54 protein-coding genes (2 of these 54 cut by a window edge) are annotated in these 56,309 nt (G+C 61.0%); 16 read left to right on the plus strand and 38 right to left on the minus strand.

Going from position 1 to position 56,309, the window contains the following annotated elements:
- Both QQJ98_RS04125 and QQJ98_RS04130 read right to left on the minus strand, forming a co-directional pair.
- A protein-coding gene (locus QQJ98_RS04125; RefSeq protein WP_284324062.1) for an oxidoreductase crosses the window boundary here: on the minus strand, positions 1-894 show its beginning. 1,083 nt of this gene lie to the left of the window's left edge; the window shows 894 of its 1,977 coding nt (coding positions 1-894); it begins with the start codon at positions 892-894; the stop codon falls past the left edge of the window.
- Positions 895-1,016: 122 nt separating this feature from the next.
- Positions 1,017-2,462 (minus strand): aldehyde dehydrogenase family protein, encoded by a 1,446-nt coding sequence (locus QQJ98_RS04130; protein ID WP_284324063.1) that lies wholly within the window; start codon positions 2,460-2,462, stop codon positions 1,017-1,019.
- 226 nt (positions 2,463-2,688) lie between these two features.
- Between QQJ98_RS04130 and QQJ98_RS04135 the strand changes: the two genes are divergently transcribed.
- Positions 2,689-3,345 (plus strand): peroxiredoxin, encoded by a 657-nt coding sequence (locus QQJ98_RS04135; RefSeq protein ID WP_284324064.1) that lies wholly within the window; start codon positions 2,689-2,691, stop codon positions 3,343-3,345.
- 9 nt (positions 3,346-3,354) lie between these two features.
- Here the strand turns inward: QQJ98_RS04135 and QQJ98_RS04140 are convergent, their stop codons facing one another.
- From QQJ98_RS04140 to rpsO, 5 genes are all read right to left on the minus strand, one after another.
- Positions 3,355-4,419: a rhamnan synthesis F family protein gene (locus QQJ98_RS04140; RefSeq protein ID WP_284324065.1), complete on the minus strand. Its 1,065-nt coding sequence runs from the start codon at positions 4,417-4,419 to the stop codon at positions 3,355-3,357.
- A gap of 63 nt (positions 4,420-4,482) precedes the next feature.
- Positions 4,483-5,247 carry a glycosyltransferase family 2 protein gene (locus tag QQJ98_RS04145; RefSeq protein ID WP_284324066.1) on the minus strand — a complete coding sequence of 255 codons (765 nt, stop codon included), beginning with the start codon at positions 5,245-5,247 and terminating at the stop codon, positions 4,483-4,485.
- Positions 5,248-5,502: 255 nt separating this feature from the next.
- Positions 5,503-7,641, minus strand: coding sequence for a polyribonucleotide nucleotidyltransferase (gene pnp / locus QQJ98_RS04150; protein WP_284324067.1), 2,139 nt, complete (start codon positions 7,639-7,641; stop codon positions 5,503-5,505).
- Positions 7,642-7,875: 234 nt separating this feature from the next.
- Complete coding sequence (locus tag QQJ98_RS04155; RefSeq protein ID WP_284324068.1) at positions 7,876-8,355, minus strand: pyridoxamine 5'-phosphate oxidase family protein; 480 nt, start codon at positions 8,353-8,355, stop codon at positions 7,876-7,878.
- A gap of 139 nt (positions 8,356-8,494) precedes the next feature.
- Positions 8,495-8,764, minus strand: coding sequence for a 30S ribosomal protein S15 (gene rpsO / locus QQJ98_RS04160; RefSeq protein ID WP_284324069.1), 270 nt, complete (start codon positions 8,762-8,764; stop codon positions 8,495-8,497).
- Between the two features lie 410 nt (positions 8,765-9,174).
- On the opposite strand from rpsO, the gene QQJ98_RS04165 reads away from it, so the two are divergent.
- Positions 9,175-10,203: a calcium-binding protein gene (locus tag QQJ98_RS04165; RefSeq protein ID WP_284324070.1), complete on the plus strand. Its 1,029-nt coding sequence runs from the start codon at positions 9,175-9,177 to the stop codon at positions 10,201-10,203.
- Between the two features lie 7 nt (positions 10,204-10,210).
- Here the strand turns inward: QQJ98_RS04165 and QQJ98_RS04170 are convergent, their stop codons facing one another.
- The 4 genes from QQJ98_RS04170 to rbfA form a co-directional block, all read right to left on the minus strand.
- Positions 10,211-10,717 (minus strand): DUF1643 domain-containing protein, encoded by a 507-nt coding sequence (locus QQJ98_RS04170; RefSeq protein ID WP_284324071.1) that lies wholly within the window; start codon positions 10,715-10,717, stop codon positions 10,211-10,213.
- A gap of 212 nt (positions 10,718-10,929) precedes the next feature.
- Entirely contained in the window at positions 10,930-11,832 is a 903-nt protein-coding gene (gene truB, locus QQJ98_RS04175; protein ID WP_284324072.1) for a tRNA pseudouridine(55) synthase TruB, read from the minus strand.
- Between the two features lie 48 nt (positions 11,833-11,880).
- Entirely contained in the window at positions 11,881-12,579 is a 699-nt protein-coding gene (locus QQJ98_RS04180; protein ID WP_284324591.1) for a phosphodiester glycosidase family protein, read from the minus strand.
- A 20-nt stretch (positions 12,580-12,599) separates the two neighbouring features.
- The gene (rbfA, locus tag QQJ98_RS04185) at positions 12,600-13,025 is read right to left on the minus strand and encodes a 30S ribosome-binding factor RbfA (RefSeq protein WP_284324073.1); all 426 of its coding nucleotides are present in this window, start codon (positions 13,023-13,025) and stop codon (positions 12,600-12,602) included.
- Positions 13,026-13,118: 93 nt separating this feature from the next.
- Here rbfA and dapB point away from each other — a divergent pair, with 93 nt between their 5' ends.
- Complete coding sequence (gene dapB, locus QQJ98_RS04190; protein ID WP_284324074.1) at positions 13,119-13,928, plus strand: 4-hydroxy-tetrahydrodipicolinate reductase; 810 nt, start codon at positions 13,119-13,121, stop codon at positions 13,926-13,928.
- Positions 13,929-14,081: 153 nt separating this feature from the next.
- On the plus strand, positions 14,082-14,435 hold the full coding sequence (locus tag QQJ98_RS04195) for a dihydrodipicolinate reductase (RefSeq protein ID WP_284324075.1): 354 nt from the start codon (positions 14,082-14,084) through the stop codon (positions 14,433-14,435).
- 105 nt (positions 14,436-14,540) lie between these two features.
- Here QQJ98_RS04195 and QQJ98_RS04200 read toward each other — a convergent pair whose 3' ends face one another.
- Positions 14,541-14,714, minus strand: a complete 174-nt coding sequence (locus QQJ98_RS04200; protein ID WP_284324076.1) for a DUF1674 domain-containing protein — start codon at positions 14,712-14,714, stop codon at positions 14,541-14,543.
- Between the two features lie 67 nt (positions 14,715-14,781).
- Here QQJ98_RS04200 and QQJ98_RS04205 point away from each other — a divergent pair, with 67 nt between their 5' ends.
- On the plus strand, positions 14,782-16,038 hold the full coding sequence (locus QQJ98_RS04205; protein ID WP_284324077.1) for an RsmB/NOP family class I SAM-dependent RNA methyltransferase: 1,257 nt from the start codon (positions 14,782-14,784) through the stop codon (positions 16,036-16,038).
- On the opposite strand, the gene QQJ98_RS04210 is transcribed toward QQJ98_RS04205, so the two are convergent.
- From QQJ98_RS04210 to QQJ98_RS04220, 3 genes are read right to left on the minus strand one after another with little or no spacing between them, the layout of a single operon-like run.
- Complete coding sequence (locus QQJ98_RS04210) at positions 16,035-16,772, minus strand: SDR family NAD(P)-dependent oxidoreductase (protein WP_284324078.1); 738 nt, start codon at positions 16,770-16,772, stop codon at positions 16,035-16,037. The two genes, QQJ98_RS04205 and QQJ98_RS04210, sit on opposite strands and share 4 nt — an antisense overlap.
- Positions 16,773-16,781: 9 nt before the next feature.
- The gene (locus QQJ98_RS04215; protein WP_284324079.1) at positions 16,782-17,531 is read right to left on the minus strand and encodes a DUF1365 domain-containing protein; all 750 of its coding nucleotides are present in this window, start codon (positions 17,529-17,531) and stop codon (positions 16,782-16,784) included.
- Positions 17,528-18,823 carry an NAD(P)/FAD-dependent oxidoreductase gene (locus QQJ98_RS04220; RefSeq protein ID WP_284324080.1) on the minus strand — a complete coding sequence of 432 codons (1,296 nt, stop codon included), beginning with the start codon at positions 18,821-18,823 and terminating at the stop codon, positions 17,528-17,530. The genes QQJ98_RS04215 and QQJ98_RS04220 overlap by 4 nt, the downstream gene beginning before the upstream one ends.
- A 225-nt stretch (positions 18,824-19,048) precedes the next feature.
- Between QQJ98_RS04220 and QQJ98_RS04225 the strand changes: the two genes are divergently transcribed.
- A complete protein-coding gene (locus QQJ98_RS04225; protein WP_284324592.1) occupies positions 19,049-19,555 on the plus strand; it encodes a sigma-70 family RNA polymerase sigma factor in 507 nt (168 codons plus the stop codon).
- Between the two features lie 9 nt (positions 19,556-19,564).
- Positions 19,565-20,353: a ChrR family anti-sigma-E factor gene (locus tag QQJ98_RS04230; protein ID WP_284324081.1), complete on the plus strand. Its 789-nt coding sequence runs from the start codon at positions 19,565-19,567 to the stop codon at positions 20,351-20,353.
- 37 nt (positions 20,354-20,390) lie between these two features.
- Here QQJ98_RS04230 and QQJ98_RS04235 read toward each other — a convergent pair whose 3' ends face one another.
- From QQJ98_RS04235 to QQJ98_RS04285, 11 genes are all read right to left on the minus strand, one after another.
- Positions 20,391-20,909 carry a HutD/Ves family protein gene (locus QQJ98_RS04235; protein ID WP_284324082.1) on the minus strand — a complete coding sequence of 173 codons (519 nt, stop codon included), beginning with the start codon at positions 20,907-20,909 and terminating at the stop codon, positions 20,391-20,393.
- Complete coding sequence (locus tag QQJ98_RS04240) at positions 20,906-22,081, minus strand: DNA recombination protein RmuC (protein ID WP_284324083.1); 1,176 nt, start codon at positions 22,079-22,081, stop codon at positions 20,906-20,908. Before QQJ98_RS04240 ends, QQJ98_RS04235 begins: the two co-directional genes overlap by 4 nt.
- Entirely contained in the window at positions 22,078-23,925 is a 1,848-nt protein-coding gene (mutL, locus tag QQJ98_RS04245; protein ID WP_284324084.1) for a DNA mismatch repair endonuclease MutL, read from the minus strand. The genes QQJ98_RS04240 and mutL overlap by 4 nt, the downstream gene beginning before the upstream one ends.
- A gap of 44 nt (positions 23,926-23,969) precedes the next feature.
- A complete protein-coding gene (locus QQJ98_RS04250; RefSeq protein WP_284324593.1) occupies positions 23,970-25,274 on the minus strand; it encodes a M16 family metallopeptidase in 1,305 nt (434 codons plus the stop codon).
- Between the two features lie 8 nt (positions 25,275-25,282).
- Positions 25,283-26,632, minus strand: a complete 1,350-nt coding sequence (locus QQJ98_RS04255; protein WP_431307791.1) for a M16 family metallopeptidase — start codon at positions 26,630-26,632, stop codon at positions 25,283-25,285.
- A gap of 94 nt (positions 26,633-26,726) precedes the next feature.
- Positions 26,727-27,248 carry a DUF3035 domain-containing protein gene (locus QQJ98_RS04260; protein WP_284324085.1) on the minus strand — a complete coding sequence of 174 codons (522 nt, stop codon included), beginning with the start codon at positions 27,246-27,248 and terminating at the stop codon, positions 26,727-26,729.
- A gap of 56 nt (positions 27,249-27,304) precedes the next feature.
- On the minus strand, positions 27,305-27,811 hold the full coding sequence (gene lspA / locus QQJ98_RS04265) for a signal peptidase II (RefSeq protein WP_284324086.1): 507 nt from the start codon (positions 27,809-27,811) through the stop codon (positions 27,305-27,307).
- A gap of 1 nt (position 27,812) precedes the next feature.
- Entirely contained in the window at positions 27,813-29,399 is a 1,587-nt protein-coding gene (gene purH, locus QQJ98_RS04270; RefSeq protein ID WP_284324087.1) for a bifunctional phosphoribosylaminoimidazolecarboxamide formyltransferase/IMP cyclohydrolase, read from the minus strand.
- Positions 29,400-29,415: 16 nt separating this feature from the next.
- Entirely contained in the window at positions 29,416-31,155 is a 1,740-nt protein-coding gene (locus QQJ98_RS04275; RefSeq protein ID WP_284324088.1) for a heparinase II/III family protein, read from the minus strand.
- 230 nt (positions 31,156-31,385) lie between these two features.
- A complete protein-coding gene (locus QQJ98_RS04280) occupies positions 31,386-32,522 on the minus strand; it encodes a saccharopine dehydrogenase family protein (protein ID WP_284324089.1) in 1,137 nt (378 codons plus the stop codon).
- Between the two features lie 13 nt (positions 32,523-32,535).
- Positions 32,536-33,588 carry a saccharopine dehydrogenase gene (locus tag QQJ98_RS04285; RefSeq protein WP_284324090.1) on the minus strand — a complete coding sequence of 351 codons (1,053 nt, stop codon included), beginning with the start codon at positions 33,586-33,588 and terminating at the stop codon, positions 32,536-32,538.
- Between the two features lie 172 nt (positions 33,589-33,760).
- On the opposite strand from QQJ98_RS04285, the gene QQJ98_RS04290 reads away from it, so the two are divergent.
- Positions 33,761-36,292 carry a hypothetical protein gene (locus QQJ98_RS04290; RefSeq protein WP_284324091.1) on the plus strand — a complete coding sequence of 844 codons (2,532 nt, stop codon included), beginning with the start codon at positions 33,761-33,763 and terminating at the stop codon, positions 36,290-36,292.
- Entirely contained in the window at positions 36,289-37,110 is an 822-nt protein-coding gene (locus QQJ98_RS04295) for a glycosyltransferase family 2 protein (RefSeq protein ID WP_284324595.1), read from the plus strand. The genes QQJ98_RS04290 and QQJ98_RS04295 overlap by 4 nt, the downstream gene beginning before the upstream one ends.
- Positions 37,111-37,280: 170 nt before the next feature.
- Here the strand turns inward: QQJ98_RS04295 and QQJ98_RS04300 are convergent, their stop codons facing one another.
- The 6 genes from QQJ98_RS04300 to QQJ98_RS04325 all read right to left on the minus strand — a co-directional run bounded on the left by QQJ98_RS04300 (position 37,281) and on the right by QQJ98_RS04325 (position 42,502).
- A complete protein-coding gene (locus QQJ98_RS04300) occupies positions 37,281-38,069 on the minus strand; it encodes an exodeoxyribonuclease III (protein ID WP_284324092.1) in 789 nt (262 codons plus the stop codon).
- A gap of 282 nt (positions 38,070-38,351) precedes the next feature.
- A complete protein-coding gene (gene hemP / locus QQJ98_RS04305; RefSeq protein ID WP_284324596.1) occupies positions 38,352-38,507 on the minus strand; it encodes a hemin uptake protein HemP in 156 nt (51 codons plus the stop codon).
- Positions 38,508-38,726: 219 nt separating this feature from the next.
- Positions 38,727-39,503, minus strand: a complete 777-nt coding sequence (locus tag QQJ98_RS04310) for a heme ABC transporter ATP-binding protein (protein ID WP_284324093.1) — start codon at positions 39,501-39,503, stop codon at positions 38,727-38,729.
- 3 nt (positions 39,504-39,506) lie between these two features.
- Positions 39,507-40,574, minus strand: a complete 1,068-nt coding sequence (locus QQJ98_RS04315; protein WP_284324094.1) for a FecCD family ABC transporter permease — start codon at positions 40,572-40,574, stop codon at positions 39,507-39,509.
- Between the two features lie 12 nt (positions 40,575-40,586).
- A complete protein-coding gene (locus QQJ98_RS04320) occupies positions 40,587-41,450 on the minus strand; it encodes a heme/hemin ABC transporter substrate-binding protein (RefSeq protein WP_348523125.1) in 864 nt (287 codons plus the stop codon).
- Positions 41,447-42,502 carry a hemin-degrading factor gene (locus QQJ98_RS04325; protein ID WP_284324095.1) on the minus strand — a complete coding sequence of 352 codons (1,056 nt, stop codon included), beginning with the start codon at positions 42,500-42,502 and terminating at the stop codon, positions 41,447-41,449. The genes QQJ98_RS04320 and QQJ98_RS04325 overlap by 4 nt, the downstream gene beginning before the upstream one ends.
- A 217-nt stretch (positions 42,503-42,719) precedes the next feature.
- Here QQJ98_RS04325 and QQJ98_RS04330 point away from each other — a divergent pair, with 217 nt between their 5' ends.
- The 4 genes from QQJ98_RS04330 to QQJ98_RS04345 are packed head-to-tail and all read left to right on the plus strand — an operon-like array spanning position 42,720 to position 47,028.
- Positions 42,720-44,834 (plus strand): TonB-dependent receptor domain-containing protein, encoded by a 2,115-nt coding sequence (locus QQJ98_RS04330; protein WP_284324096.1) that lies wholly within the window; start codon positions 42,720-42,722, stop codon positions 44,832-44,834.
- Positions 44,834-45,628 (plus strand): tonB-system energizer ExbB, encoded by a 795-nt coding sequence (exbB, locus tag QQJ98_RS04335; RefSeq protein ID WP_284324097.1) that lies wholly within the window; start codon positions 44,834-44,836, stop codon positions 45,626-45,628. The genes QQJ98_RS04330 and exbB overlap by 1 nt, the downstream gene beginning before the upstream one ends.
- Before the next feature lie 3 nt (positions 45,629-45,631).
- Positions 45,632-46,078: a TonB system transport protein ExbD gene (gene exbD / locus QQJ98_RS04340; protein ID WP_284324098.1), complete on the plus strand. Its 447-nt coding sequence runs from the start codon at positions 45,632-45,634 to the stop codon at positions 46,076-46,078.
- Positions 46,075-47,028 (plus strand): TonB family protein, encoded by a 954-nt coding sequence (locus QQJ98_RS04345; RefSeq protein ID WP_284324099.1) that lies wholly within the window; start codon positions 46,075-46,077, stop codon positions 47,026-47,028. Before exbD ends, QQJ98_RS04345 begins: the two co-directional genes overlap by 4 nt.
- 2 nt (positions 47,029-47,030) lie before the next feature.
- On the opposite strand, the gene QQJ98_RS04350 is transcribed toward QQJ98_RS04345, so the two are convergent.
- From QQJ98_RS04350 to QQJ98_RS04370, 5 genes are all read right to left on the minus strand, one after another.
- Positions 47,031-48,101 carry a DUF1513 domain-containing protein gene (locus tag QQJ98_RS04350; RefSeq protein ID WP_284324100.1) on the minus strand — a complete coding sequence of 357 codons (1,071 nt, stop codon included), beginning with the start codon at positions 48,099-48,101 and terminating at the stop codon, positions 47,031-47,033.
- A 1-nt stretch (position 48,102) separates the two neighbouring features.
- A complete protein-coding gene (locus QQJ98_RS04355) occupies positions 48,103-49,089 on the minus strand; it encodes an imelysin family protein (RefSeq protein WP_284324101.1) in 987 nt (328 codons plus the stop codon).
- A 2-nt stretch (positions 49,090-49,091) separates the two neighbouring features.
- Positions 49,092-50,531, minus strand: a complete 1,440-nt coding sequence (locus tag QQJ98_RS04360; RefSeq protein WP_431307797.1) for a di-heme oxidoreductase family protein — start codon at positions 50,529-50,531, stop codon at positions 49,092-49,094.
- A 201-nt stretch (positions 50,532-50,732) separates the two neighbouring features.
- Entirely contained in the window at positions 50,733-51,998 is a 1,266-nt protein-coding gene (locus tag QQJ98_RS04365; protein ID WP_284324103.1) for an imelysin family protein, read from the minus strand.
- A 12-nt stretch (positions 51,999-52,010) separates the two neighbouring features.
- Positions 52,011-52,538 carry a hypothetical protein gene (locus QQJ98_RS04370; RefSeq protein ID WP_284324104.1) on the minus strand — a complete coding sequence of 176 codons (528 nt, stop codon included), beginning with the start codon at positions 52,536-52,538 and terminating at the stop codon, positions 52,011-52,013.
- A 187-nt stretch (positions 52,539-52,725) separates the two neighbouring features.
- On the opposite strand from QQJ98_RS04370, the gene QQJ98_RS04375 reads away from it, so the two are divergent.
- Positions 52,726-53,949 carry an MFS transporter gene (locus QQJ98_RS04375; RefSeq protein WP_284324105.1) on the plus strand — a complete coding sequence of 408 codons (1,224 nt, stop codon included), beginning with the start codon at positions 52,726-52,728 and terminating at the stop codon, positions 53,947-53,949.
- A gap of 226 nt (positions 53,950-54,175) precedes the next feature.
- Here the strand turns inward: QQJ98_RS04375 and QQJ98_RS04380 are convergent, their stop codons facing one another.
- A complete protein-coding gene (locus QQJ98_RS04380) occupies positions 54,176-54,862 on the minus strand; it encodes a response regulator transcription factor (RefSeq protein ID WP_284324106.1) in 687 nt (228 codons plus the stop codon).
- Positions 54,863-55,013: 151 nt separating this feature from the next.
- Between QQJ98_RS04380 and ribA the strand changes: the two genes are divergently transcribed.
- Both ribA and QQJ98_RS04390 read left to right on the plus strand, forming a co-directional pair.
- Positions 55,014-56,099, plus strand: a complete 1,086-nt coding sequence (gene ribA / locus QQJ98_RS04385; RefSeq protein WP_284324107.1) for a GTP cyclohydrolase II — start codon at positions 55,014-55,016, stop codon at positions 56,097-56,099.
- On the plus strand, positions 56,096-56,309 hold the 5' portion of the coding sequence (locus QQJ98_RS04390) for a L,D-transpeptidase family protein (protein WP_284324108.1). It continues 287 nt past the right edge of the window; only the first 214 of its 501 coding nucleotides appear in the window; it begins with the start codon at positions 56,096-56,098; its stop codon lies off the right edge, out of view. The genes ribA and QQJ98_RS04390 overlap by 4 nt, the downstream gene beginning before the upstream one ends.

The following is a 56,309-nucleotide window of genomic DNA, read 5'->3' on the forward strand; positions in this document are numbered from 1 at the left end:
CACCCCGGCCTCAGAGGTGATTTTGATGGTCTTCGCCAATGCCTTAAGCTGCGCTGTAAGCGGCGTCGTCAGCTTTTCGCCATGGGTGAACGGCGGGATGATCGCGTCAAACTCCAGATAGCTGCCCGCCCCCACCGTCACATAATCCAGATGCCCGGTGTCATCATGCAAGCTGATGATCTCACACAGATTTTCTGCCGAAAGCGTGGCAGAATAGGCGGTTGAATAGCTGACCGCCATGCCAATGATAAAATCCTCACCACAAGCGCGGCGGATATTTTCCACCAGAACCCGCGAGAACCGGGTGCGATTCTCCAAGCTGCCGCCCCATTTATCATCGCGCTGGTTCGACCACGGGGTCCAGAATTGATCGAGCAGGGAATGATAGGCCGCCCAAACCTCGACCCCCTGAAACCCCGATTTCTTCGCCCGGATCGCCGCATCCAGATGCGCCGCCAGCAATTCCTCAATCTCGGCTTCCGTCATTTTATGCGAGCCATCGCTGTCGTGATACGACGGCCCACCCGAGGGCGACCAGTGTGGCGCGAAGCTCAAGTCTGAATCGCCATGCGCGCCAACATGGTAAAGCTGCTGGCAGATCACCGCCCCCGCCTCGTTCACCTTTTGGGTAATACGCTGAAAGTGCGGTATAATCTCATCCGACCCATACAGCATATTGCCCCGCGTCAGCACACCCGTGCTATGCACCGGCACAGGTTCGGTCACGATCATCGCAGCGCCGCCCAAGGCACGTTCGACAAAATAGCCCGCCATCCGTGGACCCGGAATCCCCTGATCCGACATATTGTTGGTATGTGCGCCGAACACGATGCGGTTGCGCAGGGTCTGGCCTCGCATCTGCAATGGTGAAAGCAAACGGGGATGCGCGGTCATGGCGTGGCTCCTGCTGTGGCTAAGCCCAGCAAAACCTAACTTGACATATGTGTCAAGTTTCCACTTCACGTCCAAATGCAAAACGCCGCCCGGTCAGGGGCGGCGTCTATCTTTCATGTGGCTTAGGCCAGTTCAGAATCCCAGCCCGAGATCGCCTTGGCCTCAAGGAACTCTTCCAGCCCCCAATGCCCACCTTCGCGCGCCCGACCCGAGGCTTTCACCCCACCAAACGGCGAGCCCGCGCCGCGCGATTGGCCGTTCATCTCAACCATGCCAGCCCGCAATTGCCGCGACAGCCGATTGCGCCGCGCACCATCGCTGGATTGCACATAATTGGTCAAACCATAGGGCGTGTCATTGGCGATACGCACGGCCTCTTCTTCGGTGTCAAACGGGATGATCGACAGCACCGGGCCGAAGATTTCTTCCTTTTCAATCGTCATCCCAGGCACCACATCGGCGAACACCGTCGGCTTGACATAAAAGCCGCGGTTGAACTCTTCCGGCAGCCCCGGACCGCCTGCCACCAGCCGCGCACCCTCGTCGATGCCCTTCTGGATATAGCCCTGAATCTGTTCCCATTGCCGTTTGTTGACCACCGGGCCGATGTGCTTGCCAGGCTCATGTGCCGAGCCAACCTTAATGGAATCAGCCACTTGCGCCGCGATCGCCACCGCTCGATCATAGATCGGGCGTTCGACCAGCATCCGGCTTGGCGCGTTGCAGCTTTGACCCGAGTTGTTCATCATATGCCGCACACCGCGTTCCACCGCTTTGTCATCAGCATCGGCGAACACCAGATTGGCACCCTTGCCGCCCAGCTCCAACGTCACGCGCTTCAGCGTTTGCGCCGCTGCAGCCGAGATCGCGCGGCCAGCGCGGGTCGATCCGGTGAACGAGATCATCTCAACATCCGGGTGCGACGACAGCACCGCGCCAACGCCCGGCCCATCGCCATTGACAAGGTTGAACACCCCCGGCGGCACGCCTGCGTCATGGCAGAATTCCGCGAACAACAGCGCGTTCAGCGGGCTTTCCTCGGATGGTTTCAGCACGCAGGTGCAGCCCGCCAAAATCGCCGGGATCACCTTCAAGGCAATCTGGTTCATCGGCCAGTTCCACGGTGTGATAAGCCCCACCACACCAATCGGCTCCAGCGCGATACGGTCATTCGGCGCATGCGGCCCCAGCGGGCGCACCCATTCCAGCGCATCAAACGCGGTCAGGAAGTTGGTCGCGTGCCACGGCAGGCAAGGCGCTTGGCTGGACCGCGCCATATCAATCGGCGCGCCCATTTCAATCGCGATTGCATGGGCCAGCTCTTCCAACCGCAGCTCGTATTGCTGCAAAATCTTCACCACCACTTCGCGCCGCACCGCAGGCTCTGTCGCAGCCCAAGCTGGAAACGCCGCCTTGGCTGCAGCCACAGCCGCATCGGTATCGGCCGCCGACCCCAGCGAGATGACCGCGCAGGGTTCTTCCGTTGACGGGTCAATCACCTCGCAATCGCGCGGCACAACCGGGGCCACCCATTTACCGTTGATATAGAAATCACGTTTGATGATCATGCCAGACTCCTGAATTTGATCATAATATGGCAGCGCCAAGCCGACCGCACAAGCCTTGGGCCGACAAGAAATGTCGCGCAGCGCACAGCCGAAACGCAGCAGAGTTTCCACCCTAACCGCCTTTGCGCAGAATTTCTTTCCCTTCTGACGGCAGCTCGACGCGGGATAGTGAAATTCCGTTCCAAATCGCTTACATAAACCGCATCAGACAGCCCCAGGAGAACACATGTCTATCCGCATCAACGACGTAGCCCCGGATTTCACCGCCGAATCCACCGCGGGCACCATCCATTTCCATGATTGGCTCGCGGGCGGTTATGCGATCATTTTCAGCCATCCGCGCGATTTCACCCCGGTCTGCACCACCGAATTTGGCGCGGTCGCCCAGCTTGCGCCGGAATGGGCCAAGCGCAACACCAAAGTCATCGGCGTTTCGGTCGATTCGGTCGCCGACCACGGCAAATGGAAGCGCGACATTGAAGCCTTCGGCGGTGCGCCCGCTGATTTCCCGATCATCGACGACACCAGCCTGACCGTTGCCAAGGCTTTCGACATGCTGCCCGCCGATTACTACCTGCCAACCGAAGGCCGCACCCCCGCCAACACCGCGACGGTGCGCACCGTTTACATCATCGGGCCGGATAAAAAAGTCCGCCTGTCGATGACTTACCCGATGTCAGTGGGCCGCAACTTCGCCGAGATCCTGCGGGCTTTGGATGCCGTGCAGGCCACCGACGGCGTGCCAATCGCCACCCCCGCCAACTGGCAACCGGGGCAGGACGTGATCGTCGCGCTTAGCCTGAACAACGACCAAGCCACCGAGAAATTCGGCGCGCTGGATATCAAACTGCCGTATCTGCGGTTTGCCAAGCAACCGAAGTAACGGTCGGCCTCAGCGATCCCATTGGGCAACCTCTGCCAGCACAATGGGATCGCAACGCCCCTCCAACACTTGCGCATAGATCGGACGAAACTTTGTGTAGTTCGCCTCGAACGACTTTTTCAGGAAGGGAAAGCCCATCTCGGCCAGCAGCGCTGGGTGGAGAAGCAAGATAAATTTCCCGGCGCAGGGCAAATGTATATAGTCTTCGGCTTGCTTACGCCACTCCGGCTGCCCACGAAGCGCAAGCAGCGGCGTGACAACCAATGCGCGATTTTTTCGCCGCCTTGCATCCCACTGCAGCAAAGCGACCAAGTCGTCATCACTCAATCGGCCAATCGCCGCGACAACCTCCGCAAAATCCCAGCGTGCGCCGACGCTAAAGCCGCGCTGACGAAAATGCTCGGTCATCTTGCATTCGCATTGGCGGATCGTCCATCTGCGATTGTTGCAGACCGGAAGGTTGCGCCAATAATCAGCGAATTCAGGGCTTTCAACCAGAGACTGCCCGAAGGCAAAGGCGTAGGATTGCAGATGGTTCGGCGCGCTCCGCCGTTTGGGCCGCGCCATCACCGCGCCGTAAATATCCGCTTTCTGCGCCATAACATGATCCAGAAAATCTTCCCCTGACAGGGTCGGAAACCAGATGGAATCATTCAGCACCAACAAACCCTTCATCGGTACTTCACTGTTCAACAGATGCAGAATCCCGTCACGATAGCCGCCGAAATCATAGCCAAAGTTCGGCCGCTCCAGCATCTCAAAACAATAGGGAGACAGCGTTGCCCGATCACCCTCTGACAGCACGGCGTTTGACACAATCAGGCAGCTATATCCCTTCGCCGAAAGATAACGACACGTTTCAAAGGTCGAGGCCAGTACGCCCTTGGGCTGATAAAGCAAAACCAACGCTACGTTTGGCCCGCGCGTCCGAGAGCCCATCGTGAGGCGACTTGTGCGCGATTTGCGGCGATCATGCAGCTTGCGAAAGATCGGCGCGCTGGCAATCAGAAAGGGAAACTTGGCTTGATCCAGTGTGCGGCGCACTTCACGCTTAACGATCCACAGAGGTGGCATGTTGAAACTCTTAACCTATTGGGAAAACCAGCAGCTTAGATCCAGGAACGACTTGTGACGGTGTCAGGGCAAGCCGAAATGCTCCGTCATCGCAGCAATTGCGATATCATTTCCGCTCATGCCAGCTTTCCCCCGATTGCGCGCCCGCAGGCTTTGGCTTTGCGATCCCGGCCATTCCAGCACGCGAAAACGCGGCCCAAGGTGACGCACAATCGTGCCTTGCCTGCGTGCCATCCAATACAGCCAGACGTCGTCAGAATAGGGCGCGAGTCGCGTGAACAGATCAGCCCGCACCGCATCAGGATGAAGGCTGTGCGGCGGATAAAGCACCCCGCCCGCCCCTGTTGCAAAGATATTGCCGCCAGCGCTGGTCTGACCAAAGACATTTCCACTTGCGATGGCGCGTCCAATGTCCAGATCCCAGTCCTCATACGACTTCATCTGGCCGTCGGGCTTGTAAGTGATGCGATGCGCCCGATGTGTCAGCACTTGCCCCGCATACAGCTTTGCCGCACGAACCAGATCTTCCAGCCAGTTTGCCCGATAGTACACGTCGTCGTCCGCCGTCACGATATAGGCGTCGGGCTGCTCGGCCAGCAACGGAACTATCTTTTTGTAGGATCGCGTATCCGAAGTAGCCCGGATCTGAAAACGGTCTGACTGCATGGCCAAAACCCGAGGCGGAAGCGAGCCGAAATCCGCCTCAGCCACCCACAGCAGCACCATATCTGGTTGAACCGTTTGCGTCAAAAGCCCGCCCAGCGTCAGATGCAGCACATCAAACCGGGCAGCATAGCTTGTGAGTGATACAAAAAGCAGATTTGGCAACCCGTGCGGCCGTGCGACTATGCTGCGCGCTTCAATCTCTCGGATCGCACGATTGACCCGAAAATGGTTCTTTGCGTTACGAAACCAACCCATGACTGCCATTCAAAAATTTCGAGTTAAGCCTAGCGGCTTTGTCGTCACAAAAACACACAAAACTTGACACGACGACACCTCAGCACAAACGCCAAGGCACTCTGACAAAAAAATATGACGGGCACGGCGTATGCCATGCCCGTCACAATCCGCTGTAAAAGCTTACGCGTCGGCTTCTTCTTTGCTTTCGGTGATCTCAAGACCAGTTTCCTGATCGACCATCTTCATGCCCAGACGCACCTTGCCGCGATCGTCAAAGCCCAACAGCTTGACCTTCACTTCTTGACCCTCTTTCAGGATCTCGTTCGGGTGGTTCAGGCGCTTGTTGGCAATCTGGCTGACATGCACCAGACCATCGCGCTTGCCGAAGAAGTTCACGAATGCCCCGAAATCAACCAGCTTCACCACTTTACCGGTGTAGATATGGCCTTCTTCCGGCTCTGCCACGATCGACCAGATCATGTCATAGGCCTTCTTGATGTTCTCAGCCGACGACGACGCGATCTTGATGATGCCTTCGTCGTTGATGTCAACTTTCGCGCCCGACAGCTCAACGATCTCACGGATCACTTTGCCGCCCGAGCCGATCACTTCGCGGATTTTGTCGGTCGGGATCTGCAAGGTTTCGATTTTCGGAGCATATTCCGAGAACCCTTGCGGCGCAGACAGTGCCTTGTTCATCTCACCCAAGATGTGCAAACGGCCATCCTTGGCTTGCGACAGGGCCTGCGCCATGATTTCCGGGGTGATGCCAGCCACCTTGATATCCATCTGCATCGTGGTGATGCCGTTGGCGGTGCCTGCAACCTTGAAATCCATGTCGCCAAGGTGATCTTCGTCGCCCAAAATGTCGGTCAGCACAGCAAAGCGACCGTCATCTTCCAGAATCAGACCCATAGCCACGCCAGCCACTGGCGATTTCAGCGGAACGCCCGCATCCATCATCGACAAAGAGCCACCGCAGACCGAAGCCATCGAGGACGAGCCGTTCGATTCCGTGATCTCCGACACCAAACGAATGGTATACGGGAAATCGGTTGCCGCAGGCAAAACGGCCTGCAAAGCGCGCCATGCCAGTTTGCCATGACCAATCTCACGACGACCCGGCGAGCCGACACGACCCACCTCGCCCACCGAATAGGGAGGGAAGTTGTAGTGCAGCAGGAAGTTGGAACGCGAGTTGCCGTGCAAAGCGTCGATGATCTGCTCATCTTCGCCCGTGCCCAAAGTGGTCACAACCAGACCTTGGGTTTCGCCACGGGTGAACAAAGCCGAACCATGGGTACGCGGCAGGATACCGGTTTCCGACACGATCGGACGCACGGTCGCATTGTCACGCCCGTCAATCCGCGCGCCACCGTTGATGATGTCGCCACGCAGGATCGAAGCTTCCAGCTTTTTGATCGCCGAACCAAGGTTCAGATCGGCCTTGTCTTCGTCCGACAAAGCACCCTTGATCGCCGAAACAGCCGCCGAAATCGCCGAAGTCCGCTCTTGCTTGTCACGAATAGCGAAAGCCGCGCGCATCTGCACTTCGCCAGCCGCTTTCACACGACCATAAAGGTCCGCATAATCAGGGGCCTGGAAGTCGAAAGGTTCTTTGGCACATTCTTCTGCAAATTCGCAGATCATGTCGATCACCGGCTGCATCGCCGCATGACCGAACTTCACAGCGCCCAGCATTTCTTCTTCGGTCAGCTCGTAGGCTTCCGATTCCACCATCATCACGGCGTCTTTGGTGCCCGCAATAACCAGATCCAAACGCTGATCCGGGTTGTTGCGCAGCTGATGCATGTCATCAACAGACGGGTTCAACGTGTAGTTACCACCGGTGAAACCAACGCGCGCCGCGCCAATCGGCCCCATGAACGGCACGCCAGAAATCGTCAGCGCCGCCGAAACGGCGATCATGGCGACGATATCCGGGTCATTCTCAAGGTCATGGCTCAGCACGGTCGCCATCACCAGCACTTCGTTCTTGAAGCCTTCAACAAACAGCGGGCGGCAAGGACGGTCGATCAGACGCGAGGTCAGCGTCTCTTTTTCAGACGGACGCGCTTCGCGTTTGAAAAAGCCGCCCGGAATTTTCCCAGCGGCGTAGTATTTCTCTTGATAATGCACGGTCAGCGGAAAGAAATCCTGCCCCGGTTTCGGCGCGCGCGCATAAGTCACGTTGGCCATAACGCTGGTTTCGCCCAAAGTGGCAATAACCGAGCCATCAGCCTGACGGGCAACCTTGCCCGATTCCAGCGTCAGCGTTTCTTCGCCCCACTGGATGGATTTTTTAGTCACGTTGAACATCTATCGTTCCCTATATGGAAGCACCCACAGGCCCCTTGCCCGTGACTCCCGTTAAATCGCGGCCCCATTGCCGCCGCCCCCTATCCTGATGCATGCGGCCGGGGGCAGGCCTCATATCGCAGATTGCGCGCGTTTACAGGAAAATGGTGCGTTTGGGAAGCAGGGTCTTTGGGCCCCTGCAAAGCCAAAGCGCGCGCCTTTGCAGACGCGCGCCAATATGGCCAACTCCGCCGCTTAGAACGCGACGACGCCCTGCTCACCCGCATCAGGCTTCTCGCCGGTGAACTTGGCTTTGGCGATCTCATACAGAAACTTCACACCACTGGTCGGCGTCACCGAAATCTCGCCGCTTTTCGGCGTGAATCGCAGCAAGCACACGTCAGGATCGTTCTTGCCGCCTTCAAACCAGGCATCAGCCGCAAAGCTCCAGACTTCATCCAGCACTTGTTGGTCGGTCGAATGCGCCAACGTGCCGTCAATATCGCCGTAAAGACCTGCGCCACCGTCCGCAATCACCAGCTGCGCATCGCGCACGCCCGCCTGCACACCTTTGGCCAGATCAGTGCCCTTAGCCGTGATAAACCAGACAACGCCGGGATATTTGTCATCCAGCTGCGGCGACATCGCAACCAGCTTGCCCTCGCCCTTGATGCCCAGCATCGCCGCTCTGACATCTGCCATGCGAGCCCAGAATTCTTGCTTCAGTTCGCTCATAACAATCGCCCTTCATCTGTTGCGCTTCTGCCAAGACAACCCGGTCGCGGCCAATACGTTCCAAACGAAAGCAAATTCCCCCAAACGCAAAACGCCCGCGGCTTGCACCACGGGCGTTCCGAAACCTATGCCGTAAAGCTTAGCGACGCAGGCCGAGGCGCGCGATCAGCGAAGCGTAACGGGCTTCATCTTTCGACTTCAGATAGTCCAACAGCTTACGACGCTGAGCAACCTGCATCAGCAGACCGCGGCGCGAGTGGTTGTCTTTCTTGTGCGATTTGAAATGCTCGGTCAGGGTCGCGATGCGCGACGACAGGATCGCAACCTGAACTTCCGGAGAGCCGGTGTCGTTCTCTTTGGTCGCGTATTCTTTGATCAAGCGGGCTTTTTCTTCAACGGTAATCGACATCGTAATCTCCTGTTAAGAGGGTTGCGGCACAGGCCGGGATGTCGTCCAGCAAGGCCAATGACACCGCCTTCACAGACGGATGCGCGCGTATAGGTGGATTTCGGCGCAAAGGAAAGCCGATTCGCGGCAGGCACCGGACCGCACCGGCCATGGCCCCCCTCGTTTACCAAGCCACAGGTTTTTCGCCAATCTGCGCAAACAATTTTTGAAATCGGAGCGACTCCGTGATAGGCTGAACAGGTTATTATCTTTTCAGGCCAATAGGTTAACGAAGATAATGGTTAACAAAAGGTTAACGCACCGCCTAAGTCCCTTGTTTTCAGTCACTTCTGTTTTCAGTCGTTTCGTCGTCGGAGGTTGTCATCATGTTCGGTTTGCTGGGTTTGCTAGGCGCTGCTTTCGCAGGTGTCATGATGGATTCAATGGCACGCCTTGGCGACGGACCGGATGCCGAAGATCAAGACGATGACGACAGCGTGCATGAAGATGACAGCGCAGATACCAACATTTTTCACATGCTGTCGTCACGCGATGGCACCAGCGGCGGTGCCAGCCCCAACGCAGACGCCTCTAACGATCCTCTGGGCGGCACAGAAGATGATGGCGTGATCGCTTCAAACGACGACACCCCAGCCCCCGCCGAAGACCTTTGGCTCAGCGGCGATGATCTGACCAATATGCTGGGCGGTGGCGCCGGACAGGATAGCCTTAACGGCCATGGCGGCGATGATGCGCTGGCCGGATATGACGGCGACGACAGCCTTGATGGCGGCGACGGCGATGATGCGCTGAATGGCGGCGCGGGCGATGATACGCTGCTTGGCGGTCTCGGCGCAGATCTTCTGCACGCCGGGGCCGACGATGACCACCTTGATGGCGGCGACGCGGCCGATACGTTGCAAGGCTGCGAAGGCGACGACAGCCTGATTGGCGGCGCGGGCAACGATAGCCTGATCGGCGGCGAGGGCAGCGATCAACTTGCAGGTGGCACGGGCGATGACGCGCTTGATGGCGGCATGGGCGATGATCTGTTGGCCGGTGGTGCGGGCAGCGATACGCTCGATGGCGGCGACGGCAATGATACGATCTGGGGCCAATCCGAAGCCGAACATGACGATAGCGCCGATTTCCTGAACGGCGGCGCGGGCGATGACAGCCTGATGCTGGGCGCAGGCGATTACGGTAACGGCGGCGACGGCGCCGACAGCTTCCACCTGCTCGACATTCACCCCGATGATCCGCCGATGCAGATCACCGACTTCAACCCGCAAGAAGATGCGCTGGTGGTGATGTATGATGCCGCCACCCATCCCGATCCGCAATTGACCATGGAAACCACAGCGGCGGGCACCACTCTGCTGCTGGACGGCGTGCCGCTTGCCAGCTTGCAGGCCATCGCCAACCTTGATCTCAGCAGCATCACGCTGCAAGCCGCCTAAGACCAACCTAAAGCCAAAGCGTCGGCTGCACCTGATAGCCAATATACAGCGGATGCTTGGGCGCGCCCGCCAGCGTCAGCCCCAGATGATACAGGGGCAACCCCGTGGCCCGCAGCAACGCTGCCACCGCCAACCCGCGTCCCAAATGCGCGCCATGGCTGCCCCACCCGCAAATAACCTGATCCGCCCAGTCCGCCCCTTCGGCAATCGCCGCATCGTTGCCCGGCCCCACCGGATCAAACTGCGCCCGCATCACTTTCGGATCGGTGGCACGATAGGCAAAGATATTCGCGACCCGAAACGCACCAAACCCCAAAGCCCGCGCGCGCCGCTCACAGCGCTCGACCGTCGGATCATTCTGCACCTCGGTCGCGGTGGACGGATTAAGCATCACAAACAGCGCCTTACGCCCACCCGGAACCCATTCCCGCGTCAGAGTATAGCGGTAAGCCTCGCAAGGCGAATACACCGCCACACTTTCCGCATCGCCCTTCAAATGCCGCCGCGTGATCATAAACGACACTCCCACTTTAAGCCTGCCCACTCCCCAACCGTCAGAAGACTCCGGCGGGAGTATTTCAAAAAGAGCAAATCCTTAAGCAATTGCTCTTTTTGAAATACTCCCCGCGGAGCGTACAACCCAGCCACCCCGCGCAGCGCTACAAACCAAAAACCCGGCAGCGCCGCCTCGGGTGGCTCGATGCCACCCGAGGCGGCACCCGGCTTTCAGTTAAAAACCCGGCTCGGATGCAATTCGCCCGATTTGTAGATCCCCACCGCCACGGCGCGGCCCTGATAGCTGGCCCAAGCCTCATCGCCGTAGCCGACCGAAGATGCCAAAACCATGCCCGGATTGCCGTTCTTCAACCGCGCCGCCCCCTCAGGCGTGCAGGGCAATTCCGGCAAATCCGCCAGCCCCAATTCCAGCGGCTTCAAGAACGCATCCAACTCCGCCGTCTTCGCCAGCGCATCAATCTGCGCGACCGAAATCCCCTCGGCTGCCGTAAACGGCCCCGACCATTCCCGCCGCAACCACGCCACATGCCCCAGACAGCCCAAAGCCGCGCCCAGATCGCGGGCGATCGCGCGGACATAGCCGCCCTTGCCGCAGACCATCTCCAGTTCCACCTGATCCGCCGAGGGCCGCGAGATCAAAACCAACTGCTCTACCCACAAGGGCCGCGCCGCCAGATCCATCGCCTCGCCTTCCCGCGCCAGATCATACGCCCGCTCGCCGTCCACCTTTACCGCCGAAAACTGCGGCGGAACCTGCTGAATATCGCCGCGAAACGCCGCCAGCGCCGCCTCAATCTCCGCATCCAAGGGCCGCAGCGCCGACTCTGCAATCACCGAACCCTCGGCATCATCCGTCGTCGTCGCAGCCCCCAGATTGACCATGAAGCGGTAACATTTCAGCGCATCCGTGACATAAGGCACCGTCTTGGTCGCCTCACCCAAAGCAATCGCCAACACCCCCGTCGCCGCAGGGTCCAGCGTGCCCGCATGGCCCGCCTTCTGCGCGTCCATCGCCCATTTCACCTTGTTGACCACGGCGGTCGAGGTGATCCCGGCAGGCTTGTCCACCACCAGCCAGCCCGAAACCGCCCTACCTTTTTTGCCGCGCGCCATCGTGATCTCCTGTCAAAGCCCGCCCGATAGCCCCCGGCCAGCGCTAGGTCAACGCGGAACCACCACACCCAGCATCGGCCCCATCGGAAACCCGGCATCATGCCGCCCCGAATCGTGATCATAGAGCCGCGAGATCGAGCCGTCGAAATACAACGCCTGTGGCAGCCCCAGCCCATCGCGGAACAGCCGCGCGAAGGCGTAGAAATTCACCGCCTGATTGGAAATCGCAAACACCGCCCGGCTGCCATCCTCGGATGTCCCCACGCCATTGCGGATATTCACCGACTCCGAATCGGCCAGAAATTTCGGATGCAGCGCGCCATCAATCACCAACATCGGCCCCGATTGCGTCGCATAGCGGCAGTCGGGCTTCTCGGCTTCAAAGGCCAAAGTCTCGATCACCCGCAAGCGATCCCCGACACAAAAAACGCCATTCGGCACCAGCCCGAAATTCCCCGGTCCCGCCCGGGTGACCAGCGGTGTCGCCTGTATCCCATTCTCGACATACAGCCCGACCGGCGCCAGATCGTGATGATACATCCCGCCATTCATGGCGAAATCCAAGCGCTGACCCTGCTGCGCCAGCACCTTGTCAACTGCCGCAAAGCTGCCCAAAGCCCCATCGGCCCCGCTGTGAAACAGCCGCACATCCGCCGCCGAACTCACTTCGCAAATGGTGTAGGATGTGCCCTCAAACGCCATGTCCCGGCAGCCTGCGAAAGCTGCCCCGCCCCAAACCGCCAGCATAAATGCCAGCCGCCACACGATTATTCCAAAGCCTCGGGGGCCTCATCCGGCTTGGCAATATCCGCCTGCACCTTGGGGTCGGCAAACAACCGTCGCGCGTCCTCCAGCCGATCAAACGTATCATCGGGCCGGAACCGCAGCTCGGGCGAATGGCGCAACGTCATCTCGGCTGACACCCGCTTGCGCAACTCCCATGCGTTTTTCGCCAGCGCCGCAATCGCCTGCTCTACCGTGGCCCCGCCCATCAGCGGCATCACATAAACCGTTGCCACCTTCAGATCGACCGAGACGGACACTTCCCCCACCGTGATCGACATGTCGTTCAGCACCTGATCATGCACCTCGCCGCGTGCCAAAATCTCCGACAACGTGCGCCGGATCAATTCGCCAACCCGAAGTTGACGCTGCGAAGGCCCTTTGGCCGAATAAGAACGTGTGTTTGCCATGCCGCCGTTTACGCCAATCCGCGGCCGCCCGCAACGCCGGGCTTTCACCCCCCCGTCGAAACCGCTAAACCCGGCCAAAATGCGAGGCACACCATGACCCAACTTCCCGGCATCACTGTCACAGGCGCCTCTGGCCGTATGGGTCAAATGCTGATCAAAGGCATCACTGCACACCCGGCAGCCCGCCTTGTCGGCTGTATTGAACGTCCGGGCCATGCTTGGATCGGCCAAGACATCGGCCTTTGCATGGGCGGCGCGGCGATCGGAGTCACTGTCACCAATGACCCGCTCGAGGCCTTCGCCGTCTCGCAGGCTGTGATCGACTTCACCGCCCCCAGTGCCACCGTTGAATTTGCCGCCCTCGCCGCCCAAGCCCGTGCCGTGCATGTCGTGGGCACCACCGGGCTGGAGCCCGCGCATCACGCCAAACTTGATCTTGCTTCCCATCACGCCGTGATCATCCAAGCCGGCAATATGAGCCTCGGCGTCAACCTGCTGACCCGCCTGACGCAGAAAGTCGCTGCCGCCCTTGATGCCGACTGGGATATCGAGATCATCGAGGCCCATCACCGCAACAAGGTGGATGCCCCCTCGGGCACCGCCCTCATGCTTGGCCAAGCTGCCGCCGATGGTCGCAACATCGACCTTGCCACCGCCAAACAATCCGGCCGCGACGGCATCACTGGCGCGCGCAAACGGGGCGACATCGGCTTTTCGGCGATCCGCGGCGGCGATATCGTCGGTGAACACGATGTGCTGTTCGCCGCTGATGGCGAACGCATCATCCTGCGCCACCTTGCCACCGATCGGACAATTTTCGTGCGCGGCGCCCTGAAAGCCGCCCTCTGGGGCCAAACCCAAAAACCCGGTCGCTACGACATGATGGACGTGCTGGGCATCTAGCCGTCAAAATTTGCTTTAGATTGTCACCCTCTTTGCCCGAATATCCGGAAGGATTCGGATTTAGCCTCAATCCTTCCATCAAAACCCGCCCAACCGCCTGATCCAATCCAGCTACCGCTACGTAAACCGAAGGTACCCAATCAAGGTGTCCTCATGCGCAGCATCTTCGCTTTCCTGCTTCTCAGCGTTCCGGCCTTGGCCGAAACCTATCAGCCGATCACCGAACGCAGCGCGTTTGTAGAGATCATTGCCAAGCATGAACTGCGCATCGGGCTTTACAATCTCAACCTGACCATCACACCAAAAGGTCAGATCACCGGCAGCGCTTTGGGCTGGCAGATCACCGGCGATTGGACATGGAAAGACGGCTATTTCTGCCGCAAGCTGGATTGGAGCGGCACCCCAATCCCGTATAACTGCCAATTGGTCGAAGCCAAAGGCAGCGAAAAGCTGCGCTTTACCACCGACAAAGGCGCAGGCGAATCCGCTGCTTTTGAACTCAGATAGAAAGCAATTTCTATCCCTTGTGGGTTAAAACTCAAAAACCCCAACCTACAGAGATTTGTCCCAGCTGGGACAAAATCAGCCCGTGCAAAATCAGCCTGCGCAAAATCAGAAATCGACCGCCAAGCCCTTCTTCTCCCAGTCGCCATAGCGCACCGGTTCCGGCCCCTTGCGCCCGCCCAATTCGACCGGGCGTTCAACCAGATCAGCAAGACGCCGACGCTCTTCGGCCTCAGCCAAGGCGCGCAGGGCAGCGGGGGGCAGATCAGAGGCATCCATCATCGCGGTTTCCTTGCGGCTTATGCGCTCTTGATATACGGCCAAGCCAGACATTCTCAAGGGGCAGCAGATGGCAGAGGCAAACGCAGGCTTGGGCGCACGGGCCGCAACCTTGGCTATTCTTGCGGCGATCATGGAAGAAGGCCAGACCATGGCCACCGTGCTTGCCAACAAGAACGGCGCGCTGAAAGGCGTGGGCCCGCAAGACCGCGCCCGCGCCCAGCGTCTTGCCCTGCAAGTGATCCGCCTGCTGGAGCCGGTTGACCGCCTGCTGGAACCGCATCTGCGCAAAGCCCCACCCTTGGCCGTGATGAACATTCTGCGGCTTGCGGTCACCGAATTGCACGACGGCTCTGCCGCGCATGGTGTGGTCAATGCGGCAGTAGAGCTCGCACGCAAGGGTCAGAAAACCACCCATATGGCCGGCCTGATCAACGCAGTCTTGCGTAAAATCCCCGCAGGCGCGCCGCTGCCAGGCCCCGCGCAAATGATGCCGCGCTGGCTGCGCCAACCGCTTGTCCACGCCTATGGCCGCGACGTGGTCAGCGCGATTGAAACCCTGCAAGCCAAGGCCCCGCCGCTCGACATCACGCCGCGCGGCGACACGCTGCCCGAAGGCACTGCCCTGCCGACCGGATCAATCCGCCTGTCAGAACCCGGCCAAGTCTCTGCCCTGCCCGGCTTCGCCACCGGTGATTGGTGGGTGCAAGACGCCGCCGCCGCCCTTGCCGCCCCCCTGCTGGCCGCAAAAGCTGGCGAGAAAATCCTCGACCTCTGCGCCGCCCCCGGTGGCAAAACCCTGCAACTCGCCGCCGCTGGCGCGCATGTCACCGCGCTGGACATCTCTGCCCCAAGGATGGAGAAACTGCGCGATAACCTCACCCGCACCCGTCTGCAGGCAAAACTGGTTGTCGCCGATGCCCTGCATTGGCAGCCCGAAACGCTGTTCGATGCTGTGCTGCTGGACGCCCCTTGTTCCGCTACAGGCACAATCCGCCGCCATCCAGAACTGCCGTTCCTGAAAGACGGCTCTGAACTGGCCGAGCTGACGGCCCTGCAATCGCAATTGATCGACCGTGCGTTGATGTTCCTGAAACCCGGTGGCCGCTTGGTGTTCTGCACCTGCTCTCTGCTGCCAGAGGAAGGCGAAGCGCAACTCAGCGCCGCGCTCGCCCGCCATCCCGGTCTGACAGTGCAGCGCCCCGACCTGCCCGGCATTGATCCGGCTTGGATCACCCCTGAAGGTGGTTTGCGCCTGCGCCCCGATTACTGGGCCGACATCGGCGGCATGGATGGCTTCTTCATGGCCAGCCTGATCCGCGCTTAGGCCTTTTTCCCCGCGAACAGCCGATAATACAGCCAATCCGGCAGAAACTGACTGCCCCGGAACAGCCACGAAAACACCATCGGAAAACTGCGCTTGAAGCGCGTGGTTTTCATCAGCGCCAGCATCTCGGCCGCCGCCTGTTCCGGCTCCATCAGAAACGGCATGTTGAAATCATTCTTCGCGGTCAGTCTTGTGCGAATAAACCCCGGATTGCCCAGCTGCACCCGCACGCCAGTCCCGCGCAGGTCGGCATAAAGACTTTCCGCCAAGGTCATCACCCCGGCCTTGCTGGCGGCATAGCCCAAAGCCCCCGGCAGACCCCGAAACCCCGACAGTGATCCTGTGATCACCAGATGCCCCGCCCCGCGCGCCACCATCGCGGGCAGCACGGCCGCCACAACCCGCGCACAGCCGGTGAAATTCACATCGCACATCGCCTCTAGCTGGGCCGCATCCACCGCTTGCGCTGTCATCGGCCAATAGACGCCTGCCAGAAACACCACACCGTCCAACGGACCGATCTCAGCCACAGCCTTCGCAACCGAAGCCGCCTTTGCCACATCCACCACCACCGCCGTCGCACCCGGCACGCGGCCGCAAGCCTCGGCCAAGCGCCCCGGATCGCGCGCCGACAAGATCACCTTCGCGCCCTCTGCTGCCAGGGCCTGCGCCAGCGCCAAGCCCAGCCCATCGCTTGCCCCAACCAACCAATAGCGTTTGCCTGCAAACTGCATAACAGCCCCCTAGCGTGAGATTTCTTCGCCCGGAGGCTTTGGCGGATTGCGGAACTTTGCCCCCTTCCACCACAGTTTAAGCGCCTGCCAATGGATCAGCGCTTGCACCCTCCGCGAGCCAAACGGGCGACGCAGGCAGGCGCGCAAGATCGCGCGATTGGTCAAACCCAGCCGTGCGCCGGTCAGCGTGGCGATCAACCCTTCGTCGCCCGCGCTGTAATCAATCCATATCCCGATCTTCTCAGCGCAAATATCAAAGCGAAAGCGATAGCTGCCCGCAACGGGTTGAAACGGCGAGACATGGAAGATTTTCTGCGCCTCTACGGTATCATCGCGCGTCAGCGGCGCCAGATCATCGCGGTGGCACAGATAGCTGTGACGGCTGCCATAGGTGTTTGACACTTCGGCAATCACCACCCGCAGGCCGCTGGCGTCAAAGCACAGCCAGAATGACACCGGGTTGAAGACATGGCCCAGCACGCGCGGCTGCGCCAACAACAAAATCTCAGAGGCCGCTGGCAATCCCTGCTCTGCCAGCACCTGCCGCACCCATGCCACCCCACGCCCAGCCCGCGGCGGCCCGCCATGATCCACGTCATGAAGCGCCAGCAGATTGCGACGGTTGCGCGAAAACAGCCAAGGCCCGCGCGCGGTGTCGGGGTCCAGCAGCACATAATCCACCCGATAGCTGAACCGATTGGCCACAGCCCCGCGCCGCCCGTGAAAGGTCGTGCCTGCGATGTAGTCAACGCTGCTCATCCAGCGGGAACCCGCTGGCGCATGGCATCGACCACATCCACAGCACTGGCAAAGCCATCCTCATGAAAGCCGTTGCGCATCCACGCGCCGCAGAACCATGTGTTGCGCTGACCGTTCATCGCCTTGATCACCTTTTGCGCCCGCAACGCCGCGCCATCATAGACCGGATGGCGGAACGTCACCTGATCATAGATCAGCTCTTGCCGGATCGGTTGATTGGCGTTCAGCGTCACGAACAACGGGTCATCCTGTGGGATCGGCTGCAAAGAGTTCATCCAATAGGTCAAATCAATCTTGTCAGGCCGCGCGCCCTGCGGCTCGGTATAGACCCAACTTGACCAGCATTTGCGCAAGGCCGGCATCACGCTGGCATCGGCATGCAGAATGGCATCATTCGGCTGATAGCGCACGGCGGACAGCGCGGCGGTTTCGGCCTCAGAGGCGTCTGAAAGCAGCCGCAAGGAATCGTCAGAGTGTGTGGCAAGGATCAGATCGTCAAACAACTCCCACTCACCGCCCTCGGCCCTGACCATAACGCCATCAGCGACGCGCTGAATACCGGCGATTGCGCTGCCCAACCGGATCTCAACGCCGTGACGCAGCAGATCGGCCTGCAAGCGGCTGACATAGGCGGTCGAGCCGCCCTTCACGGTGAACCATTGGTGTTGGTTGGAAATCTGCATCAAGGCGTGGTTTTGAAAGAACCGGATCAACGCCTGCGCTGGAAAGGCCATTATGTCTTGCGGCGGCGTCGACCAGATCGCGCCCGACAGCGGCAGGATATAGTAATCGCGGAAATACGGCCCCGTGCGCAACATGGCCAGCAGATCGCCAATGGTCAGATCCGGGTGGTCAGGGCTATCGGCCAAGGCGGCGGCATGTTTGTTGAAATGGGTAATATCGCGGCACATCCGCAAAAAGCTGGGGTTCAGCAGATTGCGGCGCTGCGCAAACAGCCCATCCAGATCGCGCAAAGCATATTGCAGCCGCCCGCCTCCGATGCTTGCGCCAAAGCTCATATTGCTGGGCGCGATGGGCACGTCCAACGCCTCAAACATCTTCAGCAGATGTGGGTAGTTCACCTTGTTGAACACGATAAAGCCGGTGTCCACAGGCTGATCGCCACGCTTACCAGCGATGACGGTGCGGGCATGACCGCCCAAACGGGTCTCTGCCTCAAACAACACCACCCCGTTGTCTGGGGCCAACTGATGCGCCGCTGCCATCCCCGCAATGCCACCGCCAACAATGGCAATCCGGCGTGGTGCTTGAGCGAAAGTCTCGAACGGCATCGGCTGTCCCTTATTGGTATTTGCTATAATACGCGCCGAAACCCGCGTCGGATCATCTTTTCCAGTGATCCAGATACGTCGCGCCCGCGTAAAAGTTTCATGTTGCTTGACCTTACCCTGCACCAGCCCATCTATGGGCCAAAGCCCGCAAATCGGCGGATGTCTTGGCGTGGAGTGGCCAATAGCGTGACCGGACGTATCGAGCAGACCGATTTTACTGCGCTGATGCTGGCGGTCAGGGATCAACAGGATCGCGCGGCTTTTGCGGCGTTGTTTCAGCATTTTGCGCCGCGCGTGAAAGGGTTTTTGATGAAATCCGGCACCGAAGCCGCCTTGGCCGAAGATTGCGCGCAGGATGTCATGGCGGTGTTGTGGAACAAGGCCGCACAATTCGACCCGGCGCGGGCAAGCGTGGCGACATGGGTGTTCACCATCGCCCGCAACCGCCGCATCGACATCGCCCGCCGTGCCCGCCGCCCGGAACCCGAGGTTTTGGATTGGGGCCCCGACACCGAACCTGATCAGGCCGAGATTTACGAGGCCGGGCAGGAAACCGCGCGCTTGGTGGCGGCCCTGTCAGACCTGCCCGAAAAGCAGCGCGCTTTGATTCAGCGGGCGTTTTACGGCGAATTGTCACATTCCGAAATCGCGGCTGAAACCGGTCTGCCACTTGGCACGATCAAATCCCGCATCCGACTGGCGCTTGAGCGTCTGCGGCAGAATTTAAGCTGAGGCTATGGCATGAGCATCCGTCACCACCTGTCTGACCCCTTGTTGATCGCCTATGCGGCAGGCACCCTGCCCGAGGCGTTCAGCCTGCTGGTCGCCACCCATGTCTCGATGTGCGACACCTGCCGCGCCGCTTTGGCGGCGTTCGAGACCGTCGGTGGCGCCGTGCTGCAGGACTCTGCGGTGCCGCTGGCAGAAGACGCGCTTGCAGCGGCGATGGCGCGGTTGGGTGCGCCCGAAAAGCGCGAGGCCATTGCGAAAAGCGATGCCGGGGCGAAAAGCGATGCCGGGGCGAAAAGCGATGCCGGGGCGAAAAGCGATGCCGGGGCGAAAAGCGATGCCGGGGCGAAAAGCGATGCCGGGGCGAAAAGCGATGCCGGGGCGAAAAGCGATGCCGGGGCGAAAAGACTGCCGAAACCCGGCGATCTTCCGGCACCCTTGCTGGATTACATCGGCGGCGATCTGACGGCGGTAAAGTGGCGCAGCTTGGGGATGGGCGTGCGGCAGGCGATTTTACCGACCTCAAAAGGTGCATCAGCGCGGCTTTTGTATATCCCCGCAGGCCAAGCCGTCCCCGATCATGGCCATCGCGGCACCGAGCTGACGCTTGTGCTGCAAGGTGCTTTCCGCGATGCGACCGATCGCTTTGGCCCCGGCGATGTCGAGATCGCGGACGAAGATTTGCAACATATCCCCGTCGCCGACGCGGGCGAGCCCTGCATCTGCCTTGCTGCAACCGACGCGCCGTTGCGCTTCAGCGCGCTGATCCCAAGGCTGTTGCAGCCGTTGTTTCGGATTTAGCCCGCCGCCCTGCCCCCTTCGCGCAGCCCAACTGCCTCTAGCGATGCAGCCTGACCACAATGACCTGACCGCTCATGGTCAGGTCTTCGTCAGACAGGATCAGATCATAGACGGCTAGCGCGCGGCCATTGACGCGGGCCGGCTGCAGGGCAAAAACCGCCAACATATCGCCGCCACGCAGTTCCACGGCACCTGTGATCACTGCCACCTCGGGCTTTGGCAGATGCCGCGCTGTCATCACGTTGAAATCGTCCGACGCCAAGGTGACCGCCTCGGCCCGGATCGGCGAATCGCCTGCAAAGCTCACCGGGATCAGCGGCTTGGCCAGTAAATGCAGCCCTTCCCCCACCAGATCAAAGCCGGGGCCGGTGATCACGGTAAGATTGCGCTCTACACCTGAAAAGATCGAAAACTCACCGTTTTCCACCACCGACGCGCGCGACAGCCGCCACAGCATCTCGCCGTTTTCCTCGACCTTCAGCATCTCAACCGTCACGCCTTTGCCATTGGCCCAAGGCATGGTTTTGTAATCGGCGGGTGTCAGATGCTGGATCATTCAGCGGCTCTGGTTGGGGTGGGTCCAGCGGCAAGGATTGGGGTCGGCTCGTTGCGCTCCAATTCCTCAAAATCAAAGTTATCAAGCCGCGCCGCGCGTTTGCCAGCCCGTTCGGCGGCGGTGGTGATGCCATCCAGATCAGCGCGCGCCTGATTGAAATGGGTCGAGAGTTTATCCACCCGCTCGACCACAATTTCGACATCGCGGTGCAATTGGCGCAACGTGGTGCGGATCGCGCCCGCCTGTTCCCGCATCCGCGCGTCTTTCAGCACAGCCCGCATGGTGTTCAGCGTCGCCATGCAGGTGGTGGGCGATACGATCCAGACGCGGGCGGTGAAGCCATCGCGCACCACTTCGGGGAAGTTTGCATGCAACTCGGCATAGACCGCTTCCGAGGGCAGGAACATCAGCGCGCCATCGGCGGTTTCACCGTCGAGGATGTATTTCTCAGAGATTGCCTTGATATGGGTGCGCACGGCGACGCGCAGTTGCGCCTGCGCCTCGGTCGCCTCGCGCGGGGTTTGCGCACGGCGCAGCGCCTCGTAGGCTTCCAGCGGAAATTTTGCGTCGATCACGATGGGGCCCGGCGGATTGGGCAGGTGGATCAGGCAATCGGCCCGCTTGCCGTTGGAAAGGGTGGCTTGCATCGTATAGGCGTCAGACGGCAGCGCCTTTTGCACGATGTCATTCAGCTGAATTTCCCCAAAGGCCCCACGCGCCTGTTTGTTGGCAAGGATGTCTTGCAGGTTCAGCACATTGCCCGACAGCTTTTCGATATTGGCCTGCGCTTTGTCGATGGTCAGCAAGCGTTGCTGCAACTCGCCCAGACTATGCGCGGTGCGGGTGGCGGTGCCGTGCAGACTTTCGCCCATGGCGCGCTGCACTTCGGCCAGCCGCTTTTCCATCAGCTGCAACATGGCGGTTTGGCTGTTGGTTTGCGCTTCCGAGACATGATGCAACCCACCCGCCAGCCGTTCCTGCCCCTCACCCAAGGCCTGCACCCTTTGGCCCAGCCAACCCATTTCACGCATCAAGGGCGCGGCCATCGTCGCCGAGCGACCAGCGGCGCGCAGAATCAGGATCAGCAGCAGGGCCAGCACCAAAATTGCACCGCCGATCAGCAGCACCTCGGGGGCGTTCCACGCGTAGGTTTGGCCGAACAAGGTAATCATCTGCGCCCGAAAAGCCTTTCGATATCGTGAAGTTTCAATTCGACATAGGTAGGCCGGCCATGGTTGCACTGGCCGGAATGGGGCGTGGCTTCCATCTCGCGCAGCAATGCGTTCATCTCTTCGGCGCGCATCTGGCGACCCGAGCGGATCGAGCCGTGGCACGCCATCCGGCTTAGGATCGCCTCGATCTTGCTTTGCAGCGATTGGCTTTGGCCAAGGTCTGAAAGTTCATCCAGCACATCGCGCAGCAAAGCGGCGGCAGAGGTGTTGCCCAAAATTGCAGGGATTTCGCGCACAGCGATGGCTGATCCGCCAAAGGGTTCAATGGTCAGGCCAAGGGCAGTCAGATCGGCGGCAGCGTCCAGCAGACGCTGGGCATCTGACGGCGAAAGCTCAACAATTTCCGGGATCAGCAGGGCTTGGGCCTTGATGCCAGTCTCAGCCATCTGCCGTTTCAGGCGCTCATAAACAAGGCGCTCATGGGCGGCGTGTTGATCGACAATCACCATGCCAGTGGCAGTTTGGGCGATGATGTAGTTCTCATGCACCTGCGCGCGGGCCGCCCCGAGTGGGGTGTCAGTGGGATCGGCCTGCGCAGCCTCGACCCGGGCCGAGGGGGTTTCGGCAAAGGGCAGGGCTGCAAAAGCTTCGGCGAAACCTTGGGCTTCCGGGGCTTGAAAGGCATAAGCACGACCAAGGCTGGCTTGGCTGGGGCGATCCATTTGGTAGATGCGGGGCACTTGATCCTGCGGCTCGGGGCGCATCGCGGCCAAAGTGGCATCCGCGACAGTGGTGCTGGCGCGGTGGCCAGCGCTGCTCAGCGCCGTGCGCAGGCCAGTGATGATCAAGCTGCGGGCAGCTTCAGGTTCACGGAAACGCACCTCGGACTTCGCCGGATGGACGTTCACATCGACCCGCTCGGGATCGCAGATCAGGTTCAACACCGCTGCGGGGTGGCGATCACGGCTAAGAAAATCGTAATAGGCGACGCGCAGAGCACCCAGCAGATTGCGGTCCAGCACCGGGCGACCATTGACGCAAACAAATTGCTGCACCGAAGATCCGCGCGAATAGGTCGGCAAGGCGGCGTATCCGGTCAGGCGCAAACCGTCACGGTCGATGTCAATTTTCAGCGCGTTGTCGATGAAATCACGGCCCAGAATATGCGACAAGCGGCCATGCAGCGCGTCAAAGAAATCCCCAGATTGGGGGTCAGCGCGAAAGATCGTGCGAGGGGCATCGCCTTCGGTGATCTCGGTCAGGGTGAAGCCAACCTGCGGTTCAGCCATCGCAAGACGCTTGATCACCTCGGCTATCGCTTGCGATTCGGCGCGGTCGGTGCGCAGGAATTTCAGCCGGGCGGGGGTGGCGTAGAACAGATCGCGCAACTCGATCACCGTGCCACGGGTGGCGGCGGCAGGCCGGGTCTGGCCCATGCGCCCCCCCGCAACGGTCAGGCTTGCGCCATCATGGCCATCGGCGCGCGAGGTCAGGGTCAGGCGACCGACAGCGCCAAGGCTGGCCAAAGCCTCACCCCGGAAACCGAACGAACGGATGTTAAGCAGATCAGACCCGTCGATTTTCGAGGTGGCATGGCGGGCGACGGCCAAGGGCAGATCGTCGGGCGTCATGCCGCAACCGTCATCGGTGACGCGGATCAGCACCTTGCCACCGGCAGAATAATCGACCGCGATGCGCCGCGCGCCAGCATCCAAGGCGTTTTCGACCAGCTCTTTGACGGCAGAGGCCGGGCGTTCCACCACTTCACCCGCCGCAATGCGGTTGATCGCGGATTCGTCAAGCGCGCGGATGATGGGGCGTATGTTGGGGGCATGCAGAGTCATGCCCCCAGTTCTAGCAGGAAGTGGAAGAAACCTCCACAGATTCGCTATTCGTTCACAACCCCTGTCGGCTGACCCACCACGATGAAATGCAGATCCTCGGGCTTGATCAGACGGGCAGCCACGCGCTTGATATCTTCCAACGTCACCGCCTCGACCTTCTCGTTGCGGGTCTTGGGATAGTCAGGCGTCAGGCCAAGATCCTGCATGCCGACCAAAATCGACGCAATCGTGTCATTGCCGTCGAACCGCAACGGATAGGCCCCGGTCATATAGGTTTTGGCATTGGCGAGTTCGTCTTCCGTCACGCCATCCTTGGCAACTTTCGCCCATTCTTCGCGGATCACCTTGATCGCCTCGGCCACCTTTTCGTTGCTGGCCTGAAACTGCCCCATCAGCATCTGCGCATGGTCAAAACTGGCAAGCGAGGTGCTGACGCCGTAGGTCAGGCCACGCTTTTCGCGCACTTCGGTCATCAGACGCGCCGAGAACCGACCGCCGCCAAGGATTTCGTTCAGCAGGCTGGCGGCAAAGTAATCAGGGTCAGAGAACCGCAGACCGCCTTGGCCGAAAATGATCATCGACTGCGGACCGGGGAAGTTTTCAACCGTGATACCGCCCTTGGTTTGCAGCGTGGCTTCGACAGGTTGCGGGGCACCCTGCGCGGGCAGATCGCCCAGCAATTTATCCAGCAGATCGCCCAACTCGGCTGCGGTGATGTCGCCAGCGGCAGCGACGGTGATGCGGTCGCGGGCGATGGCATCGTGGAAGGCCAGTTCAATATCATCGCGGGTCAAGGCGGTGACGCTTTTGATCGTGCCAGACCCATCCGAGCCATAGGGATGATCGCCAAAGCTGCGCTTGCGCTCCAGGTCCGCGGCAATCGCAGCGGGGTCTTTAGCGTCCGAGCGTAGGCCGGACAGCACCTGTTCACGCACCCGGTCCACCGCCACCTGATCAAAGCGCGGCTTGGTCAGCGCCGAATGAAGCAAGGCCATCGCCTGGTCGCGGTTTTCTGTCAGGAAATGACTAGAGACCGAAACGCCATCAAGATCGCTGTTAAAGCGGAACTCGGCGGCAAGGCCGTCGCGGGCGGCGGCAAAGCCTTGGCTGTCCAAAGCGCCCGCTCCTTCCTCGATCAGCGCGGTCATCAGATTAACCGCCCCGCGCGTCTCGGGCGTATCCAACGAGGTGCCGCCTTTGAAACGAATTTCCAGTGAGGTGAAGGGGATGCCGTGATCTTCGACCAGCCAAGCCTTGATACCACCCGGAGAGGTGACGGCCTGAATGTTAACCTCGGCCCGCAGCGGGGCAGTGAAGGTCAGCAGCAACACGGCGGCTTTCAGCAACATGCGCGCGCTCATTCGGCGGCCTCCTTGGTGGTCAGCCATCCGGTGACAGCTTGATCGCGGTTAAACACCAGCGCGGCCGCCGCCATCACGTCCTCGGGGGTGACGGCTTGCAGCACATCGGGCCAATCCTGCACATCCTTGACCGAAAGGCCGACCGCCAACGCCTCGCCATACATCCGGGCCAGACCGCCAGCATCGTCGCGGGCGTAGATCTGGCTTGCGCGAATCTGGGTCTTGATGCGGGCGAAATCGGCGGCGTTGACACCGTCCTTCATGAATTTGGCGATGGTCTGATCCATTGCGGTTTCGGCATCAGCCAAGCTAACCCCCTCGGCAGGCACCACGACAAGGCCAAAGGTTTGCGGATCAACCGAAGTGCCATCGTAATAGGCCGAGGAATACACCGCCGTCTGGCTGTCAAACTGCAAGGCTTTGGTCAGAACCGAAGTCGTGCCGGAACCGCCAAGCAGATTGGCCAGCACCGACAAAGCGGCGGCTTGCTTTTGATCGCCGGGGTTGCGCTCGGGTGCCATATAGCTGCGCGCGACATAAGGTTGGGCGACACGTTCATCCGCCAGCACCATGCGGCGCTCGGCCAACTGCGGCGGCTCTTGCGGGCGCTGACGCGGCTTGATCTTGTCCGACGGCGGCAGCGGCCCGTAATACTTCTTGGCCATCGCCAGCACGTCATCCGGCTTTACATCGCCCGCAACGATCAGAATGGCGTTGTTGGGCGCATAATAGGCGCGGTAGAACCCGATGGCATCGTCCCGCGTCAGACCCGCGATTTCCGCGCGCCAGCCGATCACCGGGGTGCCGTAGGGATGGTTAAGGTATTGCGCTGCGGACATCTGTTCTTGCAGCAAGTTGCCGGGATCAGAATCGGTGCGCTGGCCGCGTTCTTCCAGAATAACCTGCCGCTCTGTCGTCACATCTTCTTCTGACATGTTCAGATTGACCATGCGGTCGGATTCCATCTGCATCATCAGATCAAGCCGATCGGCTGCAACGCGTTGGAAATAGGCGGTATAATCCTGCGTGGTGAACGCGTTATCGTCGCCGCCCTGCTTTTCAACAGTGGCCGAAAACTCACCCGAGGGCACTTTTTCCGTGCCCTTGAACATCAGATGTTCAAAGAAATGCGCGATGCCGGAATGGCCTGCGACCTCATCAGCGCGACCGATCTTATACCAGACCATCTGCGTGACGACCGGGGCGCGGTGATCTTCGATCACCACCACCTGCATGCCATTATCAAGCGTGAAACTGCTGACCGTGTCGGCGCTTGCCACAACGGGCAAAATCGGCAGCGACAGGGCAATAAGGCCGAACATGGTGCGGCCAAGGGTGCGAAGCATCGCGGTCCTCCGTTGGATCGGCTTCGTATCTGGAAGCTCGCCGCAGGCTAACCGCAATGCCCGGCCACGGAAACCCGGGGCAACGGGGTTGTGATCACTCTTTCGGATTGCGCGGCGGTGCCGATGGGGTCCGCGCACCCGCCGCACGCCAGCGCAACAACTCTGCATGCTGATCCAGCGACATTTTCTCGTAGGCTTTGTAATAGACGTTCAGGTTGAACAGACGCTCCAGCGGGCGGCCCCGGTTCTTGCTGCGGAATTCCAGATCTTCAGCAGCCAGTTCGGCGCGGATACCCGGCGTCACGCCCTTGCGCGTGGCGTAATTGTAAAGCCCTGCATCGCTGACGCCAGTGGTCGCCGGGGGCTTGCCACCCAAAGCCACAATCGCATCATTTTCAGGGTGCGGGTCAGTCAGATTGCTGCCGCCGGGTGTCGGCGCGGGCAGATCACTCAATGAGGTCGGCAATTCCAGCGATTTTGGCGGCAGGATGGCAAATTCATCCGGCCCATTGCTGTCAGAGCGCAGGTTCATCAGCTCTGGCTCTGTGGCAGCGCAAGCCGTCAGCACCAACAACGCTGCGCCCGCGATTGCGAGAACCACCCGTGCTGATCGCATATTGCCGCCTCCACCAAGCCTTACCATCGTCGTCTTAGCCTATGATCCTGCCCGCGTCACGGGGTCTTTCGGCGCTTAGGCGCGGTTGGCTTGCCGGATTTCCCGGATTTGCCACTAAACAGCACCAAACCAATCGCCCCCGCAAAGATTGCGATGTCCGCGACGTTGAAAGAATAGGGGTTTTCAAAGCCACAGCACGACATGGTCAGGAAATCCGCAACATAGCCATAGGCAATGCGATCCACCACATTGCCCAAGGCGCCGCCGATCAGCAGCCCGCCCGCGATCATCGACCATTTGCCCGGACGCTCGCGCCGCAGCCAGATCAACACCCAAGCCGAGATCGCCACAGCCACCGCGATCAACACCCAGCGCATGAAATCTGCACTGTTGGCGAACAGACCAAAGTTCACGCCACGATTCTCGGCCCAGCGAAAGTTCAGGAACGGGTCGATCACGTCGATCTCGCCGCGCTCGCGCAGCGAAAGCAGGCGGATCACACCCAGTTTGCTGGCCTGATCCAACAGAAAGACGATGATCGCGGTAAGGGAAAGTGCGCGCATGTCAGTGCCTGAAATGGCGCTGATCGGTGAACACCATCGCCAATCCCGCCGCATCCGCCGCCGCGATCACCTCGTCATCGCGCATCGAACCACCGGGTTGGATGATCGCCGTAGCGCCCGCTTCGGCAGCCGCCAAAAGACCATCGGCAAAGGGGAAAAACGCATCTGACGCCACAACCGAGCCAATTGTCGGGCTTTGCGCCAAGCCAAGTGCATCGGCCATGTCGCCCGCCTTGCGCGCAGCAATGCGTGTCGAATCAATCCGGCTCATCTGCCCTGCCCCCACACCAACGGTCGCGCCATCTTTGACATAGACGATGGCGTTCGATTTCACATGCTTGGCAACTTTCCACGCGAACAACAGGTCTGCAAGTTCTGCGTCCGTGGGTGCGCGCTTTGTCACCACTTTCAGATCATCCGCGGTGATGCTGTCAGTGTCACGATCCTGCACAAGGAAGCCACCTGCAACCTGCTTGAACGCCAGCGACTTCTCGGCAGGATCGGGCAAACCCTTGGTCGTCAGCAAGCGCAGATTTTTCTTGCCCGCAAAGATCGCACGCGCCTCGTCGCTGGCACCCGGAGCAATCACAACCTCGGTGAAAATCTTCACGATTTCTTCGGCGGTTTCGGCATCAAGCGGTTGATTCAGCGCCACAATCCCGCCAAAGGCACTGGTCTGATCACAAGCATAAGCCCGCAAATAGGCCTCTTTCAGACTGCCCGCCGTGCCAACCCCACACGGATTGGCGTGCTTGATGATGGCGCAAGCGGGGCCAGCATTGGCAAACTCTGCCACCAGTTCAAACGCCGCATCGGTGTCGTTGATGTTGTTATAGGACAGCTCTTTGCCCTGCCATTGCTTTGCCGTCGCCACCCCCTCACGGCGCGAACCGTCGGTGTAGAACGCCGCCGCCTGATGCGGGTTTTCACCATAGCGCAAGCCCTGCGCCAGCACGCCGCCAAAGGATTTCGACCGCGTGAAGGGCTGGTTCAACTGCCCCGACAGCCAGCCCGAAACGGCGGTGTCATAGGCGGCAGTGCGGGAATAGGCGGCCAAGGCCAATTTCTGCCGAAAAGCCAAAGTCGTCGCACCATCATGCGCTTTCATTTGATCCAGCAACCCTGCGTAATCAGCGGGGTCGGTCAGCACGGTGACAAAGCGGTGATTTTTTGAGGCCGCCCGGATCATCGCAGGGCCGCCAATGTCGATATTCTCGATGCAGGTGTCGTGGTCGGCACCCTTGGCGACGGTTTCCTCAAACGGGTAGAGGTTGACGATCAGCAGATCAATCGGCTCGATCCCATGCGCGGCCATCGCCAGCAGGTGCTCGTCATCGTCGCGCAATGCCAAAAGCGCGCCATGCACATTCGGATGCAGGGTCTTGACGCGGCCATCCATCATCTCGGGGAAGCCCGTCACATCAGACACATCGCGCACCTTCAGCCCTGCGGTGCGCAACATCCCACTGGTGCCACCGGTGGAAATCAACTCCACGCCCTGCACAGCCAGTGCGCGGGCAAGGTCCAGCAGGCCGGATTTGTCGGATACGGAAATCAGCGCGCGGCCGATCGGAACAAGATTGGTCATGGCAGCCCTTTCAAGGTCAGATCGGAACCGGCATCTCGTCGCGGTCCAGATCACGGATGGCCAGCGGAGTATCCTGTGCTTTCGCCAAGGTCCAGCCGATCCGCGTCTCGAGATCGGTTGCACGAGCGGAAAGCACGATCTGCCGCGTCGGACGCGGTTTCAGACGGCCTTTTTCCAGAAAAACCGAAGGTTCCAGCGTCAATCGGGCGATACCATCATGGCGAAACACCCAGATTTCGCCACTTTTTAGGGCAAGTGAAACAGCCGAGCCGCCCATATCCAGCGCCGCATCGACATCCGGGTGCAGATGGAATCGCACTGCAAAGCCCGCACCCTGCAGTTGCGCCTCATTCATCAGCCGCTCAAACCGGGCGCGCTCGGCCTGTGTGCGGGCGATCAGCGCATCCATTCCGGCCAGTTTGCGGCCATCCTTGGTCAGCAGCAACTCGCGCGCATGGGTCAAGCCATGCGTCGCAGACCACCCCGAATGTGCCATATACAGATGCAAACCATCTGGCAGCTGGCCCTGCCGCAGCGACGTCACCTGCGCACGATCCACCAAGGCATCATGGCCAAAGGCCAGCAGCGGGCCCGGTTTCAGACGGCTTGACGAATAGCCCTCCACCGCCAGCGTCGCATGCGAGGCTGTCGCCCGCCCCGCCTGCCGCCACTCAGCGCCAAACGGCGCGCCCGAGCCACAGTTGACGATCACCGGCCGCCGCCCCGAGGTCAACTCGAACGCCCCGGTCGAAGCATGCGCCCACATACCAGCAGCCCCCCCCGGCGGCCGTGCGGCATCAACGATCACTGTCGTGCGCGCCTCGGCCAGCCGCGCAAAGCCCATTGCAAGCCCAAGCCCCACACTTGAGCCAGGCTTTACCCCGGTCGCGGCCAAAGCCAGATCCAACCGCCCCTCTTGCCCGCGCCCGCCCCCATGGAAACGCGCAAGCCCGCCGTCGGCATGGCGCAAAGCACGCAAGCTGGGGGCAATCCGCTCTAACGCCGCAACCAAAGCTGAAGGGGGGATATGCCCCGCCTCTGACAACGCCTGCTCGGCCCAAGTCAGCAGCGTGAAAACTTCTAGCAGTTCCTCGGGGTTGCGGGTGGGGATGCCGCCCATCGCGTCAATCTCGCGGCCACATTCCACAGCCAAAGCCGCCACCGCGGGGGCCACACGCGCCTCCATGCCCGTCAGCGCCAGCCCCGCATAGATCAACCCCGTCAGCGCTTCAAACCGCGGCAGGCCCGGTGCGGCATAGGCCCAACGCCGCGACAAAAACACCACCTGCGCCGAAAGGCTGCGGTAATAGGCCTCCGATTGCGCCCGATCACGCCCCTGCAACAACAGCAAAGCATGGTTGATCCAGCGGATCAGCCGCCGCCCGGTCAGATCTGGCGTCCAGCCGGGCCCCTGCCCCGCACCAAACCGCTCGATCCACCCCCAAGTCCACTCTTGCGCACGGGTCCGCGCGGCAAAATCACCCAGCGCGCCCAGATCATCCAGCCACAAGAAGCCATGCACCTCGGCAGGCGCGCCCGGATCGTCAAAGCCCACATCCCAGATCAGCGCCTTCGGAGCCACGACCAACTGACCGGCAAACTGGAAATTCCCCGCCACCAACTGCCGCCCGCGCGCATAAAGCCCGATCGAACGCGGCTCTGGCTGCGAGACAAACCCGGTCGCGGGTGCGGCACGCAGCGCGCGCCACATCGCCAGCCGATTGCCAAGGCTTGCCCTGCCGGGTGTGCGTTTCATTGCGTTCCTGTAACCTGCCAGCCCGCTTGTCTGCGGATCGTTGCGCCAACCATAGCGCCAAGGCCCTGCTATGTCACCCGCCCCGGCGATTGCTCTTTTTGAAATACTCCCTGCGGAGCATGCAACCGCCGATCCAAACGCAAAGGCCGGGCATCGCACCCGGCCTCCCATCGCGCACCAAAGCCGCCGAGCGGGGGCTCGATGCCCCCCGAGGCGGCACCCCGATCAGGTCAATGCTGCACGCGGTCCATATATTGCGCCAGACCGCGCACTTGCCCCAGCCAGCTGTCCAGCAGTTTCGCATCATGCGGCGCGCCATGGACACCCACCGCGATCTCGCGCTTCAACACCGATTCCACCGCAAAGCTGACCGGGGTAGACACCAGCCGCGCCATCGCCGATCCGCGCGCATCGCCCCAGGCATCCATCGCCCAGGTCTCGTGGAACACCGGACGGCCATCGCGTTCTGCCTTCAGCGACACGAACAAGATCACCCGATCCGGCTCTCCGGGCGCGTAGGAATTCTCGGCAACAAACTGCGCCGCCATTTCAGCCAGACGCGCATCGCCGCTTGGGCCTTCCAGCGTCTCAATCTCGCGGAACACCGGGGTCCAGGCATCTTGCCAGCCGTTCAGACGGATGGTGCCACGCACGAAATCCTTGACCTTCCAATCGGCATCAAAGCGGTAATCTTCCATGAACGGATAAGAATCGCGGTTCGGATAAACCTCAAAGCTTTCCGGGATCGGCAGCGGTGCATCATATTTGGTGATCGCATCCCAAGGCCGATTGACCCGCAGTTCGCTGAAATTGCGCAAAGACCGCGACGGTGAACGCAGAGCCTTCAGCACCCCCAAAGGTGCCCACGAAAACTTATAGCGGAACGGGTTCGGGATCTTTGGCACGCCGCCGCAATAGCTGGTGAAAGAGATCACATTCTCAACGTCATAGGCTTTGGACGCGCGATACCGCGCCACCAGATCATGCGCCATCAGATGGTCGATACCGGGGTCCAGACCGACCTCGTTGACCGAAATCAGACCTGCCTCGCGGAACGCCTCATCCAGCGCTTTCATCTCGGGCGCGATATAGGATGACGACACAAAATGCGCCTTTTTCTCAAGGCAGGTCTTGGCAATCGCCACATGCTGATCGGCGGGCAGCATCGAAATTGCTATGTCGCCGGGCTGCAACGCGCTTGCCAAAGCCTCAAGACTATAGGCGCGAATATCCGCGCCCAGATCGCCGACAGCTTCGCGCGCCTTTTCAACCGTGCGATTCCACACCACGACATTGTGGCCATTTTCAATCAACCGCCGCAGGCCGGGGGCCGAGGACAGGCCAGTGCCGCACCAATGAATTGTCATGTTCTCTCTCCCCTTAAAGACCAGCTGAATGGCGGATGTATTCCGCCTCGGCCCGGCCCCAAACGCCAGAATTCAGATCGACCAGTGTTGCCAAGGATGGCAAAAGCTGGGCGGCATAATCTTCGCTGCTCTCCACCGGCAGCAAGGACGGCAGGTTGTCAATCGCGGTGACATCCAACACCGGGCTTTGCGCGACACGCAAAGCCGGCGCATCCCATTCGGTCACCCGGTCATAGACCTTGATCGGCGAGAAATCCGAGGTCGGATCGCAGGCAATATCGCCGATCACCGTCAGTTTCCGCGCCGTGTCGTCCTTGGCCGAGGCTGGCACGAACACCGGGCAGCCGGGGCGCGCAAGGATGCAATTCAGGAAAATCTCGTGCTGCAGCACCTGCGGGAACGGCCCGCCGCTGGCGGTCTCCGCCTGATCCCAGCCCGTGACATGCACGCCCAGCGCCGCGCACAGGTCCGATGCGCCAGTGCCGACGCGACCCAAAGCCCCGATCACGATGGCTTTCGGGCGTTTGAACTCCGCCAGATCAGCTTCCAGATCGGCCAACAATGCCGACTTGCCGGGGTATTTTGCCACTGGCCCGGCGATGCCGCCACGTTGCTGCGCCGCCCAGCATTTCAACGACACCGCAGCCCCCGCATAGCCCGCCCAATAGCCAAAGGCAGCAACCCGGCGGCCGGTGGAATCCACCAGATATTCCAGATCATACAAAGTGCCACCCCCTGCCTTGAAGCGCGCAAGCAACACCTGCCCCGCTGGCTGGCCCTTGTAGGCATGACCGAACATGATGTGGCGGTGGGTCAAAGGCGTGCCATCCTCGGGCAGCTCTTTCAGCCCAAAGATGATCGCATCGGCGGGCGCATGTGGCCACAGATTTTCGGCGACAATCTCACATCCTGCCGCCTTGTAACCCTCAATGCCAATCGCACGGACCGAGCTTTGCTCTACCGTCACCCGGATGCCCGCTGCAATCAGCGCCGCAGCCCCTTCGGGCGTCAGGCCAACACGTTCCTCATTCGGGCGTTGCTCTGCCCGGACCCAAAGATGCGTCATGCCTGTCCCTCGTGCTTAGGTCATTTTCCCGGTTCAATATCAGATCATCGCGCAAGAAACAGGGGGCGCGGCGGCGCATGGCCCGAATTTCGCCCAAACTGCGCTGTAACCCGAGTGGCGATACGGCAGCGTTCCAGCTATCCTTGCCGCACCCTGTTGAATGAGGCGCCTGATGTCCCTGTTTTCCCTGCTGACCGACATTCTGTTCATTGGTCATTCACTGGTCGGCCCAACTTTGCCAACCGTGCTGGATGCCACCCTGAAGCAGATGGGCGATCCGGCCGTGGTCGAGGCGCAGATCATCAACGGATCGTCCTTGGCCTATAACTGGGACAACTCTGCCAATGCCGAAGGGGTGGATGCCAAAGCACGGCTGAAAGCCCGCCCCGCCGATGTGTTGATCATGACAGAAGCGCAGCCGCTGAAGGCGCAACTGCAGTACAATGACACCGCAGGCTATGTGGCGAAATTCGCAGGCCTCGCGCTGGAGGCTAATCCGCAGACCCGGATTTTTGTCTATGAAACCTGGCCCAGCCTGAACTCTGGCCCCGGCATCGTCAGCAAAGACGACCCCGATGCGGGGATTGCGTGGCGCGAACGTCTGGCACTGGAATTGCCGCTGTGGGAGGGGGTGGTGGCCGATGCCTCTGCCAAGGCGGGGTATGAGGTGAAATTGCTTCCAGTGGGGCAGGCGATGGGGCATCTGGCCGATGAAATTAAGGCAGGCAAAGTGCCCGGGGTCAGCGATATCAAAGAGATGTTCTCGGATGACATCCACCTCAGCGGCAAGGGCCTGTATTTCGTGGCCATGGTGCAGGCTGCAGCGATCATGGACAAAAGCCCCGAGGGTGTGGCCGCCAAGGTCACCCGCGCGTGGACTTCTCGTGATGCGGTGATCACGCAGGAACAGGCCGGGGCGTTTCAGCGCATCGCTTGGGAGGCGCTGCAGACTTATGTTCCCGGAAAAATCGCCGCGCAGATCAACCCGGCTGCGGTGGTGGTGGCAGCGGCGTCTGACCCAATTAGTGCGGCCGCACCCACGCCCCCCCCTGCGGCAATGGATGCGCCATTCCCCAGCTTTAAACCCGTCACCAACACGCATCTGGCCTTGGGGCTGGCGGGGGTGAATGATTGGTCGGTGCAGCAGCCGTTCCTGAATGTGATGAAAACGGCGCGGCCTTGGATTGGCCATCTGCCCGGCCAATTCGGCGGCTGGACCGAGGCTGATCTCGCCAAGGCGGGGGCGCTGGGGCCGCATGGCTGGCCTGTGAAAATCCCGCCAGAGGTCGAGAAAATCTCAACCCTGATCCTGACCGAACTGCCCGCCGACGCCGCAGGTGTCGCGGGGCGGTATAGGCTCAGCTATCAAGGCAAAGGCACGCTGACGGTCGAGGGTCGGGTGCAAGTGGTTGCTGAACAACCCGGAGAGGTGTTGTTCGATTTCACCCCCGGCGATGGTCTGGTTGCGGTGACTTTGCTGGCTTTGGATGCCACCGATCCGATCCGTGACATCGTGGTGGTGCGGGCATCGCGGGCGCAAGCCTTGGCCGATGGCGCGATCTTCAACCCCGATTGGTTGGCGCGGATCAGGGGCGTGAAGGGGCTGCGGTTCATGGATTGGATGATGACCAATGATTCCTCCTTGGCCGATGTCAAGGATCGCCCCTTGCCTGCGGATTATTCCTATGCCCGCAACGGCGTGCCTGCCGAGGTGATGGTGGCGCTGGCGAATGAATTGCACGCCGATCCGTGGTTCACCCTGCCGCATCTGGCCAGCGATGATCTCGTGCGTATCTATGCGCAAATCGCGCATGATGGCTTGGACAAGGGGCTGAAAGCGCAGGTCGAATACTCCAACGAAGTCTGGAACTGGCAATTCGCGCAAGCCCGCTGGGCAGAAGAACAAGGCATTGCGCGCTGGGGGCAGGACAAGACTTGGGTGCAATTCTACGGGTTGCGCGCAGCACAGGTGATGGCGATCTGGTCGGATGTGTTCAAAGATGACCCAACCCGGCTGACCCGCATCATGGCTGTGCAAACCGGCTGGCTTGGTTTGGAAGAACAAATCCTCGACGCGCCTTTGGTGGTGGCCGAGGGTCTGCCCGCCCCCGCCGACAGCTTTGACGCCTATGCAGTGACAGGTTATTTCAGCGCGGAATTGGGCGGTGAGCAGAAATATACCACGGTGAAAGATTGGCTGAAGCAATCCGCCGAGGCCGCGCGCAACGACGCCGCAGCGCAAAGCCTGACCGGCGCCGATGCCGATGCCTTTGTCGCAGCCCACCGCTATGATCTCGCCGACAAGCTGGCGGGGCAAGAGCTGCGCGATGGCTCTGTGACAGGCAATCCGGGCAACAGCGTGACGCAGATGCTGGCCGAAACCCTGCCCTATCATGCCACCATAGCCGCCAATCGCGGGCTCAAGCTGATGATGTATGAGGGGGGCAGCCATGTGGTCGGCTATGGGTCGGCTGTCGATGATGAGGAATTGACCGCCTTTTTCGTGCATCTGAACTTCACTCCCGAAATGGGCGCGCTTTATGCCGAAATGCTGGCGGGCTGGCAGTTGATCTCGGATCAGCCTTTCAACGCCTTTGTCGATGTATTCCGCCCGTTGAAATGGGGGTCTTGGGGCGCGTTGCGGCATCTGGGCGATAACAACCCGCGCTGGGATGCGCTGGCGCAGGGCTGCATAACGTGCTGAACCCGCAGCTGTCGGTGATCATCCCGGCGTCAAACGAGGCAGGCTATATCGGGGCCTGCCTGACGGCGCTGTTTGCGTCAGATGTGGCGGGCGAGTGTATTGTGGTTGCCAACGGCTGCCGCGACAACACCGCCGCCATCGCGCTGGGGTTTGCGGCGCAGGCCAAAGCCGCTGGCTGGACGCTGACCGTGCTTGACCTTGCACAAGGCGGCAAACCCAATGCGCTGAATGCAGGCGACCGGATCGCCACGGCAGCGGTGCGGGCCTATCTGGATGCCGATGTGCAGGTCTCTCCTGATCTGATGGCGCAACTGGTCGCGGCGCTGTCTGTCACAGATCCGCTTTACGCCACCGGAACCGCCCAGATCCCGCGCGCGCAAAGCGCTGTGACGCGGGCCTATGCAAGATTCTGGCAGCGCTTGCCCTTCGCCCAAAGCACCGCCCCCGGCTATGGCCTGTTTGCGGTCAACGCCGCAGGCCGGGCGCGCTGGCAGGATTTCCCGCGCATCATCTCGGACGATACCTTCGTGCGACTGCAGTTTGAACCGCACGAGCGGGTGCAGGTGCCAGCCCCCTACGCATGGCCGATGATCGAAGGGTTCAATGCCCTGACCCGCGTGCGCCGTCGTCAGGATGCGGGCGTCGCCGAAATTGATCGGCTGTATCACGGTCTGCTTGCGCGCGAAGCCAAAGCCCCCCTTGGCAAATCACGCTTGTTGGCGCTGGCATTGCGCGACCCGTTAGGCTTTGCCACCTATGCCGCCGTGTCCATCGCCGTGCGCCTGAAACGCGATCAGAATTGGACGCGCGGTCGTTAACGGGCGAAAACCCACACAATAGATAGACCTAAGCACAACATAGTGTGGCCCTCTACATTTCGACCCACAAGTCTGTCCCCGCTGGGACAAACGCCACCAATCTCAACCCGCGATCGCCACAAGCCGGAATTCGAGCGAATTCCGTGCACGATTTCCGCGCGGAAATCGCCTTACAGATCAAACGTCGCGAACACCGGGGCGTGGTCAGAAGGCTGCTCCCATCCCCGCACTGGCCGCAAAATCCGGCTGGCATGGGCAGATCTGACGATATCCGGCGTGGCCCAGATGTGATCAAGGCGGCGGCCCTTGTCAGCTGCATCCCAATCGGGCGAGCGGTAACTCCACCAGCTGAACAGCTTGCCTTCGGGAATATCGGCGCGGGTGACATCGACCCAGTTGCCCGCCTCCATCACCGCGCCGAAATGTTCAACCTCGATGGGCGTATGACTGACGATCTTCAGCAGGGCTTTGTGATTCCACACATCATCCTCACGCGGAGCGATGTTCAGATCGCCGACAAGGATCGACTTGGATGGCTTTTCACCATGAAACCAATCGCGCATCTCGGTCAGGAAATCCAGCTTCTGGCCGAACTTCAGATTCTGCACCCGGTCAGGAATATCGCCGCCCGCAGGCACATAGCAATTGTGGATCACCACGCCATTGGGCAGCCGCGCCGCCACATGCCGCGCATGGCCCATCAATACGAAATCGCGCCCGCCCACATCTTCCAGCGGCAGCTTTGAGATGATCGCCACGCCGTTATAGCCCTTTTGCCCACGCGCAACCATGTAGTTGTAACCCAAGGCGCGGAACTGCTCGACCGGGATCAACTCGACCGGGCTTTTGCACTCTTGCAGGCACAGCACATCCGGTGACTCGCTGGCCATCAATTGCGTGACAAGGCCTTCGCGCAGGCGAACCGAGTTGATGTTCCAAGTGGCGAGGGTGAAAGTCATGGCGCGCTCCTGATCCAGAGCATCAAGCCTATGCGGGCCGTTCCCAAGAGGCAAGCAAGCTGCCGGAACGTCAGACCCTGCCGGAACATCAGACATTCCTGCAAGTCACACCCCAGACAAAAAGTCGCCCAGCCAAGGTGGCCGGGCGGAAGGTCCAACAGGGAGGTAATCTCCAAGATATACCACAGAATACCGCCGTTTGGCTCAGACTGTTACAAATTCCCGTCGGCATGGCTTTTTCGCCACAACCCGAGATTGCGCCATCGCCGCACAGGGATCCGATCACTTGGTCAGGATCAGCTTTGCCGATTTGGTGATGCGCAAAGTGTAAATCTGGCCGTCCAGCTCGATATAAGCCGTCCCCGCCCCCCCAGTCAGCGCGCGGGCGTCGTAACGCAGGGTACGGTCGGATGCGACGGGTTCCGGCGCGGGGGCCATAGGCGAAAGGATCTTGGTTTCGAACATCGGGTTGCTCCGCAGCAGCTGGTTGCAGGTGATCACTGGCTTCCCTGATGCGGGTGGCTTGGCGTTGGGATTAACCTATCAAATTGGTCGGGATTGTAAATCCTGATTCTTTTACTTAGCTTTAACAATCATCATTTGAGCCTGCTTTTTCCCGGCAGCGCCCGACGTTCCAAACCTGATCTGCTGCCTAGCCTAACCCGCCACAGCCTGCGGCAGCAGCCAAGTGCCACTGGCTGGCAGGGCATTGGTGCGAATCGGGCAACCATAGGCGCTGGAAAGCTGGGCATCGGTCAGCACGGCCTCGGGTGTGCCAGCGGCAACCAGGCTGCCCTTGGACAGCAAAGCCAAGCGGTCGGCAAACATCGCTGACAGGTTCAGATCATGCATCACGGCGATCACGCCTCCGCCCGCATCGGCAAAGCGCCGCGCCAGTCGCATCACTTGCAACTGATGCCCCAGATCAAGGCTGGCGACCGGTTCATCCAGAAACAGCCAGCGCGCCGCGCCATCGGCCACCGGGTTCCAGACCTGCACCAAGGCGCGGGCAAGCTGCACGCGCTGACGTTCGCCGCCCGACAGGTCCTGATAATTGCGGCTTGCGTATTGCAGCAGATCTACCTCTGCCAAAGCCCGCTGCGGCAGATCGCGGTTTTCAGCATGTTGGCCCATGCTGAGGCCAAGCTGGATCACCTCCAGCACGGTGAACGGAAACGCCAGCTGTGTTTCCTGCGCCATCACCGCGCGGATGCCCGCCAATTGCCATGCCTTGGCGCGCGCCACATCCAAGCCGTTCAGGCTTATCTTACCCTGACAGGCAACCTCACCCGTCATTGCCCGCATAAGGGTGGTCTTGCCCGAGCCATTCGGCCCGACAATCGCCGTCAGCGTGCCGGGGCGTGCGGTCAGGCTGACATCGCGCAGCACCGGGCGGCGGCCAAGTGCCACCGAAACATCTTCAACGATCAGCATCGCTTACAACCCCATCAGGCCCTGACGCCGTATCAAAATCCACAAGAACACCGGAGCGCCCAGCAATGCCGTCACAATACCGATCGGCAATTCGGCGGGGGCTACGATGGTGCGGGCGATCATATCCGCCGCCAAAAGCAGGCTAGCGCCCAGAAGGGCTGCGTTGATCAGCAGATAGCGGTGGTTCGGCCCGGTCGAGATTCGCAACAAATGTGGCACCACGATGCCGATAAAACCGATGCCGCCCGAAACTGCCACGGAAGCACCCGTTGCCGCTGCCACCGCAAGGATGGTCAACCGCTTCAACCGCTCAATCTCAATGCCCAGATGCGCGGCTTGCGCCTCGCCCAGCGCCAATGCGTTCAGGCCGCGCGCCATCAGCGGCGACAGCAGCAGCACAGGCAGGATGAACGGTGCCGCCGACGCGATCTTGCCCCAACCTGCCCCCGCAAGCGAGCCCATGCCCCAGAATGTCAGATCGCGCAGCTGGCGATCATCGGCCAGATAGACCAGCACGCCGATCACAGCACCGCCCAAAGCCCCCAATGCGATACCCGCCAACAGCATGGTCGCCACCGAAGTCTGACCGCCACGCGTCGCCACGCGGTAAAGCAGTAATGTTGTAACCCAACCGCCCACAAAGGCCGCCACAGGCACCAGCTGGCCGCCGAAATGCACAGCGATGCCTGCAGGCAGCAGCCCGCCCAACACAATCGCCATCACTGCCCCAAGCCCTGCCCCCGCGCCAACCCCAACAATGCCGGGATCAGCCAAAGGGTTGCGGAACAGCCCTTGCATCAGCGCGCCAGAAACGGCCAAGGCGGCTCCGATCAGCATGCCCATCGCCAGACGCGGCAAGCGGATGTTCCACAAGATCACCTGATCGCGCTGCGAAAGCTGCCTTTGGATCACGGCATCGCCCAGATCAAGCAGCGACAGCCCAGCCGCCCCAGTGCCCAAAGACAGCACCGAAACCGCCAACAGCAGCACGATCAGCAGCTTTGTCATCAGGGCGGCGCGCGCTTCGCGGTCGTCGCCCGCCATCACCCGCACCATGCCAAGCGACACCATGTCAGCCTCCTCTCAACCCGCCTTGGGATAGAGCGCGTCGTACAGCGCATGAGCGGCATCGGGCGTGCGTGGGCCAAAGCCCAACAACATCATGCCATCCATTCGCAGAATTGCCCCGGCCTGTGCCGCAGGGGTCTGCGACAGAGTCGGATGCGCCATCACATCCGCGTTGTTGATCGCAAGATCACCCTCACGGTCCATCATCAGGATCAGATCGGGTGCGGCGGCCAAAACCGCCTCATCCGTCATCTGCTTGTAGCCCTGAAACCCGCTCGCCGCATTGACGCCCCCTGCCAAAGCGATGATGCCTTCTGCCGAAGAGCCTTCGCCCCCCGCCATCAAACGCCCACCTTGCAGTGACAGCACAAACAACACGCGCTTTTTCACGGGCACAGCAGCGGCGCGGGCCTCGGCTTCGGCCAGACCAGCCTGAACCTTGGCGGCCAGTGCATCACCTTCGGCCTTGCGACCCAAAGCGTCAGCCACTGCGTTGATCTTGGCAACCACACCCGCCGGGGTCGGATCGCCCGGCATCCGCAGGAACGGCACACCTGCCGCGTTCAACACATCGACCGCCGCCGGAGGGCCAGCATCCGCCTCGGCCAAGATCAGATCGGGGGCGACTGACAGCACACCTTCTGGTGAAAGCCCCCTGATATAACCGACATCGGGCAGGCCAGTGACCTGCGCGGGGTAATTCGAGGTCGAATCCCGCGCCACCAACAGGTCGCCAGCCCCCAAAGCCACAGCAATTTCGGTGACCGAGCCGCCAAGCGTCACGACCCGTTTGGCATCCTCGGCCACCGCTGGAGTGATCAGCGCGACTGAAACAGCCAGCGCCAGACCTGCCCGCAGAGAATTCAAATTCAACATCATGCCAGCTCCGCCTCAAGCGCCGGAAGCGCTGTCACGAAGGCATCCCATGCCACCGGCGGCGCATCTTTGCGATAGCCGAAGATCTGCAGGATCAAACCGCCCTCGGCATCAAAGGCCTCAATGGAAATCGCATCGCCGCGCTGCGTCGGCTTGATCACGCGCCAACATTCGGCGATGTGATCGGCACGCAGATGCAGGTTGAAGCGCGGGTCCATTACATTGATCCAAGGCCCCATCGGCACTATTTTTTCGACCATCCCGCCATGAATCTGGATACAGCCCGCGTTGCCAACAAAGATCATCAGCGGAATCTTCTGATCAGCCGCCGCATGCAGAACCTGCGTGATCGCATCGCGCGCAATCGGTGCAGCAAACGGCGCACCAACCATGCGGTTCGCGCCCAGACGGTTGAACTTCAACCGATGTGTCAGGCGCAGAAACTGATGCGTGTCGGTCATCGCCTTCCATTCGGTGCGCAATTCTTCAAGCCGTGCCGCGTCGCCCTTCGGGCCTTCAACCGGGGCGCGCGCAGTCAAGGTCAGGCTGCCCGACTGTTCCGGCAGGCGCAGCGCCGCGACCAAAGCATCAAACGCCACGGCATCCGAAGCTGCGTTCAGATGCACCTTGTGCACCGCATCGCCCGCCGCATCGAAGACCTGAATACTGCGCTTCGGGCCATCCTCGCCCGCGTCGACCAACGCAAAGCCGAATTTCCAATGGCTGGGGAACATCCGCATATCAATTTCGGAGCCCAGCACCATCGACGCATGCGCGCCCGAGTGGTAATCCTTGTAGATGCCGCGCCGCTCGTGGACGCAGCTTTCATTGCGGGTCAGCGCCAGCACATCGCCAAGATTGCCCAACAGCGGAAACAGCGCATCGGGCGCCGCATTGATCGCAGTGGCAGTATGGCCGACATAAGCCGCCACCAGCTCGGCCTCGGTGATTCCCTGCAGTGCTGCAAAATCGCGTGCGCGTGCCTTGGGGTTTTCAGCGCGCAAGGCGCGAATCTGCTCGGGGGTATGCGTGCTGGGGGTATGCGTGTTGGCCATGCCAGAATCCTAACGTTTGCAGGGAGGCGCGGGTCTGGCGGGCCGAACGGGCGTGGCTGGAGCGCAAGGGTCCGATATATCTTCAGGGATATACTTGACAGTTATAGTCTGGCTTTTTATGAGCTTATTCTTGACAGATCAAGTCGGAATATATTCTGCCGCCAGCTTGCACCCCGGCAAAGCCAGCCATTTGCAGACCCCTTAACAAGGAACGCACATGCTGCCTCGCCGTACACCCGCCCTGCGCGGACAACTTCTGCTATCAACCTTTGCGATTGCCCTGATCGCTGCCCCCGCCGCCGCCCAAGAAACCCCCGCCGCCGATGACGGCGTATTTCAAATGCTGGGCCGGATGATTTTCGGCGCAGGCACCGCGAAAGTCGCCATCGACACGCCGCAAGCCGTCACCGCGCTTGAACAGGCCGACATCGACCAAAAGCAACCCAAAACCCTGTCAGACCTGCTGAAAGGCGTGCCCGGCGTGCAGACCGCTGGCGCATCGGCGCGTCCACTGGGCCAAGCGTTCAACATCCGAGGCATCGGTGCGACCGAGCAAGCCGCCTCGGAAGACCGGATCAAAGTCACCATTGACGGCGCGCCAAAGTTCTTTGAGGGCTACCGCATGGGCGCATTCTTTGGCGATCTGGAGCTGTTCAAGCGGGTTGAAATTCTGCGCGGCCCAGCCTCGTCAACGCTTTACGGCACCGGCACCATCGGCGGCGTCATCGCCTTTACCACCAAAGATGCCAGCGATTTCCTTGCAGATGGCGAAACCACTGCCCTGCGCTTCAAAGGTGATTACGGGTCCAACGGCGATTCCACCGGCGCTGGCGTGATCTTGGCGCATCGTGCGGGCAATGCGGAATTTCTGGCCTCGCTGCACAAATCTGACAGCGGTGTGCTGAAAGACGGCGCTGGCAATGACATCCTTGGCACCGAATTTGACGGCACCTCGGCCTTGCTGAAAAGCAAATTCAGTTTTGGTGAGGCCGACGACCAATCCGTGACATTGTCCTATTCGCGCAGCTCGGCCGATCTGAAAAACACCCAAGTGGTGCAAACCGGCGGCTCGGCGTTCTTCTCGGTCTTTGGTCTGGCCGATATCGCCACCACCGACGACACCGCCACCGTCACCTATAGCCACGGCGTCGCGGGCAATGATCTGCTCGATTTGAAGGTGCAACTGTCTTACACCAACACCACTGTGGATAAATCCAACTTCCATGACGGTGCGTTCAGTTGCGGTCCGGGCAACCTTGCGATCCTGTGTGACAGCACCTACGGCTATGAAACCTTCGCGCTTAAGGTCGAGAACACCGCCGATCTGTCCTTTGGCGGCTGGCAGAACTTCCTGACCACAGGTGTGCAATTCACCGAACAGACGCGCACTGCGTCTTCGACTTCGGGCAACTTCGCGTTCCATCCCGAAGGCAAAGACAGCAAGGTTGGCGTCTATGCGCAGGGTGAATTCACCCTCAATGAACGCTTTGTGCTGATCCCAGGTATCCGCTTTGACTTCGGCGACCGGGACCCTTCGGCTGCAGTGATTGCGGCGGGCGGGGACGCGACCAATGACACCGCGATGTCGGCCTCTCTGGCGGCTTTGTATAAGTTCACCGAAACCTTCTCGGTGTTCGCATCCTATTCCACCACCGAGCGGATGCCGACGCTGGACGAACTTTACACCAGCAGCGGCACCCAAGCGGCAAGCTTTAACCTTGAAAAGGAAAAGGCCGAAACCATCGAGCTGGGCTTCACGGTTGATAAGCAAAACCTGATTTCCGAAGGCGATGTGCTTCAGGTGAAAGCCACTGCTTTCCACAACGATCTGGAAGACCTTATCACCCGCAACACCGGCGCGCCTGCTGGCACCGCTTATTATACCAACATCGGCAAAGCCGCGATCTGGGGCGCTGAACTGGAAGCCTCTTATGATGCCGAGCGTTGGTTCGCCTCTGCATCATGGAGCAGCGTCAAGTCGCAAAACCGCGTCACTGGCGCGCAACTGGCTGAAACACCTGCGGAAAACGTATCGCTGTCCTTGGGCATGAAATTGCCAGAGCAAAATCTGACACTCGGCTGGCGCGGTTATTACTTTGACGAAATCAGCACTGGTGCAGCAACCACGACGGGCAACGCGCTGGCGGGCAAATCCTATGACACCCACGATCTGTTCGTGGCGTGGAAGCCGGATGAAGGCGCTTTGCGCGGTCTGGAAGTCAACTTCGCGGTCGAGAACATGTTCGACAAAGCCTATATCAACAACCTCGCCTTGGATAACGGCGTTGGCCGGAACTACAAAATCTCGGTCGCCAAGTCGGTGACTTGGTAATGCGCAAACTTGGCGCTCTTATCATAGGGGCGGGCCTTCTGGCCCCCCCTGCTTTTGCCCAAGGCCTTGCCTCGGATCTGGCTGCGCCACATGCGCCCAGCACTGATCTGTTCAGCATCATCCTGTCTGCGCATTGGGTCGTGCAGGCGGTCATGGTGATGCTGGCCGTGGCAGCCTTTGCGGCGCTGACCATCATGGTGCAGAAGATCGCCGAACTGACGCTGGCCTTTCGCGCCCTGCGCCGCTCTGCCCAACAGCTGACCACCGCGACCACGCTTGCCGCAGCCGTGCGCGGCCTGCACGGCCAGCGCGATGCAGCCAGCCAAATGGCGCGCGTCGCCGCCGATGAATTCGCCAACCTGTCCGAATTTCCCACCGACTCCGCCTATGCGCATGCCGCCCAACAGCGCACCCGCCTTGCGATGGACCGGATCGAGGCCGGGGCCTTGGCGCGTCTGCGCGCAGGGTCGGGGTTGCTGGCCTCTATCGGGGCGACCTCGCCCTTTATCGGGCTGTTCGGCACCGTGTTCGGCATCATGAACGCCTTCCTTGCGATTGCCGAAACCAAGACCACCAGTCTGGCCGTCGTCGCACCCGGCATTGCCGAAGCCCTTTTCGCCACCGCCATCGGCCTGCTGGCTGCGATCCCGGCGGTGCTGATCTACAACGGCCTGTCGCGCGCGGTCATCGCCTATCGCCGCAAGCTGGCCGATTCCGCTGCCCAGATCGAGCGTCTGCTCAGCCGCGACATCGACCGCCGCCACGCTGCACAATCCCCCCAAACCACGGGCTAAAACATGGCGATCACCCCCAGCACCAGCCGCGATGACGAAGATGATGCGATGGCCGATATCAACGTCACGCCATTTATCGACGTGATGCTGGTGTTGCTGATTGTGTTCATGATTGCAGCCCCGCTTTCGACCGTGGATGTGCCGCTGAACCTGCCGTCATCCTCAGCAGCCGCGACCGAGCGACCCGAAGATCCGGTCTGGCTTTCGCTTGCCCCGGATCTGACGCTGACCTTGGGCAACCAGCCCCTAAGCGAGACCGAACTGCAAGCCGCCCTTGATGCTCAGACCAAAGGCAAACGTGATGTGCAGGTGTTTCTGCGCGCCGACCGCGTCGTGCCCTACGGCGATCTGATGACCGTGCTGGATCAGTTGCGCATGGCGGGCTATCTGAAAGTGGCCCTCGTCGGATTGCAAAGCACCACTGCCGCACCAACGCAGGTGACACCATGAGCAAACAGTTCCGCAACTGCCCGATGTCCTGCCCAATTGCCGCCGCAGCGCAACCGCAACGCGCGTGGCTCAGCTGGACGCTTTCGGCGACCACGACCGCGCTTATCCTGAGTGCGGCCAGTGCCTTGGCGCTGACCTCTCATTCCACGCCCATCATGGATCAGCCGATTTACCTGACCCTGCCGCCCGCTCCCGCTGCCGCCGAAAGCGTCGCCGCGATGACCGACCCCGCCCCGGTTGCCAGCGCCGAGGCCCCGCCCCAAACCGCCGCAGCCCCGCCGGATGCGGCAGAGCCCGACACCGCTCCTGATCTGCCGCCCGCGCAACCGCTGGCCAAGCCCAGCCCGCCCGACATGCCAAAACCCAACACCTTGGCCGATGCCAAACCTAACCCGGACACCGCGCTGCCGCTGCCCGATCCCTTGCCCACCCCCGACGCGATGCCCGCAGCAGCCAAGCCTTTGCCAATAGAAAAGCCACCAGAGCCTGCAAAGCCAAAGCCTGCAAAGGCAAAAAAGCCGGCGAAGACTGCCGATAAGCCGAAAAAGGCTGATAAAAAGCCCGCCAAAGCTAAGACCCAGAAATCCGACGAACCGGCCCCGAAGAAAACCACCAAAGCCGATGCGTCGGCCCCAAGTGCGGGGGGTGCGACGGCCGCAGTAAAGGGCGCAAAAGCAGCGGCGCAGGGGCAATCCCCGGCAGCTTACCAGAAAGCTGTGATGAAAAAGATCCGCGCCACCAAACGCCCGACCAGCCCCGGCAAAGGCATCGCCGTTGTGGGCTTTGCAATCTCGGCAAGTGGTGGTCTGTCGGTGGTGAAAATCGTGAAAAGCTCGGGCAATCCGGCGCTGGATTCCGCCGCAGTCAGCCATATCAAACGCTCGGCCCCGTTCCCGGCCCCCCCCGCTGGCACCTCGGCGCGTTATTCGTTCGAGTTTGTGGGAAAATAGCCTTAAGCCAATGCGATCAAGTGGTTATCCCACAAAGTCGCGTTGCGGCTCAGCGGCATCAAACCAGCGTGACCATAGCCCCAAACCCCGCCCTGCCCATCGGTCAACCGCAAGTCATCGCCCACCGCCGCCGCTCCCGAAACATCGGCGCGCTGATCTGTTGCCAGCCATTGCCCTGCCCCATTAAACAGCATCACCACCCCCGCCGGGGCCGAGGTCAGCGCGATCAGATCGCTCGCACTACTGACCGCAATCGAGCCTGCATATCCTTTCATCGCATATGCCTGATCATCAGGGGGCGGGCAAAGCACGGGGGCAGCCCCCGGCACCCACAGGCCCAGTTGCGCCACAGGCTCGAACGGATCGCCTTCCCACTGCATCGCAAACGCCACGCCGTCGCCCAGCAGCGCCAGATGCCGGATCGAATTTTGGTGCAGCGCGTCTTCCAGTTCCACCTGATCCAGCAGTGCGCCTTCGGGCGAGAGCAAACTCAGGTTGGGTCGCATCACATCGACATTCAGCTTGGTGCGGTCGCCGGGGTCGGTTTCAATCCCGCCATTCGCCACCACGATCCGGCCATCCGCCAACCGCCTGATATCATGCGGGCCAATGCCGTGGCTGTCCCATTCAGCGATCCGAGTGAACGCCGCAGTCTCCCACAGCCCAATCCGCCCCGCCGAGCCTTCCGCCACCACCTCAGATGTCATCAGCAAGCTGCCATCCATCGAAAACGCGCCATGGCCGTTGAACTGCCGCCCCTCAGGTGGGGTCAGTCGGTGCCGCGTCACCCCGGTCAGACAATCCAGCACCAAGGCAAAGGTGCCCGGACGCCGCGCGAAGGCCACCGCCAATGCCTGTGACGGATGCGCCGCCGCCGCGTGGCCGCGCGCGGGTAAGCCAATCTCGAACAGGCTATCACCCGCCGCACTTAGGCCATGCAGCACAAAGTCATCGCCCAGTTTACCCGCCGCCAGAAAGGCTGGCGAGCCGACCTCGGCCCAAGACACCCGCGGCAAGCTGGCCGCCGACAAGCCAGAGGCCAGCCCCGCCAGAAATGCCCGCCGCGTCGCCATGTCAGTCACCATCCGCCGCGTTAAAGCCGATGCCGACGTCCAATTCAGGCCCAAGCTCGGCCAGCACCGTGATATCCAGCGCCGCGATGGCTTGCTGCAAAATCTCGACCTTCAGGCGTCCTCCGGGTGTAGCAACACCCGCGAAAACCGGATCATTCAAGCTCTTGGCCTGCGTGATGGCGCGGTCAAAGCCTGCCAAGGTCTGCGGCGCATCCGGGGTCAGCGTTACCACCATCGCGCGCAAAGCTTGCAACGACAACAAGACGTTGCGCAGACTGCGACCCGAGGCCACCGCCTCGGCGCGCTCGGGTCGCGGCTTGTCGAACGTGCCCAGTGGCCGCGCCAGCCGCTGATCTTTGTCAAACTCCAGCCCCGCCACGATCTGAGTAAACATCACCTGCCGCACCTCTGGCCGGGTCTGATAAGTCGTGTTGCCCGCCGCACCAGCCGTCAGCACGGTTTTGGCATAGCCGTTCAGCCAAGCCTCATTGATCTGATGCGCGATACGGGCCAGATCCAGCGTGGTGGCGCGGATCAAATCGCACGGGTCGGCGGGCAAAGGCTCTGCCGGATACAGCAGACGCTCCAGCCCGGTCAGGCCGCGCGCCGCCACCGATTGGTCGGGAAAATGCGCGGGCGTCAATTGCAACGGATCGCCCAACAGCAAGCCGCGCTGCGCCTTGGCACCCGAGCCTTTCGGGTCGGGCCAGAACGCAATCGCCACCGAATGGCCATCTGCCTCTGCCGGACCAAAGCGCAAATGCTGCACGCCCAACCAAGCATCATAGGCGGCATTGAAGCCCGGCTTCAGCCCCTCAGCCTTGCAGTTTTGCGCCGCTTCATCCGACAAAGCCTGCGTCGCCGCCGCAAAATCGGCATAGCCGGGCAGAATATGATCGGAAACCGTCTGCTCAAAATCCGCCAAAGCCGGGGTGGCGCAGATCGGCAAAGCACAGCACAGCGAAAGCAGTATTGGGCGCAGCAGCATGATTACAAACTTTCAAGAAAAGCGATGATGGCGTCACGGTCGTCTTTCGGCAGCGCCACCACGGCGTCGCGGCTGGCCTGCGCCTCGCCACCATGCCACAGCACCGCTTCCAGCAGATTGCGCGCGCGCCCGTCGTGCAGAAACTCGGTGTGACCCGAGACGTGCGCCGTCAAACCAATCCCCCACAGTGGCGGAGTTTTCCATTCGCTGCCCGTCGCACGGCCCTCGGGGCGGTTGTCGGCCAGCCCCGGCCCCATGTCATGCAGCAACAGATCGGTATAGGGCCAGATCAACTGAAAGCTCTGCTCGGGCTGATCTTTCAAGCGGTCGGTGACATATTTTGGCGTATGACAGGACGTGCAGCCGCTGTCATAGAACACCTGCTTGCCGCGCAAAATCTGCGGATCATCGACGCCCCGACGCTCTGGCACACCCAGATTGCGGGCATAAAATGTCACCAGATCAAGGCTTTGGTGATCTACCTCCAGCCCATCGCGCACGCCGGGCTCTTGCCCGCTGATGGCCGCCCGACAAGCGGTCTGCGCGGCGGTGCAATCGCCCCAAGGATCGGTGTGCAAAGCGGTGGAAAGCCCCATATCGCCCTGAAACGCCGCCGCGGATTGATCGCGGATCGCGGCTTTGCCACCTTTGAAGCCAAACCGCCCCAGCATGGGCGCACCATCAGCGCCAGCCGGAACCATGCTTGCGCGGCCCGAGATACCATCACCATCGGCATCCTCTTCGTCGACCTGCGCCAGAATATCAGCCTCGGGGATCGCTTCCAGCAGCCCCAAGCCGATCATCTGCGGCGCAATGCGTGGCGACAGCATCACATCGCTCGCCATCGGCCCATACCCCAGATCGGCCACAGAATAGCGCGGCGCGCGCAAAGACACCACGCTGCCATCGGCCAGCGTCACCGGCACCTCAGTATAATCAATCACCATCCGGCCTTCCGACGCGATCCCGGTCGCGGCGAAATCCTGAAACTGACCGCCATAGGTCGGCTCGTCTTGCGTCGCCAGCCAATCCTTGATCTCGGCAGGATTGCCGCCCCCCGGCACCGACAGCCGCAGAAACATCGACACAGCGCTTTCCTGCGGCCCCGGCACATGGCCACGCCCGTCTTTCAAATGGCAATCCTGACAGCCGCGCGCATTGAACAGCGGCCCCAGCCCGTCTGATGCCAAAGTCGAGGCCGGCGACGGCACCCAAGCCTTGGTGAACAACGCATTGCCAAGGTTGAAATTCATCTGCCGGTCAAACGCCATATTGCCGGAAAACTGCGAGAACGCATCCGCTCCGGGCCGCACCCGCACCGAGGCAGCTCCACCCGATTTGGCCTCAAACATCTCGGCCTTGCTGAAATCCTGTGGCGCAGCCAGCACCCGCGCGATCCGCGCAGTCTCGGCCGCCGTGCGCGGGATCACTTGCAACGGCATATCTTCGGGGCCTTGGGCAAGGGCTGGCCCGCCTGCCACCGCCAATACAATCGTCAGGACGCGGCGCATCCGGGTCTTCCCTATATCAGTTGGCACCGCAGCGCTCGCGTGCAAGGCGAAGCGCTGCGCCACCTGCCTACACAGAATGGGTTTCAGCGCCTTATCCCTGCCAAAAGCAAGCACAAGGCGCTGACAAAGGCGTTACTGGAACACCGCCGACGGATTATCAAGGCTGTCCGAGCCTTCGATGCTGGTGCCGCTCAGCCCCAGCACAGTTATCGCGCGCTGGATCGAGGCCGTTTGCGTGACCAAACCGTTCACCCCGGCCATCACCAAATCTTCACCCTCTTTGTTGCCAGCAGCCAGCATCTGATCGTAAGCCATGCCGCCTTCCGATGCCTTTTTGATCGCCCCCAAAGCTGCGACCGACGCATCCAGTTCTGACTTCAACTGAGCATCCACCGCCGGATCAGCCGCCGCGACCAGTTCGGAAATCGACGCCCCCGACACCACGCTGCCATCAATCCGGGTATATTTGCCAAGATAGACGTTCTGGATGCCAAGGCCGTCGTAGTAATGGCTGTCTGCAGTGTCGTCCGAGAAGCAATCATGCTCTTCTTCCGGGTCGTTCAGCATCAGGCCCAGACGCATGCGCTGGCCCGCAACCTCGCCATAAGACAAGCTGCCCATCCCGGTCAAAATCGCCGACAAAGCCGCCTTGGGGTCGCTTTCAATGGTCGCGCGCGCAGAGCCGCCCGTGGCCCATTGCAGCGCCATATCGGCCAGATCGGTCACCAGCAAATCCGTCGCAGCCTTCAGATACTCCGCCCGGCGATCACAATTGCCGTTGGTGCAAGCCTCGCCCTGCGCATAATCGGTGAAGGCACGGTTGCCCGCCCCCGGCCCGGTGCCGTTCAGATCCTGCCCCCACAACAGAAACTCCACCGCGTGATAGCCCGACGCCACATTGGCCTCGATGCCCCCCGCTTCTTGCAACGTGCCCGAGATCAGCTCTGGCGTGATCTTGGTCGCATCGACCTCGGTGCCCGAGATCACGAATTTCGGATTGGCGATCACGTTCAACGTCGCCAGATCGTTCTCTTCCGACTTGCCATAAGACGGATCAACATAGTCGATCAGCCCCTCATCCAGCGGCCAGGCGTTGACCTTCCCCTCCCAGTCATCCACCGCCGCATTGCCAAAGCGGAACGCCTCGGTCTGCATATAGGGCGGGCGCGAGGCCAACCATGCGGCGCGCGCGGCCTTCAGGCTGTCGTCGCTGGGGCTGGAAATCAGCGCATCCACCGCTGCTTGCAGCTCTTTGGCTTTGATCAGGCTGTCTTCATAGCCCGCCGCTGCGATATCCGCATAGGTCTTTGCAACCGCCGCCGGATCGGCGGCTAAAGCGGGCTGGACAGCCGCCGCGACGGCTGTGGTGGCAAGCAAGGTGAAAAACGCAGGGCGCATATGGGATCTTTCCTAGTGACGCGTGGTTGGATGGGCAGAGGAATTGCCGTGGATCGAAGGGTATGCCGAAAGTTTGTGAATGATATCAAGCGTGGCCCGCCCCACATAGCCAGCCGTCAACACGGCCTCATAGGCCACATCGGGCGGCAGCATGGTCAGCGCAAAGGCCATCGCATCTTCGCGGTCGCCCGCAGTGGCAGCCGCCACCATCTGCGCAAAGGCACTTTCATCGCCGCCAAGACAGGTGCAAGCGGTATGGTGCCGCATCAAGGGCCGCCGCCCCATCTGCACCATCAGCGAGAGCAGGTGCGCCAGATGATTGACCTCGATCGCGGCCACTTCCGGGCCAAGGATCGCGGTGAATTCTTCGGCCACGGCAATACGACCTGCCTCGCCATCGCACCACTGCCGCAGCAGGCGCACAACGCCACGCTCCAGCGGCGGCATATCCGCCAACACCCCCACCGCAGCAGCGCCTCGGGATGGATTGGCTGGGCTTGTGGCCTTGGCTTTCGATGTTTTGAACCAAGAATAGCTCATGATCTGTCGACTGCCCCTCAAGCCTGTGTGTTGCATCCTAGCGCTGCCACCTTGGGCAGGCGTTTTCACATTAACTGACTGATTTAGTATGAATTGTAAATCCGATTCTTTTGCTAGGCAATCAGCACCACCCGCCTGCGCACCACGCCGCTTGACCCAACACATGCGCCCGTGCAGTCATGCCGCCATGACCCAAAGTGCCCTCTGGAAGAACCGCAATTTTCGGCTGATGTTCGCCTCGTCGGCGGTAACCAATCTGGGCGATGGCCTGATCACGGTGGCCGTGGCATGGCTTGCCACCCTCCTGACCAATGATCCTTTCCTGATCGGCCTTGTCGCCACCGCCCGCCATCTGCCGTGGTTTCTGTTCGCTTTGCCCGCAGGCGTGATCACCGACCGCGTGGATCACCGCCGCCTGATCATCGGGGCCGATTGCCAGCGCTTTGTGCTGTCGCTGGCCCTGCTCAGTCTGGCCTTGACCGCAACCCCCGGCACCGCGCCCGTGCTGGTGATGGCGGCACTCTCCTTCATCCTTGGCAGCGCCGAGGTGCTGCGCGACAACACCGCACAAACCTTCACGCCTTCGGTTGTCGAGAAAACCCAACTGGAACAAGCCAATGGCGCGATGTGGAGCGCTGAACAACTCGCAGGCCAGTTCATCGGCCCCCCGCTCGCCGGGCTGTTGATCGGCATATCGGTGGCGCTGCCCTTCGGCATCCAAGCCGCAATGCTCGCCGCAGCCATTGGCTTTATCGCCAGCATGACCCTGCCGCGCCGAGTGCAAACCGCACCGCATTTGCCGATGCGCGCCGCCCTGAAAGAGGGCATGCTTTGGCTCTGGCATGACCTGCCTCTGCGCAGACTGGCCTTTATATTGGGCGGTTTCAACTTCATCGGCTATGGCTTCGCCGCCGTGCTGGTGCTTTACAGCCAGCGCGTGCTGGGCCTCGATGCTTTTGGCTTCGGCGTGTTCCTGACCTTGGCGGCTTGCGGCGGGCTGGCGGCGACGCTGATCGGCCCGCGCATCCTGCGCCACATCCGCCCGCGCTCGGCCATCCTGCTGGGCATGGCCGGTTTCACAGGCGCTGCTTTGGTCTTGGCCCTGCAAGCGCCCCTTTGGCTGATCGCCATTGCGATGGTGCTGGATGGCTTTTTCGGCATGCTGTGGAACATCGCGCAAGTCAGCTACCGCCAACGCCACATTCCCGCCCCCTTGCTTGGCCGCGTCAACGCCGCCTTCCGCTTCATCGGCACCGGCCCCGCCGCCTTTGGGGCGTTCAGCTTTGGCGCGCTGATCTCTTGGGCCGCACCTTGGGGCACTGTCGAAGCTGTGCTCCTCCCATACGCCGTCGCAGCGGCCATCGGCGGCACGCTGACAATTTACGCCGCCGCCCGCCTGCACCTGCGCTGATCTTCTGCACCTGCGCTGATCTCAAGATAAAAAAAGGCCGGGCACAAGGCCCGGCCAGGTCCAACAGGGAGGGTGCTGTGTCATAACCCCGACACAGCAAGGGGAACTTTTGGCCGCCGGGCGGGGAGGGCGCCGTTTAGCCTGAACCAATAGATAACCATCCAATCAGGCAACAATAAGACCCGTAAGTGACGAAATCCTTACCTTGGGTCAGCTGGTTTCCGCCTTAGGCCACCAGCTTGTAGCCGCCATTTTCCGTCACCAGCAGCCGCGCATTGCTGGGGTCAGACTCGATCTTCTGGCGCAAGCGGTAGATATGGGTTTCCAACGTATGGGTGGTCACCCCGGCGTTATAGCCCCAAACCTCGTGCAGCAGCACATCACGAGCCACAACACCTTGCTGCGCGCGATACAGGAACTTCAGGATGTTGGTTTCCTTTTCAGTCAACCGCACCTTCTTGTCCTTCGCATCGACCAGCATTTTCTGTGCCGGTTTGAATGTATACGGCCCCATCTGGAACACCGCGTCTTCCGACTGTTCATGCGTGCGCAATTGTGCCCGGATCCGCGCCAATAGCACCGGAAATTTGAACGGCTTGGTCACATAATCATTGGCCCCCGAATCAAGACCCAAGATCGTGTCACTGTCCGTGTCATGCCCCGTCAGCATCATGATCGGGCATTTCACCCCGGCCTTGCGCATCCGGCGGCACAATTCGCGGCCATCGGTATCCGGCAAACCAACGTCCAAAATCACCAGATCAAACAGCCCCGCCTTGACCTTCTCCATGCCTTCGGCACCATTGCGGCCCTCAAACACGTCGAAATCTTCGGTCATCACCAGTTGTTCGCTCAGCGCTTCGCGCAAATCGTCATCGTCATCAACCAGCAAAATCTTCCGCAAAGTAGCCATTCGAGCCTCCATCAGCCGAGCCGTTCGCTCTTGCACAAACACATGCGCCCCGCCTTCGGTTCCGGCAAGATTTGCTACAATCGTCTCACGCGGTCGTGTCACAGGCGCGGCGAATGTTTCAATCCGCTACCGTTTCGCCTATGTATCCCGCATGAGTCTCAGCCCCTCCACCCCCGAAATCCTTGCCCGCGCCCGCGCTGATCTGCGGCTTGGGCTGGCCATTGTGCTGACAGGTGGCGGCCAAGCCATGCTCTGCGCCGCGGTCGAAGAACTGACCGAGGCCCGTCTTGCCGCCCTGCGCGCCCAAGGCCAGCCCGAACTGGCGCTGACAGCGCGCCGGGCCGAAACTCTGAAAGCGATCCCCTACGACAGCGACCTCGCCCGCCTGCGCGTCCCCGCCGAGGCCGATCTGCGCTGGCTGCGCGCTGTCGCGGACCCCGCAGATGATCTGAACGTGCCGATGAAAGGCCCGCTGGTGGCCCTGCGCGATGGCCCCGCCACGCTGCACCGCACCGCGATCGCACTGGCAAAATCCGCGCAACTGCTGCCTGCGATGCTGCTGGTGCCAGTGACGGATGCCCTGACCCTCGCCGCCCGCAACAACCTGACCCTGCTCGCCAACACCGATTGCGCCGACCTTGATCGCCTTGCCCCGCTCGCGCCGGTGATCTCGGCCCGCCTGCCAATGGCCGCCGCACAGGCCGGGCGTCTGCACATCTTCCGCCCCGACGATGGCAGTGCAGAGCATTACGCCATCGAAGTCGGCCGCCCTGACCGCGACAAACCCGTCCTCGCCCGTCTGCACTCTGCCTGCTTTACCGGTGACGTTTTGGGCAGCCTGAAATGTGACTGCGGACCGCAACTGCACGCTGCCCTCGCGCAGATGGGGCATGAGGGCGCAGGCGTGCTGCTCTATCTGAACCAAGAAGGTCGCGGCATCGGTCTTGCCAATAAGATGCGCGCCTATTCGTTGCAGGATCAGGGCTTTGACACAGTCGAAGCCAACCATCGCCTCGGCTTTGAAGATGACGAACGCGATTTCCGCATTGGTGCCGAAATCCTGCAAACCATGGGCTTTTCCCAAGTCCGCCTGCTGACCAACAACCCCAAGAAAATCACCATGCTGCAAGCCTGCGGATTGCAAGTGACCGAGCGTGTGCCGCTGCACGTCGGTCAAACCGCGCAAAATCGCGGCTATCTCGCCACGAAAGCAGCCAAATCCGGGCATCTGCTATGAAATCCAGTGACCTGATCCTGACCCCAACCGGCTTGCTGTTCCAAAACCGCCGCTTCCCCTGCACCATCGGGCGCGGCGGCATCACGGCGGATAAACACGAAGGCGACGGCGGCACCCCCGTGGGCGCGCACCGCATCGTGGGCGCACTCTACCGCCCCGACCGCATCGCCAAAACCGCCGTGCCAAAATGGGCCGTGCCCATCCGCCCCG

Origin of the sequence: Cypionkella aquatica (assembly GCF_030161095.1) — a bacterium.
Taxonomy (GTDB): domain Bacteria; phylum Pseudomonadota; class Alphaproteobacteria; order Rhodobacterales; family Rhodobacteraceae; genus Cypionkella; species Cypionkella aquatica.

What these genes read in the sequence shown, in the direction of transcription:
- QQJ98_RS04165 (WP_284324070.1), top strand. Translation starts at nt 9,175, where the DNA reads ATGATGGATTCAATGGCACGCCTTGGCGACGGACCGGATGCCGAAGAT.
- QQJ98_RS04140 (WP_284324065.1), bottom strand. Translation starts at nt 4,419, where the DNA reads ATGCCACCTCTGTGGATCGTTAAGCGTGAAGTGCGCCGCACACTGGAT.
- QQJ98_RS04280 (WP_284324089.1), bottom strand. Translation starts at nt 32,522, where the DNA reads ATGACAATTCATTGGTGCGGCACTGGCCTGTCCTCGGCCCCCGGCCTG.
- QQJ98_RS04250 (WP_284324593.1), bottom strand. Translation starts at nt 25,274, where the DNA reads ATGTTGCTGAAAGCCGCCGTGTTGCTGCTGACCTTCACTGCCCCGCTG.
- hemP (WP_284324596.1), bottom strand. Translation starts at nt 38,507, where the DNA reads ATGGCCCCCGCGCCGGAACCCGTCGCATCCGACCGTACCCTGCGTTAC.
- QQJ98_RS04135 (WP_284324064.1), top strand. Translation starts at nt 2,689, where the DNA reads ATGTCTATCCGCATCAACGACGTAGCCCCGGATTTCACCGCCGAATCC.
- QQJ98_RS04380 (WP_284324106.1), bottom strand. Translation starts at nt 54,862, where the DNA reads ATGGCTACTTTGCGGAAGATTTTGCTGGTTGATGACGATGACGATTTG.
- dapB (WP_284324074.1), top strand. Translation starts at nt 13,119, where the DNA reads ATGACCCAACTTCCCGGCATCACTGTCACAGGCGCCTCTGGCCGTATG.
- QQJ98_RS04260 (WP_284324085.1), bottom strand. Translation starts at nt 27,248, where the DNA reads ATGCGATCAGCACGGGTGGTTCTCGCAATCGCGGGCGCAGCGTTGTTG.
- QQJ98_RS04330 (WP_284324096.1), top strand. Translation starts at nt 42,720, where the DNA reads ATGCTGCCTCGCCGTACACCCGCCCTGCGCGGACAACTTCTGCTATCA.
- QQJ98_RS04365 (WP_284324103.1), bottom strand. Translation starts at nt 51,998, where the DNA reads ATGCGCCCTGCGTTTTTCACCTTGCTTGCCACCACAGCCGTCGCGGCG.
- QQJ98_RS04130 (WP_284324063.1), bottom strand. Translation starts at nt 2,462, where the DNA reads ATGATCATCAAACGTGATTTCTATATCAACGGTAAATGGGTGGCCCCG.
- QQJ98_RS04235 (WP_284324082.1), bottom strand. Translation starts at nt 20,909, where the DNA reads ATGATCCAGCATCTGACACCCGCCGATTACAAAACCATGCCTTGGGCC.
- QQJ98_RS04310 (WP_284324093.1), bottom strand. Translation starts at nt 39,503, where the DNA reads ATGCTGATCGTTGAAGATGTTTCGGTGGCACTTGGCCGCCGCCCGGTG.
- QQJ98_RS04375 (WP_284324105.1), top strand. Translation starts at nt 52,726, where the DNA reads ATGACCCAAAGTGCCCTCTGGAAGAACCGCAATTTTCGGCTGATGTTC.
- QQJ98_RS04320 (WP_348523125.1), bottom strand. Translation starts at nt 41,450, where the DNA reads ATGATGTTGAATTTGAATTCTCTGCGGGCAGGTCTGGCGCTGGCTGTT.
- QQJ98_RS04345 (WP_284324099.1), top strand. Translation starts at nt 46,075, where the DNA reads ATGAGCAAACAGTTCCGCAACTGCCCGATGTCCTGCCCAATTGCCGCC.
- QQJ98_RS04285 (WP_284324090.1), bottom strand. Translation starts at nt 33,588, where the DNA reads ATGACGCATCTTTGGGTCCGGGCAGAGCAACGCCCGAATGAGGAACGT.
- mutL (WP_284324084.1), bottom strand. Translation starts at nt 23,925, where the DNA reads ATGACTCTGCATGCCCCCAACATACGCCCCATCATCCGCGCGCTTGAC.
- QQJ98_RS04205 (WP_284324077.1), top strand. Translation starts at nt 14,782, where the DNA reads ATGGCAGAGGCAAACGCAGGCTTGGGCGCACGGGCCGCAACCTTGGCT.
- QQJ98_RS04240 (WP_284324083.1), bottom strand. Translation starts at nt 22,081, where the DNA reads ATGATTACCTTGTTCGGCCAAACCTACGCGTGGAACGCCCCCGAGGTG.
- QQJ98_RS04360 (WP_431307797.1), bottom strand. Translation starts at nt 50,531, where the DNA reads ATGCCGTTGCAAGTGATCCCGCGCACGGCGGCCGAGACTGCGCGGATC.
- exbD (WP_284324098.1), top strand. Translation starts at nt 45,632, where the DNA reads ATGGCGATCACCCCCAGCACCAGCCGCGATGACGAAGATGATGCGATG.
- lspA (WP_284324086.1), bottom strand. Translation starts at nt 27,811, where the DNA reads ATGCGCGCACTTTCCCTTACCGCGATCATCGTCTTTCTGTTGGATCAG.
- ribA (WP_284324107.1), top strand. Translation starts at nt 55,014, where the DNA reads ATGAGTCTCAGCCCCTCCACCCCCGAAATCCTTGCCCGCGCCCGCGCT.
- QQJ98_RS04215 (WP_284324079.1), bottom strand. Translation starts at nt 17,531, where the DNA reads ATGAGCAGCGTTGACTACATCGCAGGCACGACCTTTCACGGGCGGCGC.
- truB (WP_284324072.1), bottom strand. Translation starts at nt 11,832, where the DNA reads ATGGCGCGCGGCAAAAAAGGTAGGGCGGTTTCGGGCTGGCTGGTGGTG.
- QQJ98_RS04180 (WP_284324591.1), bottom strand. Translation starts at nt 12,579, where the DNA reads ATGCTGGCGGTTTGGGGCGGGGCAGCTTTCGCAGGCTGCCGGGACATG.
- rpsO (WP_284324069.1), bottom strand. Translation starts at nt 8,764, where the DNA reads ATGTCGATTACCGTTGAAGAAAAAGCCCGCTTGATCAAAGAATACGCG.
- QQJ98_RS04275 (WP_284324088.1), bottom strand. Translation starts at nt 31,155, where the DNA reads ATGAAACGCACACCCGGCAGGGCAAGCCTTGGCAATCGGCTGGCGATG.
- pnp (WP_284324067.1), bottom strand. Translation starts at nt 7,641, where the DNA reads ATGTTCAACGTGACTAAAAAATCCATCCAGTGGGGCGAAGAAACGCTG.
- QQJ98_RS04170 (WP_284324071.1), bottom strand. Translation starts at nt 10,717, where the DNA reads ATGATCACGCGGCGGCATTTGAAGGGCGATGCGGAAAGTGTGGCGGTG.
- exbB (WP_284324097.1), top strand. Translation starts at nt 44,834, where the DNA reads ATGCGCAAACTTGGCGCTCTTATCATAGGGGCGGGCCTTCTGGCCCCC.
- QQJ98_RS04195 (WP_284324075.1), top strand. Translation starts at nt 14,082, where the DNA reads ATGCGCAGCATCTTCGCTTTCCTGCTTCTCAGCGTTCCGGCCTTGGCC.
- QQJ98_RS04155 (WP_284324068.1), bottom strand. Translation starts at nt 8,355, where the DNA reads ATGAGCGAACTGAAGCAAGAATTCTGGGCTCGCATGGCAGATGTCAGA.
- QQJ98_RS04210 (WP_284324078.1), bottom strand. Translation starts at nt 16,772, where the DNA reads ATGCAGTTTGCAGGCAAACGCTATTGGTTGGTTGGGGCAAGCGATGGG.
- QQJ98_RS04225 (WP_284324592.1), top strand. Translation starts at nt 19,049, where the DNA reads ATGCTGGCGGTCAGGGATCAACAGGATCGCGCGGCTTTTGCGGCGTTG.
- QQJ98_RS04315 (WP_284324094.1), bottom strand. Translation starts at nt 40,574, where the DNA reads ATGGTGTCGCTTGGCATGGTGCGGGTGATGGCGGGCGACGACCGCGAA.
- rbfA (WP_284324073.1), bottom strand. Translation starts at nt 13,025, where the DNA reads ATGGCAAACACACGTTCTTATTCGGCCAAAGGGCCTTCGCAGCGTCAA.
- QQJ98_RS04355 (WP_284324101.1), bottom strand. Translation starts at nt 49,089, where the DNA reads ATGCTGCTGCGCCCAATACTGCTTTCGCTGTGCTGTGCTTTGCCGATC.
- QQJ98_RS04200 (WP_284324076.1), bottom strand. Translation starts at nt 14,714, where the DNA reads ATGATGGATGCCTCTGATCTGCCCCCCGCTGCCCTGCGCGCCTTGGCT.
- QQJ98_RS04220 (WP_284324080.1), bottom strand. Translation starts at nt 18,823, where the DNA reads ATGCCGTTCGAGACTTTCGCTCAAGCACCACGCCGGATTGCCATTGTT.
- QQJ98_RS04350 (WP_284324100.1), bottom strand. Translation starts at nt 48,101, where the DNA reads ATGGCGACGCGGCGGGCATTTCTGGCGGGGCTGGCCTCTGGCTTGTCG.
- QQJ98_RS04290 (WP_284324091.1), top strand. Translation starts at nt 33,761, where the DNA reads ATGTCCCTGTTTTCCCTGCTGACCGACATTCTGTTCATTGGTCATTCA.
- QQJ98_RS04300 (WP_284324092.1), bottom strand. Translation starts at nt 38,069, where the DNA reads ATGACTTTCACCCTCGCCACTTGGAACATCAACTCGGTTCGCCTGCGC.
- QQJ98_RS04370 (WP_284324104.1), bottom strand. Translation starts at nt 52,538, where the DNA reads ATGAGCTATTCTTGGTTCAAAACATCGAAAGCCAAGGCCACAAGCCCA.
- QQJ98_RS04325 (WP_284324095.1), bottom strand. Translation starts at nt 42,502, where the DNA reads ATGGCCAACACGCATACCCCCAGCACGCATACCCCCGAGCAGATTCGC.
- purH (WP_284324087.1), bottom strand. Translation starts at nt 29,399, where the DNA reads ATGACCAATCTTGTTCCGATCGGCCGCGCGCTGATTTCCGTATCCGAC.
- QQJ98_RS04230 (WP_284324081.1), top strand. Translation starts at nt 19,565, where the DNA reads ATGAGCATCCGTCACCACCTGTCTGACCCCTTGTTGATCGCCTATGCG.
- QQJ98_RS04255 (WP_431307791.1), bottom strand. Translation starts at nt 26,632, where the DNA reads ATGCTTCGCACCCTTGGCCGCACCATGTTCGGCCTTATTGCCCTGTCG.